This window comes from Luteibacter sp. 621, assembly GCF_050435445.1.
In the GTDB taxonomy this organism is placed as follows: Bacteria; Pseudomonadota; Gammaproteobacteria; order Xanthomonadales; family Rhodanobacteraceae; genus Luteibacter.
The window spans coordinates 115,344-172,293 of the sequence record NZ_JBNDKI010000009.1; the positions used below are offsets into that span (position 1 = coordinate 115,344).

Here is a 56,950-nt window from a genome sequence, read left to right on the forward strand (position 1 = left end):
GCCTCGGGCTTCCTCGCGGCCTTCGCCGCAGGCGTCGGATTGCGGCGCGTCGAGCTCCATGTGAGCCGATACACGCAGGAAGACGGGGAAAGGGACCCGGTTGACCAGGCTCCGGCGGAGACACGGGTCAATCCCAACGAGCGGGCGGGAGCGGCCATTGAGCACCCCGGCCAGACCGTGGGCTGGGTCGTCTCCGACGCACTGTCGTTCGGGGAGACTGTCGAGCGTCTCATTGCGGCAGCCCTGGTGCTTGCCGTCGGCGTGGCGGCAGTGCCGGCGCTCAGCTGGACAGGCGTCCTGGTGGCGATGGCACTGATGCTTGTCATCCGTCCGCTGGCGGTGTGGGTCGCCACGATCGGCAGCCCCGTCCCCTGGCAACGGCGGGTCCTCATTGGCTGGTTCGGCATTCGTGGGCTCGGCAGCCTCAATTACTTGGCCTTTGCCGTCGGCCACGGATTGACTGGTGACTTGCGCGCACCGCTGGAGGGCATCGTCATCACTGTGGTGACGCTCAGCATTCTGCTGCACGGAGGGAGCGTGACGCCACTGATGCGCTGGAGATCCCGGGCCCTTTCGGCGCAAGCGAAGGGACGCGTCAGCGAGCGTGGTTGACGACCCGGAACCAATGCTGCGAGGTCGCTACCCTCGTCCACCAGCTACTTGGGCAATGAGCGACGCCTGCAGCGCCGCCGTGAGCCCGGCATCGCCCGACAGCAGGTCCTTCCACGCCAGGTCTAGGCCCTTGCGCTTACCCTTCTCGACAAGCTTCAGCCCATCTGGGTCAATCGTAAGCGTGAAGCTCCTTTTGTCGACGATGAGTTCGCGCTTGATGGGTTTGTCGAGCGGGGTCATGGACGGCTCCAGGTGAGGGGACAGATTTGAACCTCGATGCTGTCGACCGTTGGACGGCAAGCTTCTCAGAGACCGATGGCAAGGACGAATGGATACGCGGAGTGGCGAGCTTTGTCTGATGGCCGGCGCCATCCTTGCCTATGCGTGGTGACGGTTCTTCAGTTCAGGCAGTACCGGCGGCAGATGGATGAGGACGCCCGGTGGATAACGCCGTCGTCCGGGCAAAGCGGCGCTTCGGGCTTCGCTAACGAGGTGTGTCGGCTGACGGCAGTGCCCGTATCGCTCCCCATCTGCTGATCATTGCAATTGCATATCTTGCCGCCCTAGGAAGTGATTACGGGTCAGTGGAGAGAAACGTACGGTCACTCACATGGTCCGCCAGCTACGAATGCTCAAGAAGACGCATAGCTGGAAGACGCAACGAATCACCTGTTTGCAAATATCCCATCGCGCTAAATGCCGCGTCATGCGTAGGACGATTAGGGATGGTTATCACGGGTTAGGAGAGGGAATGGTCACGCGCTGCAGACGGGGAGACCCCATTGCTGTCACGGGCGGACAGGGAAGGTGAGCCAACCCCTGGAGACCGCCATGCGCTTCATCGACTCCCGTCATACCTCGGGCACGCCTCCGACGCCCGACCCGACCGAACCGGGCAAGCCACCCTCACCGGAGGTCGACCCCGGCAAGTCGCCTCCGGAGAACCCGGACCGGGATCTCCCCGGAGCGCCGGGATTCCCGGCAGAAGATCCGGACAGGCACAGGCCGGTCGATGACCCGCCACCGGCCAATCCCGATGGCGTACCGCCACCTCCCGGCTTCCCGCCCGAAATCCGGGAGTGAGGAGCAAAGGAAGGCCGTTTCAGGATTTTGGACGGAGGGCAGAAAGTGGCCCGCGCCCCGGAAAAAAGAGCGCGAGCCGGCGTCCATCCATGGGCAGTAGGGGAGCCTCCTCAAGGGAGGCCGGTGCGATTCTCACGAATGGCCTTCCAAGGATAGCCATTAGCGCAACGTGTGCACGTGCATGACGTCACATCGCCGTTGGAACGGGGGCGCACCAGACCTCCCGGATGACTCCCGCTTGCGCATGCAAGGCCACAGACAAAGCTCGGCAAGCAGTGCGCTGTCATCACGAAACCATGACCGCCCTGACCCGAGCATGCGCACCGTGTCACGGCCTTCCACCCCCAGGCCGAGCCACCCGAGCCCCTGTCCTGCGCAGGGGCTTTTTATTGATGGCGGTGTCCGCAACAGGCTTTCGATTGGAGTCGTCCATGGCGCAGGTGCGCATCTACATCATGTACCCGCTCACAACACGCGGACCTGGCACGTGTCGGTCAATGGCAAGGATGGCGAGTCGTACACCGACGGGCTCGTTGCCCTGCATGCGGCATGCGACAGGGCGCGCGCCCTCGAGGAGATGGGGGACGATGTGACGGTCCTCCAAGAAGACGCTGGCGGGGCCTGGCACGTGGTGCGGGAATGACCAGGACGCCATTTTCCGACGGTCGTCACGGTTCCATGGATGCCTGTTGGCACCGCCGCCCCAGGCCTTGTTAGGCTTCTCGGTCGCCGTTCAGGATGCCCATGCCCTACAGCCGTCTTCCGCGCATCGTCGGTTTTGAGGTTCCACCCCTCAAGACCGTGGTGGACGTGGTCAGGGATGCCCCCATCGTCGCGCTCCTTGACGGTTCACCCTCCCGCGACTGGCTCGACGCTTTCATCGTTGAGGTTGCCTGCACCCGTGGGCCGCTGCGCTCTGCCCTCGTCACGGTCGAAGACGACAGGGTTTTCTTTTTTGCCTCCGCCGCTGAAGGACGGACCCGCTGCGATGCGGTGCGGGCCATGGTCGAGCGTGTCGGGTCGCGGCTCGTTGCAAACGGCCCTTCCGCGCAGGAGCGCAGCCCGATCGCGGACCTCGTGGGTGATTTCGGCGAGGCCCGGCGGGTGCTGGTCGTCGAGGACGATGAGGCGTTGCGGGAGATTGCTTGTGATGTGCTGGCCGGGGGCGGATGGGGGCCGCAGCCGGCAGCGTCCCTCCCCGAGGCCCTGGCTGCGCTGGATGGAACCTCCTTCCATGCGGTGCTGGCAGATATCGACCTCGATGAGCGGGAGCAAGGGCTCGAGCTTGCCAGGACCGTCCGCACACGCTGGCCAGACGGAGGGGTTGTTGCCGTTACAGGCCGCCACGCGGATGGCATGTTGGCTTTGCCGCAAGGGGTCGTGTTTCTGGGCAAGCCGTACCAGCGCCGCCAGCTCCTTGCAGTGCTCGACCTCGCTTGCCTGACATCCGGGCGCGACAGTTAGAGTCTGTCGTCGCGCGCGCCACGGTCGAGCCAGCCAACGGGCCTGTTCATGGCCCACTCGATTTCCCGAGCCATCGAGTCAGTGACGTCTGCACCTTTGCGGAGGGATGCAGAGGTGCCTGCTGGCAGCCCGAGGACCTGGTCGATGAGCAGGGCGGATTCAATGCCATCGCCTTCGAGTTCGTGCAAAATCAGGCGGAGGTTTGCGCGCCGGTTGAGCTGGAGGGTATCCGGTAGGTGTCCGCGAGCCGGGCGAAAACGCTTGCCCGCCATCAGAATGTCACCGCCAAAGCCTGTTCGATGGCCTCATCAAGCTCCGGCAGCGTAAATGGCTTGACGAGCCGGACCGCACCGGAAGGCGCTTCCCTAGCGTCTTCTTCAGGGTCCGAGAGCATGACCACAGTCTCAGGTTTGGGTTGAGGTCACGGGCTCGGGCAAGGTACGCGCCAGTTCGGTCTTCTCCGGGCGCGGGGACGGCCGCAATGAGAAAACCAACCACCGCATGGTCGAGTGCGGACTGCGCTCCACCGGCGTGGGTGGCGGCGACAAAAACGTCATAGCCCCGTCCGCGTAGTGCCTCGGCGATTGCATCCGCCAACACGGCGTGCGGCTCGATGACGATGGCGATGGCTAGTGCGATGGGGGGCAGTGTCGGGGCCGGCATGGGCGTTGTCCCGGGTGATGTAGAACAAGTCTGCCAAAAGAGCAGCGCCTCCTCCATTGGTTGACGTCATTGCAAAGGGTGGGAGGATGGGAAGCTCTCCACACTGGCCAGGCCGTTGTTTCGAACCCTCATCTGGAGCCGCCTGCAGGGCATCCTCGATTTCGTGTCTGGCTCCGCGATGGGCGGCCTTGTCCTCATGGGTGCCTCCGCCCTTGCCATCGGGGTGGCCAATTCGCCGTGGCGCGAAGGCTATGAGGCGTTTTTGCACACCGACCTTGGCCCCCTGAGCGTGCTCCACTGGGTCAACGACGGGTTGATGGCCGTTTTTTTTCCTGTTGGTGGGTCTCGAAATCAAGCGCGAGGTCATCGACGGGGAACTCGCTGACAACCGCCGCCGCATCCTCCCAGGCGTTGCAGCACTCGGCGGCATGGCGATTCCCGCGCTCATCTATGTGCTCGCCAATGGCATCTCAGGTGATGCGGCCGCGGGCTGGGCCATCCCTTCTGCCACCGACATCGCCTTCGCCCTTGGCGTGGCAAGTCTGCTTGGACGTCGCGTGCCGGGGGCACTCAAGGCGTTTCTCGCAGCGTTGGCCATCATTGACGACCTCGGCGCGGTCGTCGTCATTGCGGCCTTCTATACGCCACACCTCGACCTTCCGGCCCTGGGCGGGGCGCTCGTTACCATTGGCCTGATGGTGGCTCTCAACCGTCTCGGTGTCCGTCGGCTCTGGCCGTACCTCCTCCTTGGCCTGGTGCTCTGGGTGCTGGTCCATGCATCGGGCATCCACGCGACGCTCGCCGGGGTGGCGACCGCCCTATGCATCCCGCTCCGGGACGAACAGGGGCGGGCGCCTTCGGACGGTGACTGCACCCATTCGCCCCTTTTACGACTCGAACATGGCCTCCACCGGCTCGTTCCGGTCCTGGTCCTGCCCATCTTCGGCTTTGCCAATGCTGGCATTTCCCTCTCGGGCATTGGCGCTGAGCAATGGCTTGCACCCGTTACCCTCGGCGTCGGCCTCGGTCTTGCACTGGGCAAGGCCGCAGGCGTCTTTGCCGCAGCGATGCTTGTGATCCGCCTCGGATGGGCCGTGATTCCCCGGGGGGCAACTCGTCGCCAGTTGCTCGGCACGGCCATGCTCTGCGGCATCGGGTTTACGATGTCACTCTTCATCAGCATGCTTGCCTTTCCTGACCATCCAGAATTTCAGGACGAGGCCCGGCTCGGCATCCTTGCCGGCTCCATCCTCTCCGGGGTCGCCGGATGGGTCTGCCTGCGGTCCGGTGCACACCACTCGTCACCCGTCAGTGGGTCGGAGGCAGACGCTGCCGGCCGCCTGCACTGACCGTTCTCCAATGCTTGCGGCACTGACGGGTCTCGTTCCAGGCCCGCAGGTGGAACGCAGGGGTCAGGCGTCGAGCGGCTCCGGCACCGGTACGACGGCGGGGGCGATGACGCTGGGCTCCGGGGACTTGATGCGCAGCGCCTGCTCGATGAGCAGGTGGCTTGCGGCATCGGCGGCGTCGGGGTGGGGCTCGTCGAGCCAGTACATGGCCACGCCCATCATGTGTTCAATGGAGCGGGCGAGAAAGTCGGGGAGCGGGCCGTCTGCCAGCACGGCCGTGAGCCGTTCCGGTGTCATAGACGGGCCAAAGGCTGCCGAAAGGCGATGAGCACCGGTGAGGCCCCTGGATTCGAGGGCCCGACAGAGCGCTTTGATGTTTCCGGAGCGGATTCTCAGGCGGTCGGCTAGAGTCATGGGACGGGACGGTTGCGGTCCATTCAGAACACGATGTCTGTATCGGCACGGACCCGTCGACCTTGACGAAGCGGGCAGGATCCACGTGCCAATCTTACGCCAGCGGGTCAGAACCGCCCGGCGATGACTTCGACCTTGCCCGTGATGCGAAGTTTCCGGAGCCGGCCAACCTCGTCGTCGGTGAGGAGGCAGGTCGGATAGGCGATGCCAACCGACGGCTGCAGCCGCCGTTCCCCATCAATGGCAAGAGGGCGGGTAACTTCCTCGCCGAGGGTCTCTTTCCCCGGTACTGGAAAAAGACCTTGTCTGTCCGCCAGGACCGCGCGGTAATCGAGGGAAGGGCCGTCGTACGCGACAACGGATTCAAAGGGGTCTCGCCTGAGGGAACCTGCCGCCGCGCGTGGCGCATCATCGCGTCGACCCGCTGCTGCCATTTCAGCCGCGAGGTCGGACCGCATGCCTGATCAGGCAACCAGAAGAGTGGGACTTGAGGACACCACCGTGGGCAGCGTCGCGCAAACGCTGATTAGTTGGTGTTATCGGGGGTACGAGTGCGCTCCCTTCGCGAATGCGCTCCAACGACTGCGTACCCGTGTCAGGCCACCCGGTGCTCGCGTGCATTGAACGAGAGCTAACACGGGGTTTAGGGTGGAGCAGGGCAGGTCGATTCTATGCGCGCCTTTTCCAATGAGGATTGTGACCTCGCTGTTAAGCGGCTTCGATCGCTTCCGATAGGCGCAACAGAGCCAAGCCTATACCCAATCGTGCCACGCTCCCGGCTGGCCCAAGCAAGTACAGAACGCATCGAGCGGCGGCCCCAACGGTGGTCAATCCTGCTGTGGACGCATCACAAACGACCAAATGGGCCCGAAATCGGCCTTCGTCGAAATCGCGATCCAGCAGGGCTTGACTGACCGCCATGGCACCTTGAGCCAGACTGGCGCGGGCGAGTAGGGCGTCAAGGTCAAGGCTTCGCATGACTCTACCCTAGGCCTACCTCCGCGGCCGGCATATCTGCCATCCGCCCTAGGGGGGTATGCTCGAAGCGCGTTGTGCTCGAATTCGGCAGTGTCGCCTCCAAGCCTGCGCGGTTACAACCCCAGGGCCGGCGGCACGCGGCCCGATTTGTGTTCCTCGGAACGGTGCAGCAATGCCAAGGCGACTGGAATCTTGCATGCAGCCCATCGCACAAACGCTCCGCCCTCTAGGAGTCGTGACACGCGACAGCGCAGGACAAGAGCTTGCAGCAAAGTCGTGCCCTCGGTTGCTGGTGATGCACGACCTCGTTTTGGCCTACGGCGCAGAATGGGTCGGTTTTGTTGCCGAGCTTGAACGCAGACTGGCCGCAAAACCGCAGCCAGCGTCCAAGCTCACAATAAAGGCCCCGTGAGGTCGGTCAGTCGTCGTAGCCCTCGACTTCCCGAACCAGACAGATGACAGACCGCTGATCGCAAAAAGAAAAAGCAAACGGTTCGGACCCCTATTCGAACCAGCCGGCGCGCGTTCTTCACATTCCGGTGCACGGAGGGAGTCACGTGTGAAGGTTCTCATGGGCGTCTAACGAGGCGTGCCAATGGTGAAAGTGCCTCCGCGACGACCCGTTTGAGGGTAGTGTCCCCAATTCCTCGTACGGCCGAATGCCATGGTCCGCTCATCGTCCAAGGACCTTTGTGCGGCGCTTGTCGAATGCCCGTTAGGGCCTCACCGTGGCAAAGGGCACGGTGGCCCAAGATTGGATGGATCTTCTGCCGTTTCCCGCGTCCGGGACTGGTTCGGCAGCGGGGAACGGGCACAGTCTCAGCCCCTGAGCGCGAGCGCGGGCAGGATGGCCAGATGCAACCTACCGCGCCTACAATCCGACGCAAAGCCCCGACAGGGAACCAGACAGGGAGAGGCGGGATGGGCAACTTTGCAGGCACGACCCGGATTGGCGGCAAGGGCATCAAGAAGCATTTCAAACGCACCGAGCCCTGGCAGGCGGTGGTCGAACTGGTGTGGAACGGCTTTGATGCCAGGGCCCCCCGCGTTGCCGTCGAGCTTGCCCACAACGATCTTGACCAGCTCAGTGCGGTCATTGTCGCCGACGACGGTGACGGTATCGATTTTTTCCACGTCGACGACAATTTCGGGCGCTTCAACGAGTCAGGCAAGGTCGAAGACGTCACGCTCCATGGCCTCAACGGGCGGGGGCGCCTTGCCTTTCACCGGCTTGCCGATCGGGCGACCTGGTATACGAAATACGCGGGCCAGGAGGCGACCATCGAAGTCGCCGCCATACACTTGGAACAATACACGGGTGCCATCCTCGACCGAGGCGCTTCCCACGGGATGATCGCGGGCACATCCGGGACCAAGGTTCTGCTCGACCCCGTCAGCAACGCGTTGCCGGATACGCCGGATATGCTGGCGCTGCTGTCGACCGAGTTTGGCTGGTTCCTGTTGCTCAACCCGGAGCGGCGGCTTGTCTATGACGGTCACGCCGTCGTCGCCCCCGCCCATTCGCTCTTTGAGAGTCCGGTGTCGGTTGAAGGTCACGATTTCCGTGTCCGCATCATCCGCTGGCATGAGCGCCCCGCGTCAGAAAAATCGTATGTCTACCTGCAAAACACCAGCGGCAAGGTCGTGCATTTCGAGCTGAGCTCCCACAACAACAAGCCCGGCTTCTTTGCGAGTGTGTATATCGGGTCACGCTGGGCAGATGCCTTCGGTTCCGCACCGAACCTCTTCAATCCCGATGCCGCCACAATTGACTCGAAAGTCTGGAAGGCGGTCAGCCGGCTTGTCGTCGAGAAAGTCAGGGAAGTTTATGAGGACTTCCTGCGTGAGCATGTCGAGCGCGAAATCGACAGGTACGAGGCGGACGGCTCCTTTCCCGATCATTCCGCCCTGTCGCCGGCGGATGCCGCGTGGCGGGGAAAAAATGTCCGGCACATTGTACGGTCGGTGTACATGGCGGACCCGCGCCTGCTCGCTTCGCTCAAGAAAAAGCAGCGAACCCTCCTCATTCGGCTTCTCGACCGGTTGTCGGTGTCCAACGAGAACGACGCACTCTTCGACGTGCTCAACAGTGTGCTGAACCTCGATGGTCCGACGACGGCACGTCTCGCCGCGCAGCTCGAGCGCACCACGCTCGACGCCATTGTCGAGACGATAGGGACTTTGCAGCGGCGACAGACGACGATTGACCAGATTCGCGAGCTCATGCGCGTGCACTTCAAGGAAGTGCGTGAGACGCCGGATCTGCAGAAAATCATCGAACTCAACACGTGGTTGTTCGGGCCACAGTTTGAAACCCTGGGCGCGGAAGAGACTACGTTCACGAAAATTGCCCAAGAGCTCCGAAAGAGCGTCAAGGGCATCGACACTGTTGTCCAAAAAGACGTGGAAGACGGCGCAACGGTCAAGGTCTCCCAGCGTCAGCCCGACCTGTTCCTCGTGCGGCGTCGGGGCCATCACGATGCGTTTGGCCGCAGGTTGACGAAGTGGGTCATCATCGAAATCAAGCGACCGGGCGTTGCGCTCAACCACCGGCACCTCCAGCAGCTCGACGAGTACACCGCCATCATCGAAGGACACCCCGAATTTTCAGCCGCACAGACGCGGGTCGAACTGATTTTGGTCGGGCGCAAGATTTCGGCGACGGACACCCTTATCCGCTCACGCCTCGAGCAGGTCGCCGCGCAAGGTATCGATGGACTCATCCGCAAGGACAGCCGCTTTACGGTGTTTGTCATGAACTGGGAAACCATCCTGTCTCAGTTCGAGCTTAACAACGGCTATCTGCTCGAACACCTTGCGCTCAAGCGCGAGGAGCTCGAAGGGCAGGGTAAAGCCGAATTGCTCGCATCGCTGGCCAACCCTCCCGGGGAAGAGGCGGCGCCGCCTGTCCCTCCAGCGAAGCGTGGACGCAATGCCCGCAAGAGCGCTTCAACGCTGCATTAGAAGGTGGCTCCGTGTTTTGTCGCAGGCCCATGGCGCAAAACGGTATCGGAGTATGCAGGGGTGATGAACCTGGAAAACCAGATACGGGCGGAAGGAAGCGCGACGGTCGAGCGCATGTATGCGTTGATGCATCGCTCTCTTGAGCTCGAGTCCCACGTCATGTTGATGCTAAATCCGGACGAGGCGCCCCACAAGAAAATCGCCGAGGTGACCACAAAGGCGCGCATCGCGGTCTTCCGGGCGCAGGCAAACTTCGACCCCAAAAGTCTGGAACGATTTATGGGTGGACCTGCTTCAATCCATGCAGTCGGTGTTCGACATCAACCCGTTGGACCATCCGCCGGCCGCCCCTTGAGTACGCCGTCTGAGTGATGCCTGCACGCGAGCGCATCAATAGATTAAGGCCATTGGCGCGTAAATGTCGGGCAGGGTGACGTACATGGGAGTCCTTCGCGGGTCGGGTCTCCCCCAGATCCAACCTAGACTGCGGCCCTGTCAAGGGGGGCAAAAACCTGCCCCGATGCTCTCGGGTTGACGACTGCCGGCCCCTCGCTTCCAATGTCGACCTGTCAGCAATGTATTGAGGAAGACACATGAAGTTGCAAAGGTTGCACCTGTCGGGTTTCCAGTCCTTCGCGCCGGACGCATCCCCCATCGACTTTGAACCGATGAGCTTTCTGATTGGTCCGAACGGGGCGGGAAAGACGGCCGTGCTCACGGCTCTTGCGCGAATGTTTGGCACAGATCCGGCCATGCGGCAGATTGTCCGCTCGGACTTCCATGTCGGCGCCGACGAGGAGTGGGTCGACGGCACGCCAGCATCGCTCTGGCTGGAGGCTGATTTTGTGTTTCCGGAAGCCCGGGACGGCGATGACCCGGGCGTGACTGTGCCGGCGTTCTTCCTGCACATGCGGCTACAGGAAATTGACGGTGAGCCGCGCATGCGTGTCCGGCTGAGCGCCGACATCGATGCGATGGGCGAAGTCGACCAGCGGCTTGAGTACGTGCTGCTTGCCGACCACCAAGGCGTGCCGGTCCAGACACGCAGCATGTCGCGTGCCGAGCGCCAGGCCATCCAGGTTCATTACCTTCCGGCGCGCCGGGATCCTGGCACCCACATCTCTTATGCGGCCGGCTCGATCCTCGGGCGCATGTTGCGTTCTGCAGACTGGACGGCGCAGCGGGCGGCCGTGGCCGATCTCGGCGTCCAGGTCAGTGATGCGCTGGGCGAAAATGCCGGCGTCGGGGCAGTTGTCGACGCGCTGCAAGACAGCTGGAGCACCCTGCACAAGGGGCACTACTACAAAGCGCCGGCGCTGAGTTTTGCGCGGGGTGAACTTGAAGAGGTGCTGCGCCACGTCAAGATCACCTTCGGCCCCGGGCCGGGCGAGCCAGCAGTGGATTTTGCGCGTCTCAGTGACGGACAAAAGTCGCTCCTGTACCTCTCGCTGGTTCTTGCAGCCCATTCGGTGGGCAAGAGCGCTGCGGAGGGAGAGGAGACACCCTTCGACATCGATATTCTAAAACCGCCGGTCTTTACGCTCTTTGCGATGGAGGAGCCTGAAAACAGCCTCTCCCCACATTACCTCGGGCGTGTCGTTGATGCCCTGAAGACACTCGCTGCATCCACCGGTGGGCAGGCCGTGGTTGCCACGCATGCGCCCTCAATGCTCAAGCGCGTCGAGCCTGCGCTCATCCGGTACTTGCGCCTCAATGCCGAACGGGAGACCCAGGTCCGCGAAATCGTCATGCCGGATGACGATGACGTCGAGGCGGCAAAGTTTGTGCGCGAGGCCGTCATGGTATTTCCCGAACTTTACTTTTCCCGGCTCGTCATCCTTGGGGAAGGTGACAGCGAGGAAATCGTCCTTCCCAGACTGCTTGCCGCGCGCGGCATCAATGCCGACGGTGCCTCGGTCTGCATCGCACCCCTCGGCGGGCGGCACGTCCAGCACTTCTGGCGGCTGCTGTCTGTTCTCGAGATCCCATTCGTCACCTTGCTTGACCTAGACCTTGGCCGCTTTGGTGGTGGGTGGGGTCGCGTACGGGTGACGCATAAGCACCTGCGCACATTTCCGGCGGGACGTCCGACGAAACGAGCGGCCGTTACCAATAAATTTCCAAAATGGAACGACGCGGGGATGTCGCAGGCGCTCAGTGACGAGCTTGCTTTCCTCGAGACCGCAGATGTGTTCTTTTCGCGCGTCGTTGATCTAGACATGGCGATGATTCGCCAATTTCCTGGGGCCTACGGCATCGATGAGGAGGCTTTAAAGGAGCCGCATGCAGCCACTATTCGCGCCGTGCTCGGAAAGAATGGAAATATCGCACTTCTCAACAACAAGCAGACTGAACGCTTCTTCTACCCTTACCATCGTAGATTCAAGCTGTCGAGTAAGCCTGTGTCTCACATCAAGGCCCTTGCCAACCTGGACGATGCTGATCTGAGCGCAGATATGCCTCCGAGCTTGGGTCGAATGATCGATCGGGTTGAGGTGTTGCTCGACGAGAGCCCCGAATGATTGCGCCAGACGAGTGGACCGAAGCGGGCGGCCTGGTGCTCGAAGAGCCAGCCAGGGATGCCGTGAAGCTTGAGGTCGGCAGCGCGCTGATCACGGCGGGGCCGGGTGCCGGCAAGACGGAGCTTCTCGCCCAGCGGGCAGATTTCCTGCTGGCCACGGGGCTTTGTCCGTATCCCCGGCGGGTGCTGGCCATCTCCTTCAAGGTCGATGCCGCGCGTACCCTTGGCGATCGCGTGCGCCGTCGGTCGAGTGCAGACCGCGCGTCCCGGTTTGACAGCTTTACCTTTCACGCCTTTGCGCGCCGGATCATCGAAATTTTCCGGCCGCTCCTCAAGGGAAAATTTGCGCTCAATCCGGGGTTTCGTCTCGGCCTGAATCGGACCGGTCCCAATCAGGCGGCGTTTGACGATCTCGTTCCCTCGGTGCTCAAGCTCATCGAGGCCGATCCCATGGTCGTTCGGACGGTGCGCATGACGTATACGCACGTGTTCCTTGATGAGTTCCAGGATTGCACCGGTGATCAATATGAACTCGTGCGGGCATTGTTTGGCGGCACGGACATCGGCCTGACAGCAGTCGGGGACATGAAGCAGCGAATCATGGGATTTGCAAAGGCTTTGGCGGATGTCTTCACCCGGTTCGCTGCGGACTTCGACGCTGGTGACATCGAACTGTTCCACAACTACCGCTCCTTGCTGCGGCTTCGCCGCATCCAGAACGCCATGGTGGCGGACATGTCGCCGCGCTCCGTTTTGCCGGTGGCCAAGCTCGCCGGTCCCGGTGGCGAGGCGGACACATTTGAGCTCGCTGATTGCGGTGTTGAGGCGGGCACCATTGCTGACCGCATCGAACAATGGCTCGCCGAAGGCGTCCCCGGCCACGAGATTGCGGTTTTGTACCGTCGCCGCCCCGGCCAGCTGGGCCAGCCTGTCATGGCGGAGCTCGACAGGCGCGGCATTGCATGGCGCAACGAAAATGAGGCGGCGGACGTCGCTTCAGAACCGCTGTCCATGTTGCTTGTGCATTTTCTCCGGGTACTCGGCGACGCCCCGGCGCCCGAGTCATTCGCGGCGCTGATGGGGACGCTCTCAGGCTTTGACGAGGAGGGTAAAGAAGGCGCTTGGATGCGCTTTGTGGACGATTCGCGCGGGGTGGTTGCTGGTGCCGGCCCGAAAGCCCGGTCGAAGGCCGTCCGCCGGGTTGTCCGCGCGCTCGTTTCCCGATGCGGCCAGGCGAACATCGCGTCGCTGTCGGCGGACTACAGCGATCCTGGCTACGTCGGGGAGGTTCTCGACTCTGTCGTCGAGCCCATCATGGCCCTGGTCGATGAGACGGGGGACCTCTCGGTGAGTCTTGGGCGGTTTGCGTCCGAGGGCGCAGTACGGTTGATGACCTTGCACAAATGCAAAGGCATGGAATTCGAAGCGGTGGTGATGCCGGCCACCGAGAACGAGGAGTGGAGCTGGGGTGAGAGCTTTGAGGAGCGTCGGAGCCTGTTTTTCGTCGGTGTGTCGCGCGCGAAATCCCGGTTGCTTGTGACGGCGGCGCGACACCGCCAAAAGCCGGTGGGCGCCGCCAACAACTGGGACGTCGGGCGCACGCCGTACCCGTTGTTTCTCAATTACGTTCGTACCCCCTAAACGATGGAACGCGGTGTCGCTTGTGCATTCAACCTACCCTGGGGTGGACGTTTGTCGAGCGGCTGGCTGAGATGACTTTCGTGGCTTGACAGATATAACCGGAAAGCTAGGATCCCGGGACACGTTCCGGTACACACCGAAATGTGCCCAGGCGTTGGCGGAGGATCGGGGATCCAAATCCCACTCTCTCCGCCAGTTTCATCAAAAAAGCCCGCTAAATGCGGGCTTTTTTGTACCCGATCGCATTCCTACCCATGTTTCTACCCATGCTAGGAATTGGAACGATATGGGAGGAGTTGGAACGCCTACGGGCTGCCAAACGAGTGCGTGGCTGGTCCAGATATACCACGCCGCATCGCGGAAGCGCGCTGGGCGGAGGTCATCGCCTTCCACACGTTGTCGCGCTGGAAGGGCCTCATGGCGCGCAGGTCATCCCATCGCCGCTCCTTCCTCAGGTCCACCTTGAAGAACGACGGGTTGTACTCGATGCCCGCAGTATCGAGTCGCCAGAACACCACGTTGATCTGCTTCGGCGTGAGGGCCTTGCCATCGCGGTACGCGACTAGAGCCGACTGGAGGATTTCGTTTGGCTCGGCGGCGAGCACAGCCTCGAGGGCTCGGATGCACGCCGCTCGCTGCATGCGCTTCAGTGCATCGTTGATGGCAGTTTTCGCAGCAGCCTGGCTCAGGCGCTTGCCGTTGACCTGCACGCCCATCTGCCAGCGCAGAATGCACGTGGAGCCCACCCGTAGGGTTGCGAATGTGTGGTCGTTGTGGATCTCGAAGTGATACCGCAAGGACTCCTGTTCGCACAGCTCACAGGTCTCGCTGGCGCTTCCGTGGTCCTCGGTCCCACCGGTCCATGCCCATTCGGCGAAAGCCTCAGGTAGCGTTTGGGCGTTGGAGCGCGGAAGGATGTTTGCCCTGACCCGGGCCGGGTAGCTGTCGGTCATCGTGATGCCTGTCCTTGGAGGTTGTGGCGGAACGTAGGCCGATGATGCACCTGCCGAACCGCCATTACCTATTGTGGCGTTTCCGCCCTGCCCAGTCGCCGAGGGCACCCGTGCGGCGGTGGCTGGTCCATGAGCTTTCCACCCTTGGCTGCCTTGCGACCTTCAATGATGGCGCGCAACATCGGCGCTCAGAAGAGTGCTGGGAGCTCTCGCATGGACGATCCTAACTTCATCTACTTAGTCCCCAGGGTGGCATCTGTCGAGACCATCTTCGGTAAGGTCTTCTTCGCCGACCTAGTGGCGCTCGATGATGCCGTTGGCCCTTATGCTGCCCAGGCAGTTAAGCGCATCGGCCCGTTTTCTAATGCCGGTGACGCTCACGGTTCGGCAATGAGGATGTACTGGGCGCAGTTCGCGGAATGGTGATGGCTGGTGTAGCCGAAATGCGGCACCATCAGCGCACTGAAAAGGATGGGTAGTTCCCGCATGGATATAAGTCCGTTGTGTGAGGCGGTGAAACCGCTTGGACACTCGTGGCCGAGCCTTCACTGGTGGCTTAGCCTGACAGCTGCCGACCAAGGCGCATGGGCGTCTGGGATTGGAACGTTTGCTGCTGCCATCGTCGCTCTAGGCATAGCGCTTAGCGACGGTCGGAGGCGGCGAATCGAGGCAAAGTCGCGAGCTCGACTGTCCATGGCCAGCCTTTACTCTCCTGTTAGCGGCATATACACGCTGGTTCAGAGCATAGGAAATGATGCAGTAGTGGTGGCAGCTGCGCTTCCTGGCACAGAAGTAACGCAGGTCACGCCTACCATCGTGCAGATGAAGAGTTCCTGCGCCATCGTCAGAGAGCAGTTTCGCTACTTCTCACCTCAGGAAGCTACGTATCTTCCAAAGGACTTTGGTCCGGCTCTTGCGGCGGCCATTCGTGATGCAGAATTGCTTGAAAGCATGGTTAGTAGCGCCGTTGACAGGTATCTCCACGGACGTAAGCAAGCACACTTCATTGAGATGCACTCCGCCGCAAGCTCATTGGTGGGTTGCCCTGCATATGCGAAAAGCATTGTTGCGCGCCTTGAACCCTTTCTAGAAGAATGCCGAAATCGACTCGGAGAGATTGCTCGGGATACCTTTGAATCGATCGGATAACCGTGGTGTGAACGCCCGTACTAACTGGACCACGGCTGGATCAGGCATGGGGAGCCTGCGTTCGGGCACCTGGGAGTGGCGTGTCGAAGTGAAGTGCGTTCTTCGCCTCCTGCTTCGCGCGGATATTTGCCATCACCTCCGGCTGGTTAATCCGCGCGAGTTCGGCCTCGCCGGCGGCGTGCATGTCCAGCCGGGCGATCCAGCAAAACCCGGCCAAGGTGACCATGACGCCGCCTACCTCCTGCGCCGGCTCACCCACCGGACGCTTGAAGACGTAGTCGACGAGCGTGGGCACCCGGGCCTGGTCATACCCATGGGCCTGCAGCAGCTCAAGCACTTCCTCGAGAAGGCGATCGCCGCGCTCGGTCATGTCGCTGTAGAGCGACGGCAGGAAGCACTGGTCCATCCACCAGGAGACGCGCGCCTGGAAGCTTGGGATCCGGTGGCGCAGCATCGCCGCTGGCGCGAGTACGGCCCGCTCGACCGTATTGAACGGCGCCTCCTCGGCCTCGTGCTCACGCGACATATCGCCGTCGATCCAGTTGCCGATATACCGCGGGTGGGACTTCGACCGAGTGCGATGGGCCACCACCTCCGGATTCGGCCCGATTGCAGCCGGCGGCCGCGGCACAAGCGCAACCAGGTCGGCATAGGAGCCTTTCTTGTCGAATTCGCAGAACTCTGGAGGGGGCCAGCCCTCGTCGAGCATCCGCTCGGTAGGCGTCTCCGGCACTAGGTGCCAGCCCTCAGGGATGACCCATCCCTCGGGCAGGACCACTGCGTTACCGCTGCACCCTTCGCGGATGTCGAAGCCGATGCACTTGCGGATCGTGGGGTCGTCTTGGCTGGCCTTGCCAACGCAAGTACGATGATGGACCGGTGAGTTGCAGCTCTCAAGCCCGCGCACGAGGCGCTGGGAGCGCTCTTCACTGGAATCGCGAACGAGCACTATGCGATGAATTTTGCGATCCTTGCGCGACCTTTCAGTCAGGCTAGCTATCTGCTTGGGCAGAAAGTGAACCTGATCTATGGCTGCATCGTGATCGGATTTCTGGCGATCGCCGCGACAGGGTGGTGCGTGGCCCGCTGGCGTACGCGGCATGAGCGCGGCAAGCACGCCGCCCTTTACCGCGTGCGTACGCACGCGGCGCGCAAACCGTAGACGAACGTTCGCGAACTGCGGCACCTCATGCTGGCGAGCTTCGGCACGGGCGAACTGAAGTACGTCACGGGCAACGAGCCCCCCGTGAAGTATGTTGTTCGCTGGAAATTTCGTGGCTGGCGAAAGGACAATCTTGGTGAATATCCAGTCATCGAAGAAGGTCCGGGCGGTGGTAGCTTTTTTTGTGTTGTGATCGACTGGGCGCTTGACGGCGACCAGTTTTAAGGCGGGGTTCGATACAAACCGAAGTTACCTACAGAGCCTGGCCAAGCGCCCGGCTCTGTCGTTTCTGTGTTCGCAGGTGGACTGGCCACGGCAGCCTGCACCGGCCATCGGTTCCCTCAGGTGGCCCTTTGCCTCATCTGTAACACAGGTGTTACAGGCTTCCGGCCAGCGGGAATCGGGCATACAGTAGCGGTTCTGCGGGGTCGCACCCGGGTGCCGCCATGGTCAAGCGCACAGCCTCTGGCAGGGCTGAACCACTCGTCCGGGTGGCCGAGTACGTGCGCATGTCGACTGACCACCAGCGATACAGCACCGAAAACCAGTCCGATGCTATCCACGCCTACGCGGCGGCCCACGGCATGGACATCGTCCGGAGTTTCCGTGACGAGGGCAAGAGCGGTCTGGCTATAGAAGGGCGGGACGCACTTCAGGCATTGCTTGCCGACGTCGAAGCCAGGACCGCGCCCTATGAGGCGGTGCTCGTCTACGACGTTTCCCGCTGGGGGCGGTTCCAGAACGCCGACGAGGCTGCCCACTATGAGTACCGTTGCTTCCAGGCCGGCGTTCGCGTTCTCTATGTTGCAGAGCCCTTCGACAATGACGGCAGCCCGCTGGCGACGATCGTCAAGGGTGTCAAACGCTCAATGGCAGCCGAATACAGCCGCGAGCTCTCCTCCAAGGTGTTCGCCGGTCAATGCCGCCTGGCTGGCCTTGGGTTCCATCAGGCGGGACCGGCGGGCTTCGGTCTGCGGCGCGCGCTTGTCGACGCGGAGCGCCGGTGGAAGGCCATGCTGGCACCGGGTGAGCGGAAGAGTATCCAGACCGACCGCGTGGTCCTGGTCCCGGGGCCGGAGTCCGAGGTGCTCGTCGTCCGGGATATCTACCGTATGTTCGTCGAGGACGGGCTCCCCGAGGCAGCCATCGCCAAGCACCTCAACAGCCATGGCATTCATACGGACTTCGGGCGCCCCTGGACGCGCGGCACCGTCCACCAGGTCCTGACCAACGAAAAATACCTCGGCACCAATGTCTATGCCCGGCGTTCGGGCAAACTCCGTCAACCGTCGCGGCCGAATCCACCCGAGAAATGGGTTCGTTGCGATGGGGCGTTCGAGGGAATTGTCTCGAGGGACGTCTTCCTCGAGGTCCGCCGTCGGATTGCGCAGCGCTCCGAAAAGGTCTCCGACGCGCAGATGCTCGAGCTTCTCCGGAGACTCCTTGAGCGCGCCGGTGACCTCTCTGCCCTCATCATCGACGAGCAAGAGGAGATGCCCCCGAGCAGTGCCTACCGGCAACGCTTCGGAGGCCTCGTCCGCGCCTATCGCTTGGTGGGCTACGACCCAGGGCGCGATTACAGGTATCTCGACATCAACCGGCAGCTGCGCGCGGGTCGTCCTCAGGTCGTGGAAGCAGTGGTCTCCGCGCTGACGGGTGTCAACGGGAAAGTCGAGCGGGACGCACGCACGGACCTTCTGAGGGTCAATGGGGAGTGGACCCTGTCCGTGGTCCTCGCGCGCTGTGTGGAAAAGCCAGACGGCTCACTGCGCTGGCGGGTCCATTTTGATGCCGTGCTCAAGCCTGACTTGACGCTCGCGTGCCGCATGGCGCTTTCGCACGACGAAGTGCAGGACTACTACCTCATCCCACGTCTTGACCTTGGCATGTGGCCACGGCATTTGGGCTTTGGGAACTCACCGCTCATCGACGGTTACCGCCAGGATTCTCTCCATGCGCTGGGTCGCCTCGCTGCCCGCGCTCGCTACCCGGAGGCTGCATGAAAGCCCACCACCGGTCGGACGCCAACGTCCATGCCATTCCCATCGATTGCGTGCGCGTCGTCAATCCGCGAAACCGTGACCAGATGCAGCACCGCAACGTAACCGAGAGCATCCGCGCGACCGGGTTGCGTCGGCCCATTACAGTCACTCGGCACGAAGACCGGGACGGCAGCGAGCGTTTCGACCTTGTCTGTGGGCAGGGGAGGCTCGAGGCACTCCGCGCGCTGGGTCACCACGCGGTCCCTGCCGTCATCATCGACGCGACGGAAGAGGACTGTCTTGTCATGAGCCTCATTGAAAACATCGCGCGACGCACGCCGTCGGCAATTGAGGTGATGCGGGAAGTCGGGCATCTTCGCGAACGCGGGCGTACAGACGTCGAAATCGCTGAGCTCATCGGAACCAGCCCGTCCTGGGTCAGCATGGTGGGTGGCTTGCTCGACAAGGGAGAAGAGCGGTTACTCGCTGCGGTCCAGACCGGCGTAATGAGCCTCGCAATGGCGGCAGACATCGCCAAGGCAAGCACGGCGGAAATCCAGGGCATCCTCAATGATGCCTACGAGCAAGGCATTCGCGGAAAGAAGATGGCGCAGCTTCGCCGCTTGCTCGAAGCGCGCGCACAGCGCTCCCCGCAGCTCCGGAGCAGCTACAAGCCGGCCGCAAGGTCCCAGCGCAAACCCCCGTCGGCCGCCGAGGTTCGCCGGCTTCTCGAAAAAGAAGCGGAGCGGCAACGGTTCATCGCAAAGAATGCCGAGTTTGTCAGCCGACAACTTGCGTTTTGCACCGGCGCGCTCAAAGAGCTGCTGCACCTGCCCGAGTTCCGTACGTTGGTCAAAAGCGAGGGCATTGCCTCCATGCCACGGATGCTCGCCGAACGCATGAAGGCCCTGCCATGAACGCGCAGCCTAAGGAACGGGCGATACCCCTGAAGGTGGGCTTTGCCACGAAGACCCAGCGGGTGGAGCTCACCCGCATCCAGCCGCTCAAACTCCTGCCGAAGACCGTTAAGGCGACGTCCAAATGGCAGGAGATACTCGCCTCCATCAGCGAAGAGGGGCTGGTCGAACTCCCTGTGGTCACAAGGATGCCGGAAAAGCCCGGTTACTACCTCCTCGTTGACGGGCACGTACGAATCGAGGCGCTCCGCGAGCTTGGCATCAATGAGGTCGACTGTCTGGTGACCGGAAGCGACGACACCTACACGTACAACACGATGGTCAACCGCATCTCGGCCGTCCAGGACCACAAGATGATTCTGAAGGTTCTCGACTCCGGCGTGCCAGTTGAGCGCTTGGCCAGGGCATTGGGCCGTTCAACGGACACCATCCGCCGCCGTGCGCGCCTCATGGACGGGGTCTGCGAAGACGCAGTGCACCTTCTCTCCGATACACCGTGTTCGGGCTCGGCCATCGCTGTCCTGAAGCGAATGAAACCCCTCCGCCAGATTGAAGCCGTGGAACTGATGGTCGCGGGGCAAAACTTTAGTGTGCCGTTTGCCCAGGCGCTCCTGGCGGCCACACCGCCAGACATGCTGGTGACGGCGGGTGAAAAAGGCGCGCGCCGGAAGGAGACAGCAGCTGCGCTTGCACGTGTGGAGCGAGAGCTCACCAAGCTTCAGCTGAAGGCGAGCACCTTGTCCGACAGCTACGGTCGGGATGTCGTCGACTTGACATTGCTCAAGGCACACCTGACGCACCTTCTCGCCAACACGGCAGTGGTCAAGTGGCTGGCAAGAAACAGGCCCGAGTACCTGCGGGAGTTCCAGAAACTCACCGAGGTCGAGGACATCGGCAAGGCTTGAGGCGGGAAGAGCGGTCTTCGCGAGGGGGGCGCGTCGGCCGACCCTGGACGCCGATGTCAGACGAGGCTCTCGGCAGTCTGCCCCCGAGACGCCCGCACGCGTCGCGTCCCGTTTCCACTTGTCACCTATGCTGCCACGGAAAGAAGCGTTGGAGGAGGGAGCGGGCGGGTGCCGGGGTGGCGGCGTCGTTTGAACGCAACGCATGGCGGATGTGCACTTCCGTGCCGTGCCCTGGTTCGGTGTCGATATGGACGTGGGCCCCGATGTGGTCACCCCGTTCCCGGACGCCCTTCAACCCGAAATGGCCATCGACCATGGCGCGCTCGACATCGGCCTTTGAAAAGCCGGCGCCATCGTCGGCAACGACCAACCATAGGACGTGGTTGTCGACATTGATGGTGACCTCCACGCGTGACGCTTTCGCGTGATGGAACGCGTTTCTCAGAACCTCCGTTGCCATGTCACGCAACTCTTCGGCGTGGTCATCGGCGATGACCGCCTCGCCGCCGGCAAGCTTGACCGAAAAGCCGATATCCGTGCCTTCCTGCAAGGACCTTCCCTCACGGCTCAGCGCGTCATACAGGTCGAGGCGCTGGTCACCCCTTTGGCGAAGGGCGATGAGCTTGCGGCGTGCCTCGACGATGGCCTGCCTTGCCGTGTCGGTCATGCGTACGACGTCGTCATGCGCCCGGCGCGGTAACGCCCCGTCGCCAGCGAGCGACTGGAGTGATATCAGCAACCCGTGCAGCCGCTGGAGGAGGGTGTCGTGGATGTCACGGGCGACGGCCTCGCGCTCGGCAGAACGGATGCGGTGCTTTTCCTCCAAACGCCGTGTCCTCAAATGGAAGACGACCCAGATTACGAGCAGAACGGGAACAATGCCCAGCGCGCGGAACCACCAGGTCTCATGGACTGCAGGACGCCGCTCGATACTGATGGTAACCATCGGCGCATCGATGGCCCTTGGCGCATTTGCCCTGAGCTCGAACCGGTAAGACCCGGGCGGCACCTTGGTAAAGACCGCCTCCCGTCGTGTACCCGCATCCTGCCATTCGTCGTTGTAGCCGACGAGACGGTACGAAAACCGCACGGCATCAGGGGCGGTGAGGTACGGCGTGGTGTAGGTGACGCGAAACGTCTGTTCCCCAGGTTGCAGCTCGACGGCCTCGCGCGCTGAATGCTCGGCTGATTCTGAGGCGACGGACTCGACGACGAGGTGCAGCTGGGACGGCACGGTCAGCTGCGCGTCCGGTAAAATCCAGGCAAGGCCTGTTGTCGTCTGAGCCCAGATGCGCCCGTCCTCCGACAAGCGCAGCGTTGGCAGTGTGCGGTCGGGGTCGGGCGAGCCCGGAATGCCGTCTTCCGACGTATAAAGTTGGAAGGGTACGCGCGTCGAGTGGTCCGCGAGGAATCTCTGCACGTCGTCACGCTTCACGCGAACGACCCCCTGGAGCGTCTGCACCCACAGAGAGCCTTGCTTGTCGAGGACAACACCCGTCGAAGGCACAAAGACATCGGGGGCTGTGGCCTCCAGTGTGAAAAAGGTTTTGCCGTCGAAGTACTGAAGGCCTGCATCACCCCCAATCCACGCTTGCGCCCCGACCGGCAGGACCGCCTTGACCGTTCCTGCTGCCAGACCCTCGCGCTCGCCGTATTCGGTGTTGGAGCCGTCGCGTGCGACGAAGAGTTGGTTGCGGGATGTGGTCGGGGCCCATAAGGCGTTGTCCGGCCCGATGGCCACCGAGCGCACGCGCAGGGGGCCGTTGAAGAGATTCTCCCAAGTGTTGCCGTTCCACTGGGCAAGTCCATATGCGGGATGCGCAAGGCAAGCGATGATGCGGCCCTGCAGGTCCCTGGCAACGCAGTTGATGAACGCGCCGCCATCGTCGGAATGAGGTGCCACGAGGACGGCGTTTCCAGGCGTAATCTGCCAGATACCACGGGGCGTCGCTGCAAACGCGGTCTGGGAGACTGGGTCGAACGCCATGCCCAACGCTTCTTTGGGTACGTTGGTCTTTGTCATTGAACCATCGGGGTCGATGCGCAGCACGGGCATGGTCTCGCTGCCAACCCAGATGGTGCCGTTCCCCGATACCGCTGCCGATACCTCATGGATGCCCTCGGGAAGGCGGATGCTCGTGAAGGCAGCACGCCGGAACCTGTCGATGCCGGCGTCAGTCCCCACCCATGTCCCACCGTCCTCGTCAAACCAGATGGGCCAGGGATAGGTGCCGCTCAGACCGTCGGCCTTCGTGAAGGCCTCGACCGCTGGGGGGGTGTTGTCCCGCTCGGCCTTTGCCATGGCCTCCGCCGACGCATACAGCACACCGCGCGTTGGGCTAGTCAGCCAAAGCGCGCCAGACGGGGATTCGCGCGCTTCGTTGGCATAGCCTGAAACAGGCTGTGCCACTTCGTGCATCGAGCGGCCGTTGTCCCGGTAAATGGCAACATCCGTGGGACGCCTGAGATAAAGCCGGCCCGACGGACCAGCGCCGAGGCGTCGCACACCAGCCGGTGCACCTTTGGCTGGCACGAGCGGGCCCCGTGCCCCGCGTGCAACTTCGAGGACAGTGCCCCGGATGACCCAGAGATTGCCATGGCTGTCGAAGATGGCGTCGTGGAAAATCCCCTCCTTAGTCGCCTGGGCAAAGACCTGCCACTGTTGGCCGTCGTAGCGCATGACGGCATCGGTGTTTACAGCCCATTCCTTGCCATCAGGTCCAGCAAACATGCGCCCGCGCAGACCGACATAGCCTGCCACCACCCCCTTGTCGACGAGATGACCGTCCTTGAGCAGGGTCGGACCGTGAGTGTCGTTGATTAGCCATAACCCGCCGTCGCTCGCGGGATAGACACGGTTGAGCTGCGGTTGCGCGTAGTGCTCGCCGGGTGGAGGCGTGAACTCGTCAAACCGCATGCCATCGAAGCGGGTGGCGCCGCGCGTGCCGGCAAGCCACATGAAACCGTCGGCGGTCCGCTCCACGCTGGACACATCCCCAGGCGCACCATCCTTTCGCAAAAACGCTGTGTGATGGAAGCTGCCGAGGGACTCGGGACTTGCATGGGGAGCGTCGGCGGCCCGCGCAGGAAGCAGCCATACGCAGGCCAGGAGAGTGATAGCGAGGACGGGGAGGCGCTCCCGGAATTGCATTGTTGTTCCTTACGGGGTTTGGGCATCCGGACACAGGCAGAGTGTACTGGGGGAGGCAGCGAGACAAGGGCCGCATGCGGCTCGTTTCCAATCCGATCGACGGACGGGTTGGCACCATGGACGTATTTCACAGCTGGACCTTGGCATGTCACCCGATGCGCGAACAATTCCCACCATTTGTGATGATGACCTCGTCACCAGCCTGGGCGCCTTTGAAAACCTTTACATCGACGTTGAGGGCCTCGATGGTTCATTGCACATCGTGCGGGGCGGGGGCGGTCCACCGGTCTACCTCCTCCCCGGATGGCCGCTCAATTGGTGGGAATACCGCAAAGTGCTTCCGCTTCTGGCCTGCATGTTCACGGTTGTAGCCATCGACATCAGGGGCATGGGCGCATCAGCGAAGCCGCCTTCGGGGTACGACAAGCGCACGATGGCCCGCGACATCGTTGGGGTAATGAATGCGCTCGGGCATGCCGCTGTCCACCTCGTCGGCAGTGACATCGGTGCAATGGTCGCGTACTCGGCGGCCGCCAATCATCCCGACCGCGTTGCATCGCTGACCCTTGTCGATGCACCGCATCCGTTCGAGGACATGGAAAACCTGCCACTTTGGGATCCCGATGGTACGGACCTCCAGCCCTGGTGGTTTGCCCTGCAACGCGCGAACGGGATTTCCGAAATCCTTCTCGACCAGCGCTACGCCGCCTTGCAGGGTTGGCTGTTTTCCCGGCTCTCGCCCAAGGGAGCCATCACGCTCTTCGACTGCGAGGTGTTCGCCAACGCCTATGCGACACCGGCCGCAACGCATGCAGCCGCCGAATGGTTCAGGGCGTTCCCGACCGACATGGTGCACTTCGCAACCGATGGGCCGCTCCAATGTCCCGTGCTCGGCATGGGTGGCGCATGGCAAGGCCTGCTCGGCCGCTTCCTTGCACGCGCAGCACCAGGCCATATGAGCGTGGTTACACAAGCGGGCGGCCACTGGCTTGCGCTCGAAGACCCCGAGTTCTTTCTCGAAGCCTTACTCAGACGCATTCATGCCGCCTGAGTTGTTGCCCCGGCGCGTCCGGGGCAACAACGTTCATCAGTGCAGGGCGTGGTCGTCGACGGGCGTCAGGAGCGGCGCATCCTTGTTCTTGAGCATGAAGACAATGAACTTCGCCGGTTCGGTTTTGCTCGCGTTGCGTCCGACGGTATGGATGTCGTTCGGACCCTCGTAAAAGGTGTCGCCAGGTTTGAGTGTTTCCTCCGGCTGCCCCTTGACTCCCATGATGATGGACCCTTCCAGCACGTAGACGATGGCATGGGCATCGTGGCGGTGGACAGGATCGACCGCGCCGGGCTTGAACTCGACGGTAAAGGCCGTGATCGCCTTTCCCGGCTCATCACTGAGCACCTTGGTCATCAGGTCGGTCACCGTGGCATGGGGCAGCTCCATCTTGCCAGCAAGGGCCGGAAGCGGGGCGAGGATGAGAGCGAGGAGGAGCGTTTTGGCGTTGAGCATGGTCGTGTCTCCGGAGTCAGTCGAGGTTGGCCTTGTCGAGGCCCCATTCCTTGTCGTGGCTGCCCGGGGGCGCCAGCGCAGCGACGTTCGCGCGGTTCCATGCATTGATTATCATGATGGCGAACGTCAGGTCGGAGATGTCCTTCTCCGAGAATTGCTCGCGCACGTCGTCGTAGAGCGCGTCCGGCACACCGCCTTGGGGGATGGCGGTCAGCGCCTCCGTCCAAGCCAATGCCGCACGCTCTCTTGTGGAAAACAGCGTCGATTCACGCCAGATAGCCACATGGTGCATGCGCAGCGGCCGTTCGCCATGCAGGGTTGCCTGCTTGACGTGCATGTCGACGCAGAAGGCGCATCCGTTCATCTGCGAGGCGCGGATTTTGATTAGATCGTGGATTTCCTTCCCGACGGCGGATTTGTCGTCGAGGAAGCTCAGTTCCATGAGCTTCTTGGTCATCTCGGAGGAGAGCTTCATGAAGTCGAATCGTTCGGTCATTGCGGGTGTCCTGCAGTCAGGGTCAAAGACGCATGCCGCACATGGCGAGCATGATGAGGGTGGCCAGTAGTGCGCCAAAGGACGCCCCCGCCCACCAGGTTCGGTTGGCCGTTTCGGTCTTCGTTCCATGCGCAAGCATCACGCTGCGCAGTCCGGAGAAGAGATGGCCGATGATGAGAAACACACCAAGGGCGTAGTGCGGGATAAGCCGCGCGCTCCACGCGTCGTGGATGAGTCCGTTGGGCGCACCGGTTGCAAAGTCCCAGCCGGTGTCGATGCCAAAGAACGCCCTGGCGAGTACGAACACCGAGTTCATGTGGCCGAGGACGTAGATGGACAGATAAAAGCCCGAGGCGACCTGGAAGGTGCGGTAGACGTCGAGCTGTTGCGCGCTCCAGCGCCAGGCAAGGATGAGTCCTGTGGTGACCTGAAAGAGCATGGCGAGGACAAGGATCGGCTCACCGACAGGCGAGCGATAGACTTTCCGCCCGAGCGCCATGACTTGCGCGTGGGCCTCCTGACCAATCCAGGCGAAGAGGTGGTTGGTCAGATGGAACGTGACGTAGGAAACAAGGATGAGCGCCGACACTCCATGGGCCACACGCAGTTGCGCGAGTGGGCGGTACGTGGGTGGAGCATGCGTTTTCGGCATGCGCATCGCCCAGGCGAGGGTCACGAGCCACAACAGGACCCAGGCCACCTCGTCGGGTACCGGGCTGTGGAGGAGGATCTGCATCACACCCAACATGCAGTACATCGTCGGGGCGACGACAACGGCGTAACCAAGTCTCCGTGCCCGCAACCGAAGCAGGGGTGACGCCTCGGCGTCTTGAATTCCGCAGACGGCGCGCAGAAAGCCGTAAACGGGTACCGAAAACATCAGGACAAGCATGATGCAGGCAACAAGGGCCCCGCCGCTCTGAGTACGATGACCAGCGTCACCAACAGCGTTGTGGAAAACGTCCACCATGCCTGGATACAGCAGTGCGTACACGGCAGGTGCCGCTGCGAGCAGCGTCAGGCGAAGCCCGGGGCGCGCCGTCGGCGCCTGCAGGCGGGACTGGTGGGCATGATCCATTGGGTGGCTCTCCTGGCGAGCGTCGCTTGGTATCGCGCCCGGCACGGGTTGCCGTCGCGTCACGCAGACTGCGCCGATCACATCAGGGGGTATTGCACGAAAGGCGCAGATGCCGGAGGCGGCGTATGGCGGCTATCTCGCGAGCGCTGTTACTGCAACGACGCAACACTTTCGTGTCGTCACACTCCACACTAAAGTGTGCGTGTTTTGGCTAAGCGAGTGTCGCCGGCGCGGTAACCGTCAGTCGAGAAAACCACGCTGAACGGCAATCATCACTGCGTGTGTGCGGTCGAGTGCGCCGAGCTTGGACATGATGCTGCGCATGCGTGATTTGACGGTGTCTTCGGAGACGAAAAGTGCCTCGGCAATCGCCTTGTTGCTTTGCCCTGCACCGGCGAGGCGCAGCACTTTGAGTTCACGGACGGTCAGCGGCTCGGAACCCGCATGGCGGGCGATGTCATAGGCAATTTCCGGTGCGACGACATGGCGCCCCATCAGTGACGAGCGGATGGCCCGGATGATTTCGTCCAGCGGGGCAGTCTTGAGCAGGTACGATGTCGCCCCCATCGACAGCGCGCGCGTGACCCGCGCGTCGCCCGGATAGCTCGTGAGCACGATGAGATTTGCTTCCGGGAATTCCGACCGGATGGTTTCGATGGCTCCGATGCCATCGATGTTGGGCATCTGCAGGTCGAGGAGGGCGACGCGGGGGCGATGCAGGCAATACATGGCGATGGCTTCGGCACCATCGGCCGCCTCGGCGACGACCTTCATGTCGACCTCGCGTGCGATAGCCGAGGCGAGGCCTTGCCGCATGGCCGGATGGTCATCGGTGATGAGGACCGTGATTGTGGACGCTGTTGCATCGGGCTCGTTCACCTTGAACCTCCTGATTTCTGAGCCCGTAGGAAACCACGCGAGGACCGCCCGTCGTACTCCAATCGTCGGCATACGTCGCGCACTTGGCAATACCCATTCGGATGATTCGGCGGGTTATGGATACATTAGACACGAAAGTGTCGTGAATTTTTCCACTTTCGTGTCCATCTGACGCCCATCCGCAGGTTTTCGGCAAGCATCACGCACCCTAGCCTAATGGTGCCGGCTCCCATGCGCCGGCATTGTCGGGGAATGAGCCATGTCGTGTGTCTTTGCGCCGAGTCAAACGCCCGCTGGCGATCCCGTCGGCCGTCCGAGCCCGCGTACGAGGGGCGGGCTCAGCCCATGGCAGTTGCGCATAGCCCAGCATCACCTCTCCCGCGAGGTATCCATCCAAAGTGCTCTGTTGGCTGCCGTGTCCGAATGCGGCGTGTCACGGAGCCACTTCACGCGGGCATTCAAGGTCAGTACCGGCGTGACCCCGTCGCGCTGGCATCTTCAGGAGCGTATGCGGCGCGCACAGGACCTTCTCGAAGGCAATGAGCCCATCGTTGTGATAGCCGTGGCACTTGGCTTTTTCGACCAGGCCCACTTCACGAATGCGTTCACCAGGGTCTTCCGGATGTCACCAGGAATCTACCGAAAACGTCTCGAGAAATGACCCTTGCAAAGAGCGCAGTATTTGGCACCGTCGCGCGAGCCGGCGGCTTAGCGGCTTTCAATCACTGGCCCGGTTGTCCAGGCCTACCGAAGCATTTCAATCCAGAGGTGACACATGAACGCAAGACGAAAGGCAGTGGTACTCGGCGGTCACGGCATGACCGGCGTAAAGGTGGTGAGACTGCTTGAAAGCAGGGGATGGGATGTGTTCGCTGCATCGCGCCGCACGGGGGTCGACCTTCTCTCGGGCGAAGGAGTGGCGGATGCGATGAGGGGCGCCGAGGTTGTCGTTGATGCGACAAACGTGCCGGCCTATGATGAAGAAACGCTCAGGACCTTCTTTGCCAGAGCCGCTGCGAATATCATTCCAGCCGCGCGGCAGGCAGGGATTCGCCACCACGTGGTGCTCTCGATTGTGGGCATCGACACGTTACCGCACATTACCTATGCGCAAGGAAAGATAGCCCAGGAGCAAGCAGTAGTGGAGTCTGGTGTGCCATACACCATCGTACGCGCCACGCAGTTTTTCGAGTGGCTTGGGGTCATGGCTGACGACTTCACCAAGGCGGATGTGGCCGCTGTACCTGATGCCTATCTGCGCCCGGTTGCCATTGACGACGCCGTTGCGGCGCTGGTCGACGTGGCTTCCGCACCACCCATCAACGGCGTCGTGTCGGTGGCGGGTCCCGAGGAGAATACGTTCGAGACCTGGATTCAGCGTTACTTCGACCTGACCGGCGACAAGCGGACGTGCATAACCTCCAAGGAGGCCGCGTATGCTGGCGGGAAGCTCGAGCAGCGGTCCCTGGTGCCTGAACAGGCGACGATCACCGGCGCTCAGTCGTTCGAACACTGGGCGACGAGTGCGACCGGGAAGGCGGTCCTGGCGGGAATCAACGTCGCATGACTCGAGCCGGGCAGGGGTGCGTCGGGCGGTCGGGTAATCTGCTTGCCGCCCACGTGGTGGGCATCGCCGCCCGGCATCCGTCGGCTCGCGCGTCCATCGTCGAGTTCGATGCCGGCAATGCGCTTTCACGGACACCGCGTCGATGAGCGATGCTGCCCCGGCTCTCGAAACGATGTTGCGTCGGCACCGGGAGCTATTCGACGCCATTCCCTGCGCGGTGGCCGAGGTCGACTCGCGCTCGTTGTTCGAGACGGCACGAGCGCTCACGTCTTCCGGTGTCACCGACTACGAGGCGTATCTGACGGCCCATCCGGATATCAATAACAGGACACGCGATGGACTGCGGTTCATCACCGCGAACGCCGAGTTCCTGCGTATGGTCGGCGCTCGGCACGAGACGGACATCCTTGGACCCATCGCCCGCTTCCTTCCGCAGACGAGTCACTGCGCGAAGTTCATTGCCGCCTGTGCGGCGGGTGAGTCGCGCATTCAGGCGGACATGCCACTGGTCCGGTGTGATGGTACGGTCATGGCCTGCCACCTCGAGACGTCTCTCAAGCTAATCGACGGGCGTCCGCACACCAGCATCGTGACCCTATACGACCTGACCGAGCGGGTCACCGCCGAGGAGCGGCTTGCCGAGGCGCAGGCGGAGAGCATGCACGCAGCCCGCGTCACCATGCTCGGCGGCCTTAGTGTTTCCATCGCACACGAGATTGCCCAACCGCTAGCGGTAATCAATCTTGACGCGCTCGCCCTGAAAAACTGGGCGTCCCGTCCCGCGCCGGACATGGCCGAGATTGGGGAGTTGTCCACGCGTCTGCTCGCGCAGACCACCCGCGCCATTGAGCTCCTTGGCAATATCCGTGCGATGGCACGTCGTGCGCCGCCGGAACCTGCGGTGCTCGACCTCAATGGCGTCACCGAGGCCAGCGTCCGGTTGGTGTCACACGACCTTGGCCGGAACAAGGTCGCACTGGGGCAGGACCTGCATCCCGTCGCACTTTGGGTCAATGCAGACCGGGTCCAGGTCGGACAGGTGCTGGTCAATCTCTTGTCCAACGCGGTTCATGCGCTGACTTCCCAGCCCGCGCCAGGGCGCCGCATCCATGTCGCGACCAGGGCCGACGGCGCCGACGCGGTGCTCACCGTTGACGACAACGGCCCCGGCCTGGACGCGGCGATGGGCGAAAGAGTCTTCGAGCGGTTCTACACGACTCGGGCAGGGGGCCTCGGCATCGGCCTTTCGATGGCGCGCTCGATTGCCGTCACCCATGGGGGCACCCTTGCCCTCGGCGAGGCACCGGTGGGATGGCGGACCCGCTTCGTGCTTTGCCTTCCAAGGGTCGCTGCGGTGTGATGTCGTCGGATGCGCATACCCGGTTTGGCATGAGGGGAGTGGGGCGTTGACAGGGTATGCTGACCCGCTAGGATCGCGGGACACTTCCCGGTCCACCCGGAATGTGCCCGAGCCGTTGCGAGAGAGTGCGTTCCCCGTGTCCCACTCTCTCCGCCAAATCTCTATACATCCTCAAGAAGCCGTGCCGCGGGATTATCTGCGGCACTGCCTGCTTGGAAGTAGCCCATTACGCTCGACACCGAACGGTGCTCCGTCATCTGCATGATCGCCGGTAGCGACACGCCTTGCTTACTCGCTTCGGTCACAAACCCTGAGCGCAGGCTATGCCCGCCAAAGTCACCTTCCAGGCCGGCCAGCCGCGCCCGGCGCTGCACGATCTCGCCCACCGCGGCCGGAGACAGGGCAGGGCCGACGCGGTGTTTCCACAACCGCCGAAAAATCGCCCCCTCGACGATGCCGGCGGCGGCCAGCCACGCCTCCAATGCCTGCGCCGCCCGATCCAGCACAGGCTTGTCGGGAGTCGAGGTGGCGGTCACGCCGGCCTGCTGGGTCTTGCTGTGTTCCAGGCGATAGATAAAGCCCTGCGGCCCGATGCGGCGCAAGTCGCGCAGATCGGCGGCTGCCACCTCGCTGCGCCGACGGCCGCCACTGGCAAAACCAAAGCAGAGCAGGGCGCGGTCACGCATGCCTTCCAGGCTGTCGTCGCAGGTCGCCAGCATGGCCTCGAGTTCGGCCAAGGTGATGGCGGTCTTCTTGCGCGGCCGTTCGCCGCGCTTGACCGCGGCCCGGGCGGCGCGGCTGAGCACGGTGCGAATCGCCGGCTGCTCGCACGGGTTGGTCACATGCTTGAGCCGATGCGCCGTGGACAGGACGGCGACCCGATGGCGGACGGTTGCCAGCGTCCACGGACCGGGCTTGGCCTTGAGGCCGGATGCCACCAGGGCTTGGTCGACGGCTGGTGGCAATTCCCAGACCAGCTCGCCATCGGCCGTGCGCCGCACCACGTGATCAACCACGAACTGCAGCACGATGGCTTCGGGCACCGGTAGCGCTAACTCGACGCCGTAACGCGCCGCGTGCCAGCCGGCCCAATAGCGCAGGGCGCTGGCGTAGCTACGCGTGGTGTTCGCGGCCGCCGCCTCAGCGAGCAATTCGCGCACAGCGTCGGCTGCTTGCTGCGCCAACTGGATCGGCAATGCGAGGCTGGAGGCAGGCTGGGCCAGGGTCGGGATCGTGGAAATATCTTTCATACTATGTAATGTATACTACGGATGAAGGCATCTAGCCGCGATAATCATCACTTATCGTCAGTAGAGAATCAAAGGGTAGGGCGGCTGATCGAGGAGAGCCGAAATGGCACGTGGCATCACCGAGCAAGACGTCCATCAAGCTGCGTACGACTTGGTCATAGCCGGCGAACGACCGACGGTCGAACGGATTCGCGCGCACCTGGGCACCGGCTCGCCCAACACGGTGATCCGTCATCTGGACAGCTGGTGGCTTGCTCTGGCGACCCGCCTGGGAGAGGAGGGGGGCAAGGCACCCCTTCCGGATGCACCCGCGGCACTGGCTCGCCTCGCCGGTGAGTGGTGGGATGTGGCCATGCGAGAGGCGACTGATCACGCTGCCGCCAGACTGGCTGATGCCCACGCCGCCCTGGCAGCCGAGCGCACCGCTCTGGACGATCGCGAACGACTACGAGTGGATGAATTCGAGCGCATGGAGGCCGACATCGTCGCGGCACAGCCGGGCGCAAAACGTCGAGCACGTGCGTGCGGTGGAGAATCGCTCTCACGCGGAAGTGGACCGCGTGCGTCAGGAAATGCGCGCCCTGCAGAAAGAACTTGAGATGACCCGTCAGGCACACCAGAGCGCGTTGGTTGCGCAGCGTGATCGAGAAGCTGCGCTTCAGGAGCGAGTTACGGAGGCCGTCCGCGATGCAGCGGTCGCGCATGCCCAAGCTGCCTCCCTGACGCATCAAACGCCCGGGGCTGGCAAACAAATCAAGCCCGGTAAAAAGCGCAAGGCCTCAGCGCAAAGCAACGCAGCTTCCAAGAAAACCGTACCCCGGAGGCGCCGGGCTGATCGTCCAAAGGCATGATTCGGGGCATGACCGATCAAAAGACAGGGCGGCGTGCCCCGAAAAGCCAATGGTCCTACGGGTCCGGTCCCGCGAGCGCCGCGGCCCGGCGGAACACTTGCTCATCTCGCGGCAGCAAAGATCGGCGCCACTGGAGGGCGGAACGTTGGCTCCCATAACCGATTAGGGTGAGTTGCTAACTTCAATGCGCACTACAGCTATACCGGGCCGGAGTCACTGACTTGGTCAGCCCGGATTAGTCTTCGCGCATGACCTGGAACACATTCCCTTCGGGGTCGCGCCCGTCGTACATCTCGTAGGGAAAACCGTCGTAGCGCTTGGTCTTTCCTACTCGAACACCGCCAGCCTTGAGCTTTTCACGATGCGCCGCCAGGTCCGATGTGATCTTGAACACAATTTTCGTGGTCGGACCGGCCTTCTCATCAGCATCCTCGGCGGAAGGTTCGGCCGGCCTTTCGCGGTAGCGCTCACCCATAAGGTGAAGTGCCAGCTCAACCGCACCCGCGCCGAATACTACCCACTCGCCCTCGATCTCCTCTGTGACGGGAAGCTCGAAATGCTTCAGATAGAAAGACTTAGCCGCGGGGAAATTGCGTACATAGATGATAAGCCGCGCCAACGTGAGGGGCATGGTGGGTTCGTCCTGACTTGACAGATGAAATGCGAGAGGCCCATTCGCAACGACTTGCGAATGAGTTCAGCAGACGTGCGAGGGGATGGCCACTTGGTCAATAGCGGTTGCGTCATGCATCTTGCTTGGTCCCTGCGGGTGCGTTGGTCGCGCCTCGCTTCCCGGCGCACAAGTGCGACAAATCGAATGTACACAATGCGGGCCTGTTCGGCGACAGCAATACTCCTGCCGTCGCACCAATAATGTGTCTAGCCTGAGGGCGTCCCACCGGTTGTCGGCAGGGCAAATCGGCGGCGGCACGCTCTCAGACGCAGTTGGTGGGTCGCCGACAACAAGAAACGCTGGTCGCCGATGCTAGCCGTCGATGGATACCTCAGGTGCAGGCCGGTAGCAGTGTCGTTAGCCGTGCCGTCGCGACATCGTTAATGTCGGTGAAGGCCTAGCCAGAAACGGTGTCGTCGAAAAGTGTGCCCCGATCAATCCAGCCCTCGGAGCAAAATCAACCACCTTGCGCGGAGTCGACGCGCCTGGCGATAGAATTACTGACCGACGACGAGGTAAATGGCTAGGCGACACAGTTATTGGCCGACGACAAGGCTCAAGGCATTGCGAAGGCTCGTTTTCAGACGACGCTTCGTATTTGACATAATATACATTATGCGCATACATACGTACGCCTACGCGGGGCCTGGTCCACGCAGAAACTGGCTTCAGAAGGCTCTTCCCCATGGTTGTCGCTAGCTGACATGGTACCGGGCAACTGCGATTGGTCTTTAGGGTGTCTAGCGTCATCGCACCGACTTGACTTGAACAATCACACGGGTGGGTCCGTTCACCGTGTCGACCCACACGACTACCGTGGCGCGAGATCCGCCGATCGTGAGATTGAAGAATCGATCGGCGCCCGAATCCGTCAATGCCACGCAGCCACTGGGAAAGGAGATCTCACATACGGCGATCTGCACAAGATTGTCGAGCTCTGGCACATCCAGCCCCAGGAAAACCTCGGTCTCGCCGTCAACAGCAGCTTGAGTTGCAACACTTGCTCGCACGCTTATCGAGCGCCTCTCACAAGCAACCAGCGCCCAGCCAGACCAGCCCACAGCGGATACGTCGGACAACCGACCAGGGTGCCGATGGCAAGCAGGATGTGTATGACCTGGTTGGCCTTGTCGGTTCCCGGCGGTGCGTGACCGTTATCGGAAATAGGGCCGTGCAGGATGGCCGTGTCCACAAACGCCGCATACCCGATCGGGAAAATACCGATCAGGATGAGCCCTACCCCCGCCACGACACCCAGCCAACGGAGACCCGTCGGCAGCCCGGCGGCATTCCTTTGGCATACGACGATGAGCCATACGCCGAGCGCTCCTTGGGGAATCATGTAGAGCACATCAGCTACGACGCTGGCCGACCCCAGCACCATCAGCGCAACGACCAGGACGAGAAAGACAATGGCCGCAACCGCCCCGCCCCGTCCCGCACCGGGCGAGCGTTGGCGAGCGAGCGCCCCCAGTACGAGCACCAGGGGAATCAGGCAGAGAGACTGGACGATGACCCCGGCGTCATGGCTCCTGAGCAGGATGTGAGCGGTCTGCCGATCGGCGGGCCTCATCACGAGGAACACGATCAGGCATGCAAACGCCGCTAGGCCGATAGCGCCGCTGACGATCGCCAACCAGCCAGCACGGCGATTTCCCGGGCCGGGATCCTCGAAAACAGTCTGCGCGCTCATTCGAGTTCTCCATCGCAATGCTGCGAAAGCCGGTTCAAGCGTGCATTGACTACATCGGCGGCGCAAGCACCCCAGGCCCCCATTCCGCCGCCTTTCGGTGGCGCAGCTGCCTTTCGGTCAGCGTATGGACCTTGCCCATCGCATCGTGAACCCGCGTGGCGCAAGCCTTGGGCTCAGTCGCCGCGGCCCGGTCGTAATCGCGCAGCATGGCTTCGCGAATCTCATGCGGTGTCAGGGTTCCCCGGTCGCTGGGCGGAAGGCTGGCCATCACGCCTCCGTTCCTTGCGCCAGGTAGACACACAACACCTGATGTTCGTGAGCATCATCGGCCAGAGCGATGCTATCGCCATCGACCGAAGCACCATCCAGGGTTAATAAGGCCGTTTCACCCGACCCAGCCCGGCGCAACTCGATTACATAGGTGGCTGCGCCGTGCCGGTAGGTAACGGTGTAGCCCGCCCACCTTGCCGGCACGCAAGGTGCGATGCGCAAGCGCCCCTCGACGAGCGTTACACCCAGGAGCGACTCGAGCAGCAAGCGGTACATCCAGCCCGCTGAGCCCGTGTACCACGTCCAGCCGCCGCGGCCGACATGCGGAGAAACCGCGTACACGTCGGCGGCGAGCACATAGGGTTCGACCTTATAGGTGCTGACGGCGGCTGCATTCGCCGTGTGGCCGGAAGGAAGGATCATCCGGGCCAGGTCCCATGCCTGTTCGGTCTGGCCCAGGCGGGCGAAGGCCATGGTCGCCCATACCGCGGCATGCGTGTATTGCCCACCATTCTCGCGGACACCGGGCAAGTAACCCTTGATGTAGCCCGGGTCCATCGACGTGCGATCGAAGGGCGGATCCAGCAGCTGGATCAGGCGCGCTTTCGGGCGAACCAGGTGGGCATCGAGCGAACGCATCGCCTGGTGGGCGCGTTCGTCACCTGCCCCACCCGAAAGCACCGCCCAGCTTTGCGCCACCGCGTCGATGCGGCACTCGTCGTTGCTGGCGGACCCAAGCGGCGTGCCATCGTCAAACCACGCGCGCAGATACCACTCGCCATCCCAGGCATGCGCTTCGCTGTTCGCGGCAAGCCGGTTAGCCTCCTCGGTGCAGCGCGCGGCGAACGCCTCGTCACCATGTGCTGCTGCTACCGGGGCGAATTCCCGCAGCACATGGATGAGGAAGAACGCCAGCCAGACGCTTTCCCCCTTCCCGCCCTCGCCTACCCGGTTCATGCCATCGTTCCAGTCGCCACTGCCCATCAAGGGCAGCCCATGCGCCCCACGCGGCATCGAGTGCATTAAGGCCCTTACGCAATGCTCATAAAGCGTGCCCCGGGTACCGGAGAGGCGCGGCAGGTCGTAGAAGGACTCCTCGTCGGGCCTAAGGGCGCGCGCTTCGATGTACTCGACCGATTCGTCGAGCACCGCCGTGTCGCTGCTGGCCATGACGTACCGGCTCGTCGCCAGCGGCAACCACAGGAAATCATCCGAGCATGCGGTACGCACGCCCCTGCCGGATGGCGGGTGCCACCAATGCTGCACATCGCCCTCGATGAACTGGCGCGCGGCGCAAATCAGCAGCTGCGCCCTCGCGATCGCGGGCGCCGCATGCTGGGCCGCCATGGAATCCTGCAGCTGGTCGCGGAAGCCGATCGCACCGCCGGACTGGTAATACCCACTACGCGCCCATAACCGGCTCGCGATCGTCTGGTAGAGCAGCCAGCCGTTCGCGAAGATATCGACGGTAGGCTCCGGGCTTTGCACCTGTACCGCGCCGAGCAGGTTACGCCATTGCGCGCGCACCTCGACGAGCTCACGCGCCGCGGCGCCATCCTGGCGATACCGCTGCACCAGTTCACGGGCCTCGTCCTCGCTCGCGCCCATGCCCAGCCGGAATACCACATCACGCGACTCACCGGGCGCGAGGGGGATGCTCACGCGCAACGCGCCACACGGGTCCAGCCCTGCCCCCACCCGGTTGCTCCAGCCCTGCCGGCGCAGGGCCAGTGGCGACGATGCGCGGCCATTGCGCCCGAGAAAGTCGCCACGATCGCCGCCCATCTCCCGGTCAGCGTCGCCCACGTCGAAGAAGGCGATGCGGCCGGGGAAATCGCCGTTATACGCGTTGCGCGCGAACAAGGCGCCCGTCATTGCATCGATATCGGTCACCACGTGCATGGCGTTTTTTTCGCGAACGTCTCCCAGCACCCACTCCACGTACGCTGTCGCGGTAAGCAGAATGGCGTCGGTACCGTGATTGGTGATAGTCAGCACCTGAAACCGGACAGGTGCGTCGCGCGCAACAAACACTTCCAGCCGCGTGGCTACGTTGCGCTCCGTGTGTTCGAACACCGTGTAACCGAACCCATGGCGCGTGGTGTATGAACCCTCCCCGCGCATGGGCAGTGCCGAGGGCGACCAGGCGTGGCCCGTCGCTTCATCGCGCAGGTAGAGGGCCTCGCCGCAGGCATCCTCCACCGGATCGTTCTGCCACGGCGTGAGCCTGCAGCCATGGGCGTTGGCGGCCCAGGTATACGCGCTACCGCTCTCCGAGATGATGCTTCCGAAACCCGCGTTTGCCAGGACGTTGCACCAGGGTGCAGGCGTAGCGGCACCCTGCTCCAGCGTGATCACGTATTCCGTGCCGTCAGCGGAGAACGCGCCGCTGGCTTGCGTGGAGGTCATTACGGGCTCGGGCACACTGGGTGCCCAGCCCGCCGGAGCGGCGATAGCCGGCCGCGGCCCCATGCGATGGCGCTCCATCTGTTCCTGCAGCGAACCCAGCGTATCCACCACCACGATCCGCGCACTCGCCTCCATCACCAGCCTGTCTTCGTACGACAAGGGTTGCGCGGCGCGGATGTACACGCCCCCCGGTCGATCCAGGAGGCTGGCCTCGGCACCTGAGGCGAGCAACCCAATCAATGCATCGTGCAAGGCCTGGCGATAGCCGGTGCTGTCTTCGTTCCAGATCACCAGGTCCACGGCCAGCCCGCGGAGCCGCCAATACGCAGTCGCGCGGATAAGGTCACGCGCGATATCAAGGCGGGCGATGTCGCCGATGCGGAGCAGCACGATCGGCAGGTCACCTGAGACCGCCTGCCCCCAAAGTCCGGACTGCCCGCGCGTGTTCGCCGCGATCAGGGATGGTGCCGCGCGCATGGCCGCATTCGCGTAGATGATGGACGTGGCCATATGCTCGAACAGCTGCGCATCGGCGAGCGTAGCATTGGCCTGGCGCAACGTCACCTGGCTATGCGTCCACGCAAGGTCGAACACGCGATCGCAGAGATGCCGATCCCGGTACTTCTCGATGAGCCGCATGCAGTGGCTGCGCTCGTCGCCGATGCCCGTCACGAAATCGAGGGTAGCCGTCTGTTCGGGTTCGAGCGTGATGCGTACACGAATGGCCACTACCGGGTCCAGGACGGGGCCTGCGGTGCCGGACAACTGACGCATCCCTGCGGAAAGCGCGACCGGATCGGCCGTACTGCGGCCACGGCCGATGAACTGGGCCCGGTCGGTTTCATAGGATATTTCATCGATATCCGCATCGTGGACGGCGACCAGGTGGCACATCCAGGGCGGCTTCTCTGCTGAGGAACGGGCGCGGCGCGTGCATAGCAACGCCTGCACCGACGGCACGATCTCGGTGGTAACGAACAGCTTGCTGAAGGCGGGGTGTGCGGTGTCGCTGGCGGGATCGGCGAGCACCACCTCGGCGTAGCTGGTCAGCTCCACGGTGCGACGCGTCTTGTGGCGATTCGTGATGCGCGTACGCCGAAGCTCGATGTCGTCTTCAGGCGAGACAACAATCTCCGTGTGCGTTTCGAAGCCCCGTTGACGTACCCGGAATTCGGCCCGCGACTCGGCGAAGATTGCTTCGAAGCGCTCGGTCTCGCGCATCACGGGCTGGTAGGCCGTGCTCCAGACCTCGTCATTGGAAGGGTCGCGCAGGTAGCAGAACATGCCGTGATGATCGCGCGTGATGTCCTCACGCCAGCGTGTCACGGCCATGGTGTCACGCCGGCTATAGCCGCCACCTGCGCTGCTCACCATGACGTGGTAGCGACCATTGGAGAGCAATTGCACGGCGGGCCGCGGACGATTCGGGTCAGTAAACAGGCGTAACCGGGTCTCGGGGGCCACCGCCTGCTGCACGCTATCGCCGATGCCCGTGTGCTTGAGGTATTCGCTGGACGAGAAAGGCACCCGTTCCTGCAGCAAGAGGCTCGTGGCCGTCACGTTCGGATCCGATTCGAACCGGCGTCGCATCGGTTGATCGAGCAAGGCATGCCCGATCGCCAATAGCGACATCCCCTGATGGTGGGACATGTACGATTGCACGATGGCTGCGTCCTGGCCGGGCCGCAGGCGCGATGGCGTGTAATCTACCGCTTCGTACAGGCCGTACCGGCCCGCCATGCCCCCATCACTCAGGCGCCAGAGATTCGTGGTGGCCGCCGCGGGCGACACCATCAGTGCGAGCACGGTGGCGTACGGTGCGACGACCAGGTCATCGCCCAGGCCGCGCTTCAACCCCAGGCCGGGTACCCCGAAGGCGCGGTACTGGTAAGTCATGTTCGCATCGACGGCGTTGTACCCGGATTCCGAGACGCCCCATGGCACCCCGCGCTGCTTGCCGTACTCAATCTGTCGCGCAACAGCATTGCGCATGGTTTCGTCGAGCAGGCTCCCTTCGTAGGTCGGCATGACCAGCACGGGCATCAGGTACTCGAACATCGAGCCCGTCCACGAGAGCAGCACGGGCAAGCCCTCCGCCGTCGTCAGCAGGCGCCCGAGCGAGAACCAGCTGGCCTGAGGTACCTGCCCCTGCGCGATCGCCACGAAGGTGGTCAGGCGCGATTCGGAGGCAAGCAGGTCATAGAAGGACACATCGAGCGCATGCCGTTCGAGGTCGTAACCGATGGAGAACAGGCGTCGGTGCTCGTCGTACATGAACGCCTGGTCCATCACGGCGAAGTTCGCCGCGAGAGCCGCGGCGTCCTCCAGCTTGCGGATCTGTGAACGTGCCCGTTCGCCGCGCACGCTGCCTGTTTCCATGGCCAGTTGCGTGAGCGAAGGGATCGACACCGTTCCTTCGACATCGCCGTCCCACCAGGTGGCTTCAGCGACCAGATCGTCACACTGCCCGGTCAGTTGTTGCAGCCAGAAGGCAACGTCATCAGACGGCTCGCTCAAAAGCGAGCCAGGCAGCGCTTCGGCCCGGGCCTGCTGATCCAGCGCGAACTCCCGCACTTCGCCCATCGAGGCCGGCGGTGCATCCAGGGCCGTGGCCAACACCCTGGACCAGGCGCGGAGTTCAGGGGGGCTCGCGAACGACAGTGCCGCATCGAGAACAGCCAGCGTATCGCGCAGCCCGTCTATGGATTCGCGGCGAAACACGGGTTGCTCGGCCAGGCCTAATAGCCCGCGCTGCAGGGTGATGAGGTGGCCGGCAAGGTTGCCGCTATCGACGCTGGAGACATAGCGAGGGTGCAGTGGCTGGAGCGTCTCGGTGTCGTACCAGTTGAGGAAATGGCCACGGTACCGCTCAAGCAAACCCAGGGTCGCCAACGTGGCAGCCGTGCGCTCGAGGACACGGCCGGCGCCCAGGTAGCCGAAATCGTAGGCTGCTAGTCCCGCCAGTAAGCCCAGGCCGATATTGGTTGGCGATGTGCGCCGTGCCACGTGTGGCTGCGGCACCATCTGCAGGTTGTCTGGCGGCAGCCCGTGGTCGTCGGGGCCACCATGCACCTCGAAGAATGCCCAGGTGCGGCGCGCGAGCTGGCGCAGGAACGCAAGGTCGTACGCGGTGGGTACGTAGCGCCGGCTCGTGGGCGACCGGCTAACCCACCACGCGATCACGGGCGAAAGGGCCCACAGCAGCAACCAGGGTAGCGCCAAGGCCATGGCCGACGGCCGCAGCGCGATAAGCGCTGTCGCCACGACGAGGGCAGCCGCAGGGCCCGCCCACAGGGCCGCCCATGGCACACCCCGATGGTTACGCCCCAGCTTTGCCACGACGCTCGATGAGCGCCATTCAAGCAAGTGCCGGCGACTGATAACGACACGCCATACCGACCGAAGCATCGCGTCCAGCCCCGCGTGCGCATCGTGCGGCAGGGAGGCGATCGCCAGTGCAAGGCGCGCCGCATGGTTGCCTAGCGCAGTGACCGCGACGTGCGCCTGTTGTCGCCAGCCGATATCGCGTGGCTTGCGAACCGCATCGATGGCGGCCTGCAACAGGATGGGCAGCAACGCCATGGAAAGCACCGCCAGCGTCCAGGTCACGACCGGCGCGATCGCGAGCCAGCCCGCGATCAACAGGAACACGGTTGCTGCAGGAACGACACTGCGGCGCAGGTTATCGAAGATCTTCCATCGGGAAAGACCCCTCAGGTCATTGCGCCGCCAGCCCGCAGCGGCCGGTACCACGGGAAACAGCCAGGGCAGCAGTTGCCAGTCACCACGCATCCACCGGTGCCTGCGTTGGCTCTCATCGATATATCGATCAGGCATGGCTTCGAACACGAGCACATCACTGAGCAGTGCGGAGCGCGCGACGCAACCTTCGATCAGATCATGGCTCAGTACGCGCTCGGGCCTGAAGCGCCCGGCCATCGCGTGTTCGAAAGCGTCGATATCGTAAATGCCCTTGCCAATGAAGGACCCCTCATGAAAGAGATCCTGGTATACATCGGAGGTGGCTCGGGTGTACGGGTCCACACCCGCGTCGGCACCATAAAGGCGCGCATGAAGCGAGCGCGCCTGGGCTGGCAATGCGATGCCGACACGCGGCTGCATGATGCCGTATCCCGATGTGACGACGTGATCGGCGGCATCGAATACCGGCCTGTTCAAGGGATGATCCATCGCGCCGACCAGCAAATGCGCGGTATCGCGCGGCAGATGGGTATCGGTATCGAGCGTGATGACGTAACGGATGGGCGGCAGATCCTCGATGCGCCCCACGATGAGCTGGAAGCGTTCCCTGCCCTGCCCTCGCAGCAGGGCGTTCAATGCCGCCAGCTTGCCGCGCTTGCGATCGGCGCCGATCCAGCGCTGTTCGGTCTCGCTCCATTCGCGCGGCCTGTGAAGAAGAAAAAACCGGTCCGTTCCACCGCTCGCATATGTCGTGTTCAGGCCGTTCACGCGCTCCAGCGCGTGTTGGAGAATCGCCGCGTCACCCGGCAGCGTCGGCGACCCGGCGTCCGTGAAATCGGTGAGCAACGTGAAGCTCAGCGCGTCGTCACGGTTCGCCAGGAATCTGATCTCCAGCGCGTCTATCAACTCATCCACATCGCCGAACTCACCCAGCAACGTCGGAACGACCACCATGGATCGGGCTTCAGCGGGGATTCCCTCGCTGTAATCCATGCGCGGAAGGCGGTCGGGGCGGGTCAGGAGGGATGTCGCCAGGTTCAACAGCCCGAGCGCGAACTGGCTCGCCAGTATGGCGGCAGCCACCGCCAGTGCCACGAACAGACCTGTCCCGAGGTTCGCGAGCATGCCTGCGCCCATGAGGGCGACCGTGAGAGCGAACGTAACCGTGACCAGCACCGCCATCGAGAGGCGGAACGGCGGCGTGGGCGTCCGGGGAACGCGGCCCTTTGAGCGGGTGGCAGCCATGCCAAGCTGCTGTTTCATCGCCGGCAACCCGTCGCCCTGAAGGTGATAGCCAACGTGACGGGAAAGGCCCTCCGTCACCTGGCTTGCTTCGAGCACGGCGCGCGCGACATGCAGTTCGTCGAGCTTACCCTTCCGCGCGAGCCGCTCGATCCGGTGGCGGTAATCGTCGCGGCTGGCGAAATCCATCCGTGCGTAAACGGCGGCGGGATCAGCGCGCAAGGTGGCCTCAACCAGGCTTGTGCGCTCAACCAGGGTCTTCCAGTCGATCATGGCGAGCATGCGCAGGCTGCCGATGCTGTTACCTATCGACACCTGTTGCGCCGCTTGCTGCTGGGACTCGACCTGGACGAGATAGTCGATGCTCTGGCCGGATTCCGCGAGCCGCTGTTCCACCCAGCCCAACGGCATCGCAAGCGCCGGGCCCTGCCCTTGCAGGCGACGAACGAGCTCGGCAACGAACGGGGCGCTCATGACCGGCGACGAACGCGCCATATCTGCGACGACGAGTACGACATTCTTTGCGTCGTCCGCCGCCATCCGGGTCATGGCATTGGCCCAGCGCGTCGCCCTTCGGCGGCCCGCACGATCCAGGGTGACACGCACGGCAATGCGGCGCAGGTTCTCGATCAGGGCGATGCGCAGCATGATGGGCACAGCCCATAGCTCGCCGAGGTTCAGCGGCGCGACGGACTGATACGACGTGAGGAAACGGGTCAGGCCGGCCTCATCGATGCGGCCATCGCCGTGGGCGATGACCTCCAGTGCGATGTCATAGGCGCGCGGCAGGCCTTTCGATGCCCCGTCGTCGAGCTGCACCAGCTCGCGGCTGTAACCGTTCGGGAAATCCCGCTTTGCCGTCCGGATCTGCTCTTCGATGAGGTACAGGTTATCCAGCAGCCACTCGCCAGCAGGAGTCGTCGCCTCGCCGCGCTCGCTCGCCGCCATGAGGCCGCGACAGGCCTCCAGGATCGTCAGTTCGTTATCGGCAAGGCGTGGCAACAGCCACTCGGGTGCATGCACCCGCGCGATCCGGTGACGGCCAGCGAGTATAGGGCCATGCGCTTCCAGTTGATCCGCGTTGAACAGTTCCGCGCGTATCACGGGTTCACGCTCAATGCGCGCCGAGGTGCGCCGCCGGCGAGCGCCGAGCAGGATCAGGTCCCCGCCGAACGTGGTGCGAGGAGATCCATGGGTTTTGATCCTGCGAGGGGGGTGGCGAACGCCCGGAAACGGCAGTCTCCCCCTCGTTGCGTTACGGTAGCGCGAGGGTCACGTCGCGGCGGGTAGCCGATGCGTTCGAGTCGGCTCGGGTGTTACTAACCGCCCGGGAACACCAAACTACGATCATCGTCACGCCCATGCCGCCATCATCGCCGAAGGATCAACCGCGATCCGGCGCAAGGGGCCCATATGACTGTCATCCTGTTCGAACTGGCGCCGCAGGATCGGATGTGTATCAACGTCGAGCTACGCTCCGATGTCCAGTACTGGACCAGAAAGCTCGCCGTATCCGAGCTCAAGCTGCGCCGGGCCGTAGAGCATGTAGGTACTAACACCTACGATGTCATTGACGAACTACGACGCTGCCGGGTCCATTGACCTGCGAGGGGCGCTCTGAGCATGCCCAGCCTGGAAACAGCCCTGATGACCCACGCCGGCCTGGTGATGGATGCCTCCGCGCTGGATGCCGCCACGCTTAACGGTGATTTTGATGAAGCGCGCTTCCTGGCCATGACCGTTGCGGGCGCCGCAGGCGACGCCGGCTTTCCCGGCATTGCCCAAGCTGCCGCCCACCTGGCCGTAGCCTTGGGGCCGATGGGGCTTCCTCCTGGAATAACGTTTGGTCCGTACCTCGTGCTGCTAGCCGACGCCCTGGATGAGGCGGACCCTCGCCACGCTTGTCATGCACATGGGTCGTGACCGATAAGAGCGAAGCGTGGAAAGCCCTCAATCCTATCGTCCCGAGAAACCTTTCGATAGTGTGAGCGATGTTGTCGGCTCGAACGCGCCGCCACGCGGTAAGGGGGCGAATTGCACGGCACGCGATGCGTGGCCACGGCTCAATTCAATGGCGTCACTGACCAAGAAATCAGGATCGGAGTATGCCCCGGTCTAGGGATTAGTGAGAGTTCGACTCAGGTCCGTCGCTGTGCATATCATTGGGCCCTCTCGATGCGCCGCGGAGCAACGGATCAATGAACCCAGTCCTGGCCAGCGCCGTGTTCGCCGTCGCTGCGGTGCTACCCACGGGACATCCCGGACCTGGCCAACTGCCAAAGAAGCCCGTCGTTCTTCAGTTCGGACCCGGAATAAGTCACGTCAAGCTAGATGGTCAGCCTTATACGCTGGTGTCGGCATGGCGCGATAACGGGAACGCCCATGGTTACAACGTCGTGAACGTGTACGCGGATGGCCCGGTTAGCAACGGCGCAGCCACCCTCGCTGCGGTACCCGTTTTTATCCGTGATCCCACGAACCCCAAAAAGAAACTGCCCGAAGAGCTGGGCCTGACGACGTCAGGCGGTGCGGATTGCACGTTGCACACGTTCCGCATCTTCCATAGCAACGACGCCAAGGGCACCCAACTGGTTATCGCCGACCGTGACTTCGGTACATCGTTTGGTGATACGGAAAAGGTGCACTTCACGTTCTATCGGCTGGTCGACCACTCCGACGATGGTGCTGGTGATGCGCCGCATTCGTTCGACTTCGATCGTGTGGTCGACGCCGCGACGCGCTATTGCGACGTTGATGAGGCACTACAGAAGGAACTCGGCATGCCGACGGTCGTCGGCGCTAGCCTTCCCTGGGCCGGCGAGTGACGCCAACCGGATCTGCCTTGGCCGAAGGCGCCACGGCGAGGCCCCTACGTTCCTGCTCCTGGCCCTTAGGCGTAAGCGCCTCCATCGGTACCAAGAACGGCATAGACCGACCGATGGATCCCGCCACCATGCGAGCAGCCGTACGCTGCAGGCATGGACGTCATAGATGAAGAACGCCAACTTGCCCGCGCCCAAATGGCGATGGATGCCATGGCAATTGGTCATGCCCTCCTTGATAGCGATGTCGACGAGGCCCGATTCCGCACGCACTTGGTGCACGGGGTGGCGTCGCGCCACGGCTTCGTCCAGATAGCTGCCGCGGCCCATGGCGTTAGCAGATTGCTATCCCGGTCAGAAGTAACCGTCATACCGGGCATCGGGCGAGCCCTACTGGCATTACTCGGCGCCATCGACCGGGTTTGACATTCGCGAACGCCGTCCAGCTAACATCCAGCCAGCGACGCACTTCAGGGTGTCGATTTCCAGCCTGCTCATTCGACGCCTACATGTGGCGACCTCCGCCATCCAGGAGAACCCCGAATGAACATCCATTCCGCCCCGTTACGCCCCGGCATGGCCCGAATTGGCCAACTCGGCCGCGCCGCCGCCTGTTCCGCGTCGCTCCTTTTTGCCCTGGCCGGCGCGCCACTCCACGCCAAAGACAACCCCGGCATGGCCCCCGTCGACGCCTACCTGATGGACAAGGCGGCGGAAATCAGCCTGGCCAGGAGTGCCGCCCCCGAATCCATTTCAAAGGACGCCACGGTCCTGGTGCTAACCCGCAAGGGCTATGAAACGGCGGTGAAGGGAACCAACGGCTTCGTCTGCTACGTGGGCCGCGGCTTTGGCGGCGCCCCTGACTGGCCAGAACGCTGGGACCCGAAGATCCTGGCCGCCGCGTGCGACAACCCGCCCGCGGTACCCACCATGACGGCGCTGCTCAAGCTCCGCACTGCCCTTACCCTTGCCGGCAAGACCGATGCCGAAGTCATGGATCGCATCAAGGCGGCACTGCGCAGCAAGGAAATTCCCCCGCTCCAGGCCGGCGCCATGTGCTACATGATGTCGAAGAACGCGTATCTATCCGCGCAAGGCGACCACAACATGGCGCACGTGATGTTCTACGTGCCCGCCAAAGATGGAACGACATGGGGTGCGAACTTGCCAGGCTCACCCCTGATCGGCGGGAACTACTGGTACCTGCTTCCGGGGCATGAGGCCGATGCCGCCGCCCTTCCCCCTATCTCAGTGCTTCTGCTGGCAACAAGCACGTATTCGGACGGTACACCGGTAACGCCACACGCCATGTAGGAATCAAAGACGCATTGTCAAAGGAGGACAGTTACGCCGGACGTGGTCCGCGACTTGACGTCGTAGGTGCAACGAAACGTAAACGTTTGTGCCTGGCTACCCGCACCGGCGAAGCTTCCCTCACCCGCCACATCCACCCGGTTCTCACCGGACACGGAAGCACTGGTATGGGTCACCTTGACGCTACCGGCCGATGGCATGCGTGAGCGGACCTCCTGGTTTGCCGCATCACTGCAAGCGCCAACGGCAAAAGGATCGACGACCTGGTGATCACGGGCGTCGAACGATGACCATTGTGCCCACGCAGTCATGGGCACCGATAGCGCCGAAACCACCCATAACGCTCTCATGCCGGTCTCCCGTCAGCGTACGGACGGCTCCACGCTCGCCCACCCGACGTCATGAACAGCCGAACGTCCCGTGAAGACACCCATGCATGGTGTGATCACACGTACTCGTGGTAGCCGATGTATCCAACGACTAGAATCAGCGCCCCTGCAATGATTGCCCACGGTCCCGTCATGTTGGCACCCCCTCCTTAGAGCGGCGGAGACTACCAACCCTGGAAATGGAACGTCATGACCCAGATTCGCCCCGCCGCACCGGCTGACAGCGCCGCCCTGCTCGCCCTTTGGCTGCGCTCCGTCCGTGCCACACACACGTTCCTGAGCGAAGCCGATATCGAAGCACTCATCCCCGCCGTGCGCGATGGCGCCCTGGTGATGCTGGAGGTCTGGGTACTGGCCGATGAAAACGGCCAGCCACTGGGCTTCATGGGCCTGGACGACACAAAGCTCGAAGCCCTCTTCATCGACCCCGCCCATGCCGGCCACGGTGGCGGCAGCGCGTTGATCGCGCATGCCCTCACACTCAAGGGCCCCCTGAGCGTCGATGTGAACGAACAGAACCCGGACGCCCTTGGCTTCTATAGGGCGAAAGGTTTCGAGATCACCGGCCGCTCGGAAACGGACAGCGACGGCCGTCCGTTTCCGTTGATCCACCTGGCGATGTTGCCGACCACGGGCAACTGATCGGCCTCACCCCACGGGATCGAGCTGGGCATCGCCATCGGTGTTTGCATCCTCGATGCGCCCGAATTGCATGATCAGGAAACCGGTGGCGATCGAAGCCACGGCCGCACCGATCAGCGTCGTTGGCAAGCCCACGGTATCGACCGCACGGCCGCCCACGAACGCACCCATCGCGAAACCCATCTGCAGGATAGAGACAAACACCGCACTGGCGCTTTCCAGCTCCTTGGCCGCCGCACGGGCCATGAACCCCTGGGTGGCAATGGGCAGGGCGCCAAACGCGAAGCCCCAGGCCAGCACAGCGATCGACGCCACCATCTGCGACTGACCGCCCAGCGTCAGCAAAAGAATGGAAAGCCCCAGGGCCGCGGCGGCCCCTGCGTAGGTCACGCGCGGACCGCGATGCGACAACGCCCCGCCGACGAAGTTGCCGACGAAGCCTGCGACGCCGTAACCCAGCAACAACGAGGAAAGCCACGCCGGTTGCATCTTCGTGACGTGCTCGAGGAACGCGCCCATGTACGTGTAGGCAGCGAACTGGCCGGCGAAGGCGAGGAAGCAGGCAAGCAGGCCAAGCCGCGCGCTAGGAATGCGGAAGATGCTTGCCAGGTGCCTGACCGTGACGACTTCGGACGGGGGAAGCCGCGGCAGCAATACGAGCTGCGCCACGAGTACGACCGCGCCAAAGGCGGCAACACCTTCGAACGCGGCACGCCAACCGAAGGCACTTCCGATCAGGGCGCCGGCAGGTACGCCGACAACGGAGCCGAGCGAGATGCCGGCGAAGATGATCGCGCTGGCCCTCGCCACGGAAGCGGCCGGTACGATCTTGGCCGCGACAATGCTGCTGATCGCCCAGAACGCACCGACATCGATGCCAAGGAGCACGCGCCCGAACAAGGCGACACTCAGGCTGGGGGCTAGCGCGACCACCAGGTTCGACAGCATCAACAATGCACTGAGCAGGCAAAGGATGATGCGCCGGTCCATGCGCTTCGCACCGAGCATGACCGCCGGCGCGGCGATCGCGGCGGCAAACGCAGGCACGGTCATCATCAGGCCCGTGGCGCCCTCGGGCGCGCCGAAATCCGCTGACATGCGGGTAATCAAGCCCACGGGGATGAATTCGCTGGTCACCAGGGCAAACGTGCCAAGGGCGACGGCGCCCACAGCCAGCCACTCACGCAGGGCGGCCTGCGGCCCGATAACGGGCCGGTCAGAAAGAGAAGACATCGGATTTCCAGTAAAAAGCGCACCCGCGTAGCGGTGGCGTATAGTTATGTAGCGATGACTACACAAGGTAGGGGCGCCCGGCCCCGGCGTCAAGAAAAATCTGTATTATTTGCTACATAACCAGCGGAGATGAGAGATGGCGGGTGGCAGGCCGCGAGGCTTCGACATCACAACAGCACTGAACCAGGCGATCGATGTATTCATGGCAAAAGGCTACGACGGCGCGACGCTGTCGGACCTCACCGGTGCGATGGGTATCAATCCGCCGAGCTTCTATGCCGCGTTTGGCAGCAAGGAAGGCCTCTTCCGCCAAGCCATCACCTGCTACGAAGAGGAGCGCGGTGCCCTGCTGAAGGGCGCACTCCTTGCTCCCACCGCCGCCGAAACCGTCGAGCGCTTCCTGCGTGACAGCGTCGAGGACCAGATCCGCCCGGATCGCGTCCACGGGTGCCTGTTCATCCAGGGCGCGCTCGTCTGCGGAACGCAAGGCGAAGGTTTGCGCGAGCCGCTTGCCCAGGCGAGGCTCGCTGGCTATGAACCCCTCGCCGAGCGATTCAGGGCCGCACAGGGCACCGGGGAGATCGCAGCAAACATCGATCCCGATGCCCTGGCCCGTTACGTATGCGCCGTCGTCCATGGCCTTGCGGTGCAGGCGGCCAGCGGCGCGTCACGCGAACAGATGACCTGCGTGGTCAAGATGACGTTGCGGGCATGGGCCGCCATGACCAGCAACGTCACCGTTCCGTCGACTTAAGCGTTAGCCAGCCCCTTCCCTTCCGGCGCGCCGGCATCCACCCGCTCGGCCAGCAACGAACTCGCCAACTGGATGAGCGAACCCAGCCCATTCGCACCACCTTCGCCACCGCCCAGCGAAATCTTGGGAACGATCGCGATCTGCCCATCGCGGATGGCTTCGGCGAACTGTGCACCCAGCGTATTGATCAACTGCAGGCGTGCGCCCTCCCCGGTCAGCGCCTGTGACTTCGCCTGGATGGCTTCGGCCTCGGCCTTACCCACCGCGGCAATGGCGGAAGCGCGACCGTCACCTTCCGCCGTGAGGCGGCGGCGCTCGGCGTCGGCATCGATGCCGATCACGTTCGCGCGCTTGGTCGCCTCGACCACGTTGGCGTCACCCACGTTCTTCTTGATCTCGATATGGATCATGGAATTGGTCAGTTCGGCCTGGATATCGGTCTTGGCGCGAGCCTCACGCAGCGAGCGTTCCTTGGCCGCTGATTGTTCCTGCAGCTCGTACGTGGCCACCTGTTCGATCGCGACCTGGCGATCACGCAGCTGGTTCAGGATCGCATCGATGCGGGCACCCGAGGCATTCCCGGTACTGCCATGCGGCGTGCCGATCAGCACCTCCTGCAGTTCCAGGTTGTACGCCGCGAAGCGACCCATCATCTCCACGCCCGCCACCTGCTGGATCTCGGCGCGGTTCTGGATAAGCTCGATGAGGGTCTTGGTCTGGCCAATGTTCTTGAAGTAAGCACTGACCATCGGGTCGAGGGTCTGGTCGACCAGGCGCTTGATGTCACCGAAGCGCTGCACCACCAGCGGTGCCTTGCGGTAGTCGATATGCACGACCACCGAGAGCGGCAGCAGCGGTTCGAAGGCGTCCTTGGTGATCAGCGAGACCTCGGAAAGGTTCTCGTCGAACTTGTGCAGGTCGGTCACTTCCGGCGTCCACTTCAGGATGAAGTTGGTCGTCGGCACCAGCTGGATCTTGCCCGCGTACGTGTTGAAGGCGTACTTGCCGGGCAGCAGCGGCTCCTTCCATACACCGCGGCACGAGCTGTCCACGAGCTCGCCGTGGGAATAGCCTTCGCCGGAGCGATCCGTACCAATCGTACCGATATAGGAAACGACCACACCAACGAAGCCCACCGGCACCACGGTCTTGGCGATGTAATCCACCGTCGCGAACAGGCGATTGATGTAATACGTGCCCTCGACCAGCACCTGGTGCTGGCGGCCACGGTTACCGCCGGCGCGCAGGAACGCATCGATGTTCTGGAAATTGTTGTGGAAGGTCGGCTTGTCAGCCGCATCCTGGCCCACGCGCGGGGCGACGATTTCATCTGGCGGCAGCACCGGGCCATCGTGCACGGTCACCACGCCGAGCATGTCGTTGCTGGTGTCATCGGCCTGCGCGGAGGCGTTCTCGCGGCGTCCGCCGATGATGACGGGCTGGAAGCCACCGCGCTCCTGCAGCACGCTGCCCATGTGGTCGATGGTGCCGCGCTCATCCTCCGAGAGCAGCAAGCCATGCACGCGCGAAGCCGTGATGATCGCGAACTGCGCCACGTTGATGGCGTAGGTACCCTCGCGCAGCACGGTGCGCTGCGGGCCCTTCTGGCCACCATTGCGCAGGAACGCGTCGACATCCTCGATACCCGTCGGCACGGTACGGCCCAGCGCCTGGCCTTCTTCCAGGTCGTGGCCATCACGGGCGAACACATAGCCAATCTCGCCCTGGGGAATGGTGACCAGGTCGACCTTATGCACACGCCACTGGAACGGAAAGAAATAATGCAGGCCGCCGCGCAGGACGGTCGGCTGATAGCCCACTTCGCCATTCAACGCGATAAGCCCCCGGGTCACCGAAGGAGCACCCCATAGCCGCTCGACCACACCGACACGATCATTGGGGATATAGACAATCACATGGGAAACAACAACGAGCACGATCAGTACGACAACGGCAACTGCAAGCGCAATTAGCCAGGTCATGGCTGGATGTCCTTATGGAGTAAGTAAGCCCGGCACGATGCCGGGGAAGCACTGCGTACAAAAACTCAGGGCGCAAACGCCCATGCCGCGCCCTACAGGGCGGATAAGAATCAAGAGAGTCACGGTCAGACGTCCGGCGGCTTACGCTGCAGGGGAGTCGTTAGAAAGAATGGACGCGGGCTCTGTGCCAATCCGGTCGCCAAACGCCATGGGGCGTTGCGTTCCGGCACTGAATTACTTCGTGGGCGGCATGGCGGTGGGGTCTCAGGAAACGCGGTTGCGCGTAACGTGGTGCGCAACATACGCCGACGCCCGGTGATACACAATCACACCGGGCATCAGCGGTGCGCGACGACATTCCGCCTATCGGATTCTTAACGTCGCGCGGTGAACATCATCAGGGTGTCAGGCCTGCGGAAATGGCGTTTGCATAGCCTGCAGAGAGCGTCCCGCCGTTATAGGTCTTGCCGGCGACATCATCGTAAAGCCACAGGAACGCACCGGTAATACCGCACTGCCCTTCCCAACCGGCGATCTTGGTTTGCGTAGATGGCACCGAGAGGCCGCCGGATACGGTGGTATCGGCTACGCCCGGGTAAACCGGCACGCCACCGAAATTCCAGCCCGAGCACGGGTTGTTACCCGAGCCACCGGAATACGCCTGCAGGTGCACGCCATCGATAGTGCCGGCACGTTGTGCATTCACCTGTGAGACGACACCGGTCCAATATGACGCATTGGTGTAGGCATCCGGCATGACGTGGTAGCCGAGTTTGCCGAGCATGACCGAGAAGCTCACGGTGGATGCCGTGTCGTAGCTGTTCTCGTCATCCAGGTCGATCGCGTCAATCGACGGAATCGCCGCCTTTAGCGCCTGGAAATTGCGATAGAGAATGCCCGACGTGCCAACGCCACCGTTGGCGCCCGTATCGTTGACCAGCGACTTGATGTGCTGGAAATCGCCGATGTTAGACGAGCCGATGCTGAAGGTGATGCGCTTCACGCCAGCGGCTTTCAGGCTCGCCAGCGTATTGGGAAAGCCCGCGTGGGTCTGGTCGCCGATATAGCTTCCGTTCGATACGATCGGGAATTCGCCGTTGAGGTTCAGGTCGCCATTGGCTGCGACTTCAACACTCCACACGATCACCTCATCGAAGCCGGATTGGCTGAGTTCGGGCAGGCTTGCACTTTGGTTCTTGTAGATCGGGCCACCCGTGAAGATGCCCACGTAGCCGGTGGATGCAGCAAATGAGGGCTGGGCACCGAGCATGCCCGCCGCAGCAAGGGCCAGGGCGAGCACGGTCTTGCTACGGTTGAAGCGAATCGAACTCAGCATGTCGCAGGTCTCCGTTGGGGTCGTCAGAAACGCATGGGATGAGTTAACTCATCCATGCTGGCGAGCCCTGCCATGAAACGGTGTGACCTGTTCGGCAAAACGTGTTGCCGAATATCGCTACTTAGTCTGTGACACCCACGATGACAGAAGCGGCATCGAAGATCGCGAGTACCGCCATGCCTTCCACAAGCCCGAGGCTTTCTGCGCTGTCCTTGGTGATGATGGACGTGACCGTTCCGCCACCTTGGATATCCACGCTTACTTCGGTATTCACCGCGCCAGGATGAATGCGCGCAACGGTACCTGGCAGTTGATTGGATGCGGAGAGGCGCCCTTCCCCGGGAAGACCAAGGATGATCCAGCTCGCCTTGATCAGCGCGATCACGGGGCGGCCCGGGGCAAGCGCGAGGTTATCGGTACTTTCGCGCGTCACCGTGGCGACGAGCGTGGCACCGCCGGTGGTGCGAATGGTGATGCTGTCGTTCACCGCGCCCTGCTGGACACGATCGACGACGCCGGCAAGCTGGTTGCGCGCACTGGTTCGCATGGTGAGGTGCCTTAATAGGTGGATGTCGCTGGTGGCCTCGTCGCCGAGGGATGCCAGGTGCTCGACGAACTGGCGATGAGCCGATTCGATGCTGCGAAAGGAAACGATGAGCCGTTCGGCACGCGGGGTCAGCGTGGCACCGCCTCCGCCCTTGCCGCCCGTGGCACGCAGGACCAGGGGTTCGCCGGCCAGCTGGTTCATGGCCTCGACGGCATCCCAGGCGCCCTTGTAGCTCATGCCCACCGCCTTGGCGGCTGCCGTGATCGACCCGGTTCGGGCGATCTGGAACAGCAGCTCGACACGGTCGGGCCCACCCCAGCGGCGCGCGCCATCCGTGAGCCATAAGGAGCCTTCGTAATGCAGCATGCCGTCGCCATCCGGGAGGTTCCGGCGAGTCTAGCCTTGGCGCTGTAGGCCCGGCCAGACCGGCAGCAGGAATTTACATGCCTCGCCCCGCAAGTTCTTGTAGCCTCGGAATCGCTGTATAGGCCGCTTTATATCGCAGTCGGGCGCACCGGGGCTGCCGGGGATTGGGGAGACACCATGAAACGATTCGTCTTCGGCGCCTTGGCGCTGTTGTGTCCCGTGTTGGCGGTAACGGCCCAGGAGGTCACGGGCCCAGCGGCACCCGCCGAAGACAAGAAGGACGTCACGACGCTCGAAAGCGTCACCGTCTCCGCCCGCCAGCGCGATGAGAACCTGCAAAAGGTGCCCCTGGCGGTTTCGGTGGTGAGTGGCGAGTGGCTCGATCGCTCTTACACTGTGAATACCCAGCAGCTCAGCCAGTTGGTCCCGTCGCTATATTACAACTCGGCCAACCCCCGGAATACCGCGTATACGATCCGCGGCCTGGGCTCGAACACGCTTTCAGTCAGCGCCGCCAACGACGGCATTGAGCCGGGCGTCGGCTTCTATGTGGATGGGGTCTACCACGGTCGGCCTGCGACAGCCGCCTTCGACTTCACGGACATCGATCGCATCGAAGTGCTCCGCGGGCCGCAGGGTACGCTGTTCGGCAAGAACACCACCGCCGGCGCCATCAACATCACCAGCCGCCTGCCCACGTTCCAGCCCGAAGGTAGCGGCGAGATCTCGCTCGGCGAACAAGGCTTCGTACAGGCGAAGGGCACCGTCTCGGAGCCGCTCAGCCAAACTGTGGCCGGGCGCCTTTCGGTGCAGTACACCGAGCGCGACGGTACCTTGCATAACGTCAGGACCGGCAAGGACGAGAACGAATTGAACAATTACGCCGTGCGCGGCCAGTTGTTGTTCAAGCCGGATGACAGCCTGAATGTCCGGCTGATCGGCGATGTGTCCAACCTGGATTCCGATTGCTGCACGCAGAATTACCTGCGCGTGGGCAGTAGCCTGCGCAGTGCGGCGCGTCAGTTCGAAGGCCTGGCGGCGAATCTCCCGGCGCATGGCCTGCCCGCCTATTCGCCACCCAGCCGAAATATCTACGATCGCCTCACTGACATCGATGCGCCGCTGCATATCGATACACAGGACGGCGGCGTGTCGCTGAATGCGGATTGGAATGTCGGCCCTGTCATGCTGACCTCGATCTCCGCCTGGCGCTACTGGAAATGGGACGTCGCCAACGATCGCGATTACACCGGCATCCCCATCCAGCTGGTACAGCGCATTCCCTCGCGGCAGGATCAGTACAGTCAGGAATTCCGGGTGGCCTCCAATGGCGATGGCCCGCTTACCTATGTGGGCGGCCTGTACTTCTACACCCAGGAAATCAACGGCAAACCAATCAGCATTTACGGGCCGGCAGCCACGTACTGGCTCGTCAGTACCACGAGCTTTCCGCGCATGCCCGATTACCTGGCCGATGGGTATGGGCAATACGGCGACTCGCATTACCGGATGAAGAGCTACGCGGCATTTGGCGAGGTGAACTACCACTTCACCGATCGCCTGACCGGCACCGTGGGTGTGCGCTATACGTACGAAGATAAGAACGGCACGTATTCGACGACGGTATCAGGCGGCTTGCCCACCACACCTGGCACCATCCAGGACAACGCGAAGCTCTCGCTGTTCCGGCCACAGAGTTATCGCGCGTCAGATAACGGCGGTAACCCGTCCGGCCGCCTCAACCTGGCCTACCAGTTCACCGATGACCTGATGGGCTATGTGGGTTACGCCTACGGCTATAAATCCGGCGGCCTCAACATGTCCGGCCTGCCGCTCGATGCAGCGAATAACCCGGCCCTGGCCACGGCGGTGATCAAAGACGAAACGAACCGGACCTGGGAAGCGGGCCTGAAATCGGCCTGGTGGGATAACCGCGCCACGGCGAACCTGGCCGCCTATCGCACCGTGGTCCGCAACTACCAGGCCAATATCACCTCAAGCACCGAGACGGCCGCTATTCGTACCTATCCGGCGAACATTCCGGAGGTGAGGGTGCAAGGCGTCGAAGGTGACTTCGCCGCGTTGCTGTTCCGGGGCTTCACGTTACGGGCGTCGTTCGCCTACGCCGATGGCAAGTACACGGATTACCCCAAGGGCCCCTGCCCGCTCGAATGGCAGAATCCCAATGCCGCCGGTGGCTGCCAACCGCTGGTGGCGCCAGCGAGCCTGGCGATCAAGACCTCGAATCCGCGCGGCAATCCCGACGTGCCCGGCGCCTACGTGCTTACCGGCCTACCGCTGGCCGGGCTCTCGAAATGGGCCGGCTCGCTCGGCTTCGATTATGAACTGCCGATCGGTAGCGACGCCTTCCTCGTCCATGCCGACACGAGTGCGCGCAGCGATTACAACTCCGACACAGCCAATTCGATCTACACGCGAATTGCTGGCTATGCCGTGGTCAACGCGAGCGTCGGTTATCGGTTCAACGATAACTGGGAGGTGGACGTTTTCGCGCGCAACCTGTTCGACCGGAATTACGTCACGGCCCTCACCGTGCAGACCGGCAACTCCGGCCTGATCCTCGGCCAGCCCAGCGATCCGAGATTGGTGGGCGTGACGTTGCGCGCCCACTTCTAACGTTCGGCATGCCGCCGGGAGCTTTGCCGATCTACTTGGGCGT

At 62.9% G+C, this 56,950-nt stretch carries 51 protein-coding genes (2 of these 51 only partly in view); 28 read left to right on the forward strand and 23 right to left on the reverse strand.

The window, feature by feature from the left end:
- Window positions 1–612: the 3' portion of a cation:proton antiporter gene (locus ABIE56_RS11820; RefSeq protein WP_429244070.1), read on the forward strand. 126 nt of this gene lie to the left of the window's left edge; the window shows 612 of its 738 coding nt (coding positions 127–738); its start codon lies off the left edge, out of view; the stop codon is at window positions 610–612.
- Window positions 613–639: 27 nt separating this feature from the next.
- Here ABIE56_RS11820 and ABIE56_RS11825 read toward each other — a convergent pair whose 3' ends face one another.
- A complete protein-coding gene (locus tag ABIE56_RS11825; RefSeq protein ID WP_429244002.1) occupies window positions 640–852 on the reverse strand; it encodes a hypothetical protein in 213 nt (70 codons plus the stop codon).
- Window positions 853–1,443: 591 nt separating this feature from the next.
- Here ABIE56_RS11825 and ABIE56_RS11830 point away from each other — a divergent pair.
- Window positions 1,444–1,695, forward strand: a complete 252-nt coding sequence (locus tag ABIE56_RS11830; protein WP_429244003.1) for a hypothetical protein — start codon at window positions 1,444–1,446, stop codon at window positions 1,693–1,695.
- Window positions 1,696–2,439: 744 nt separating this feature from the next.
- Entirely contained in the window at window positions 2,440–3,159 is a 720-nt protein-coding gene (locus ABIE56_RS11835; RefSeq protein ID WP_429244004.1) for a response regulator, read from the forward strand.
- Here the strand turns inward: ABIE56_RS11835 and ABIE56_RS11840 are convergent.
- Window positions 3,156–3,431, reverse strand: coding sequence for a hypothetical protein (locus ABIE56_RS11840; RefSeq protein ID WP_429244005.1), 276 nt, complete (start codon window positions 3,429–3,431; stop codon window positions 3,156–3,158). The two genes, ABIE56_RS11835 and ABIE56_RS11840, sit on opposite strands and share 4 nt — an antisense overlap.
- 554 nt (window positions 3,432–3,985) lie before the next feature.
- Here ABIE56_RS11840 and ABIE56_RS11845 point away from each other — a divergent pair.
- Window positions 3,986–4,207: a Na+/H+ antiporter NhaA gene (locus tag ABIE56_RS11845; protein ID WP_429244071.1), complete on the forward strand. Its 222-nt coding sequence runs from the start codon at window positions 3,986–3,988 to the stop codon at window positions 4,205–4,207.
- On the forward strand, window positions 4,158–5,171 hold the full coding sequence (gene nhaA / locus ABIE56_RS11850) for a Na+/H+ antiporter NhaA (RefSeq protein ID WP_429244006.1): 1,014 nt from the start codon (window positions 4,158–4,160) through the stop codon (window positions 5,169–5,171). The genes ABIE56_RS11845 and nhaA overlap by 50 nt, the downstream gene beginning before the upstream one ends.
- 63 nt (window positions 5,172–5,234) lie before the next feature.
- On the opposite strand, the gene ABIE56_RS11855 is transcribed toward nhaA, so the two are convergent.
- A complete protein-coding gene (locus tag ABIE56_RS11855; RefSeq protein WP_429244007.1) occupies window positions 5,235–5,585 on the reverse strand; it encodes a hypothetical protein in 351 nt (116 codons plus the stop codon).
- Window positions 5,586–5,692: 107 nt separating this feature from the next.
- On the reverse strand, window positions 5,693–6,043 hold the full coding sequence (locus ABIE56_RS11860; protein ID WP_429244008.1) for a hypothetical protein: 351 nt from the start codon (window positions 6,041–6,043) through the stop codon (window positions 5,693–5,695).
- 1,441 nt (window positions 6,044–7,484) lie between these two features.
- Between ABIE56_RS11860 and ABIE56_RS11865 the strand changes: the two genes are divergently transcribed.
- From ABIE56_RS11865 to ABIE56_RS11880, 4 genes are all read left to right on the forward strand, one after another.
- Window positions 7,485–9,527: an ATP-binding protein gene (locus ABIE56_RS11865; RefSeq protein ID WP_429244009.1), complete on the forward strand. Its 2,043-nt coding sequence runs from the start codon at window positions 7,485–7,487 to the stop codon at window positions 9,525–9,527.
- 63 nt (window positions 9,528–9,590) lie between these two features.
- Entirely contained in the window at window positions 9,591–9,899 is a 309-nt protein-coding gene (locus ABIE56_RS11870; RefSeq protein WP_429244010.1) for a hypothetical protein, read from the forward strand.
- A 221-nt stretch (window positions 9,900–10,120) separates the two neighbouring features.
- Window positions 10,121–12,049 (forward strand): AAA family ATPase, encoded by a 1,929-nt coding sequence (locus ABIE56_RS11875; protein WP_429244011.1) that lies wholly within the window; start codon window positions 10,121–10,123, stop codon window positions 12,047–12,049.
- Complete coding sequence (locus tag ABIE56_RS11880) at window positions 12,046–13,689, forward strand: UvrD-helicase domain-containing protein (protein WP_429244012.1); 1,644 nt, start codon at window positions 12,046–12,048, stop codon at window positions 13,687–13,689. Before ABIE56_RS11875 ends, ABIE56_RS11880 begins: the two co-directional genes overlap by 4 nt.
- 305 nt (window positions 13,690–13,994) lie before the next feature.
- Here ABIE56_RS11880 and ABIE56_RS11885 read toward each other — a convergent pair whose 3' ends face one another.
- On the reverse strand, window positions 13,995–14,642 hold the full coding sequence (locus tag ABIE56_RS11885) for a hypothetical protein (RefSeq protein WP_429244013.1): 648 nt from the start codon (window positions 14,640–14,642) through the stop codon (window positions 13,995–13,997).
- A gap of 213 nt (window positions 14,643–14,855) precedes the next feature.
- Here ABIE56_RS11885 and ABIE56_RS11890 point away from each other — a divergent pair, with 213 nt between their 5' ends.
- On the forward strand, window positions 14,856–15,068 hold the full coding sequence (locus tag ABIE56_RS11890) for a hypothetical protein (protein ID WP_429244014.1): 213 nt from the start codon (window positions 14,856–14,858) through the stop codon (window positions 15,066–15,068).
- 267 nt (window positions 15,069–15,335) lie between these two features.
- The gene (locus tag ABIE56_RS11895) at window positions 15,336–15,791 is read left to right on the forward strand and encodes a hypothetical protein (RefSeq protein ID WP_429244015.1); all 456 of its coding nucleotides are present in this window, start codon (window positions 15,336–15,338) and stop codon (window positions 15,789–15,791) included.
- Window positions 15,792–15,831: 40 nt separating this feature from the next.
- Here ABIE56_RS11895 and ABIE56_RS11900 read toward each other — a convergent pair whose 3' ends face one another.
- The gene (locus tag ABIE56_RS11900; RefSeq protein ID WP_429244016.1) at window positions 15,832–16,908 is read right to left on the reverse strand and encodes a hypothetical protein; all 1,077 of its coding nucleotides are present in this window, start codon (window positions 16,906–16,908) and stop codon (window positions 15,832–15,834) included.
- A 72-nt stretch (window positions 16,909–16,980) separates the two neighbouring features.
- On the opposite strand from ABIE56_RS11900, the gene ABIE56_RS11905 reads away from it, so the two are divergent.
- The 4 genes from ABIE56_RS11905 (at window position 16,981) to ABIE56_RS11920 (ending at window position 20,757) form a co-directional block, all read left to right on the forward strand.
- The gene (locus tag ABIE56_RS11905; RefSeq protein ID WP_429244017.1) at window positions 16,981–17,178 is read left to right on the forward strand and encodes a hypothetical protein; all 198 of its coding nucleotides are present in this window, start codon (window positions 16,981–16,983) and stop codon (window positions 17,176–17,178) included.
- Window positions 17,179–17,399: 221 nt separating this feature from the next.
- A complete protein-coding gene (locus tag ABIE56_RS11910) occupies window positions 17,400–18,956 on the forward strand; it encodes a recombinase family protein (protein WP_429244018.1) in 1,557 nt (518 codons plus the stop codon).
- Window positions 18,953–19,852 carry a plasmid partitioning protein RepB C-terminal domain-containing protein gene (locus ABIE56_RS11915; RefSeq protein ID WP_429244019.1) on the forward strand — a complete coding sequence of 300 codons (900 nt, stop codon included), beginning with the start codon at window positions 18,953–18,955 and terminating at the stop codon, window positions 19,850–19,852. Before ABIE56_RS11910 ends, ABIE56_RS11915 begins: the two co-directional genes overlap by 4 nt.
- Entirely contained in the window at window positions 19,849–20,757 is a 909-nt protein-coding gene (locus ABIE56_RS11920; RefSeq protein WP_429244020.1) for a plasmid partitioning protein RepB C-terminal domain-containing protein, read from the forward strand. Before ABIE56_RS11915 ends, ABIE56_RS11920 begins: the two co-directional genes overlap by 4 nt.
- 121 nt (window positions 20,758–20,878) lie before the next feature.
- Here the strand turns inward: ABIE56_RS11920 and ABIE56_RS11925 are convergent, their stop codons facing one another.
- Window positions 20,879–23,740, reverse strand: a complete 2,862-nt coding sequence (locus ABIE56_RS11925; RefSeq protein ID WP_429244021.1) for an ATP-binding protein — start codon at window positions 23,738–23,740, stop codon at window positions 20,879–20,881.
- 313 nt (window positions 23,741–24,053) lie between these two features.
- On the opposite strand from ABIE56_RS11925, the gene ABIE56_RS11930 reads away from it, so the two are divergent.
- A complete protein-coding gene (locus ABIE56_RS11930; RefSeq protein WP_429244022.1) occupies window positions 24,054–24,959 on the forward strand; it encodes an alpha/beta fold hydrolase in 906 nt (301 codons plus the stop codon).
- A 36-nt stretch (window positions 24,960–24,995) separates the two neighbouring features.
- Here ABIE56_RS11930 and ABIE56_RS11935 read toward each other — a convergent pair whose 3' ends face one another.
- The 4 genes from ABIE56_RS11935 to ABIE56_RS11950 form a co-directional block, all read right to left on the reverse strand.
- A complete protein-coding gene (locus ABIE56_RS11935) occupies window positions 24,996–25,415 on the reverse strand; it encodes a cupin domain-containing protein (protein WP_429244023.1) in 420 nt (139 codons plus the stop codon).
- Between the two features lie 16 nt (window positions 25,416–25,431).
- Window positions 25,432–25,911 carry a carboxymuconolactone decarboxylase family protein gene (locus ABIE56_RS11940; protein WP_429244024.1) on the reverse strand — a complete coding sequence of 160 codons (480 nt, stop codon included), beginning with the start codon at window positions 25,909–25,911 and terminating at the stop codon, window positions 25,432–25,434.
- A gap of 22 nt (window positions 25,912–25,933) precedes the next feature.
- Complete coding sequence (locus ABIE56_RS11945; protein ID WP_429244025.1) at window positions 25,934–26,989, reverse strand: hypothetical protein; 1,056 nt, start codon at window positions 26,987–26,989, stop codon at window positions 25,934–25,936.
- Window positions 26,990–27,229: 240 nt separating this feature from the next.
- Window positions 27,230–27,868: a response regulator transcription factor gene (locus ABIE56_RS11950; RefSeq protein WP_429244026.1), complete on the reverse strand. Its 639-nt coding sequence runs from the start codon at window positions 27,866–27,868 to the stop codon at window positions 27,230–27,232.
- 259 nt (window positions 27,869–28,127) lie between these two features.
- Between ABIE56_RS11950 and ABIE56_RS11955 the strand changes: the two genes are divergently transcribed.
- From ABIE56_RS11955 to ABIE56_RS11965, 3 genes are all read left to right on the forward strand, one after another.
- Window positions 28,128–28,529: a helix-turn-helix transcriptional regulator gene (locus ABIE56_RS11955; protein WP_429244027.1), complete on the forward strand. Its 402-nt coding sequence runs from the start codon at window positions 28,128–28,130 to the stop codon at window positions 28,527–28,529.
- 114 nt (window positions 28,530–28,643) lie between these two features.
- Window positions 28,644–29,435, forward strand: coding sequence for an SDR family oxidoreductase (locus tag ABIE56_RS11960; RefSeq protein WP_429244028.1), 792 nt, complete (start codon window positions 28,644–28,646; stop codon window positions 29,433–29,435).
- Between the two features lie 142 nt (window positions 29,436–29,577).
- Window positions 29,578–30,795, forward strand: coding sequence for an ATP-binding protein (locus tag ABIE56_RS11965; protein ID WP_429244029.1), 1,218 nt, complete (start codon window positions 29,578–29,580; stop codon window positions 30,793–30,795).
- Between the two features lie 161 nt (window positions 30,796–30,956).
- Here ABIE56_RS11965 and ABIE56_RS11970 read toward each other — a convergent pair whose 3' ends face one another.
- Window positions 30,957–32,045: a site-specific integrase gene (locus ABIE56_RS11970; protein ID WP_429244030.1), complete on the reverse strand. Its 1,089-nt coding sequence runs from the start codon at window positions 32,043–32,045 to the stop codon at window positions 30,957–30,959.
- Window positions 32,046–32,148: 103 nt separating this feature from the next.
- Between ABIE56_RS11970 and ABIE56_RS11975 the strand changes: the two genes are divergently transcribed.
- On the forward strand, window positions 32,149–32,643 hold the full coding sequence (locus ABIE56_RS11975) for a DNA-binding protein (RefSeq protein WP_429244031.1): 495 nt from the start codon (window positions 32,149–32,151) through the stop codon (window positions 32,641–32,643).
- A 488-nt stretch (window positions 32,644–33,131) separates the two neighbouring features.
- Here the strand turns inward: ABIE56_RS11975 and ABIE56_RS11980 are convergent, their stop codons facing one another.
- The 5 genes from ABIE56_RS11980 to ABIE56_RS12000 all read right to left on the reverse strand — a co-directional run bounded on the left by ABIE56_RS11980 (window position 33,132) and on the right by ABIE56_RS12000 (window position 43,989).
- Window positions 33,132–33,527, reverse strand: a complete 396-nt coding sequence (locus ABIE56_RS11980) for a VOC family protein (RefSeq protein WP_429244032.1) — start codon at window positions 33,525–33,527, stop codon at window positions 33,132–33,134.
- A gap of 788 nt (window positions 33,528–34,315) precedes the next feature.
- The gene (locus ABIE56_RS11985) at window positions 34,316–34,579 is read right to left on the reverse strand and encodes a hypothetical protein (protein ID WP_429244033.1); all 264 of its coding nucleotides are present in this window, start codon (window positions 34,577–34,579) and stop codon (window positions 34,316–34,318) included.
- 2 nt (window positions 34,580–34,581) lie between these two features.
- Window positions 34,582–35,262 (reverse strand): hypothetical protein, encoded by a 681-nt coding sequence (locus tag ABIE56_RS11990; protein ID WP_429244034.1) that lies wholly within the window; start codon window positions 35,260–35,262, stop codon window positions 34,582–34,584.
- A gap of 49 nt (window positions 35,263–35,311) precedes the next feature.
- On the reverse strand, window positions 35,312–35,530 hold the full coding sequence (locus ABIE56_RS11995) for a hypothetical protein (RefSeq protein WP_429244035.1): 219 nt from the start codon (window positions 35,528–35,530) through the stop codon (window positions 35,312–35,314).
- Complete coding sequence (locus ABIE56_RS12000; protein WP_429244036.1) at window positions 35,530–43,989, reverse strand: GH36-type glycosyl hydrolase domain-containing protein; 8,460 nt, start codon at window positions 43,987–43,989, stop codon at window positions 35,530–35,532. The genes ABIE56_RS11995 and ABIE56_RS12000 overlap by 1 nt, the downstream gene beginning before the upstream one ends.
- Before the next feature lie 309 nt (window positions 43,990–44,298).
- Here ABIE56_RS12000 and ABIE56_RS12005 point away from each other — a divergent pair, with 309 nt between their 5' ends.
- The 5 genes from ABIE56_RS12005 to ABIE56_RS12025 all read left to right on the forward strand — a co-directional run bounded on the left by ABIE56_RS12005 (window position 44,299) and on the right by ABIE56_RS12025 (window position 47,021).
- Entirely contained in the window at window positions 44,299–44,487 is a 189-nt protein-coding gene (locus tag ABIE56_RS12005; protein WP_310046766.1) for a DUF3606 domain-containing protein, read from the forward strand.
- A gap of 21 nt (window positions 44,488–44,508) precedes the next feature.
- Entirely contained in the window at window positions 44,509–44,808 is a 300-nt protein-coding gene (locus ABIE56_RS12010) for a hypothetical protein (RefSeq protein ID WP_429244037.1), read from the forward strand.
- 275 nt (window positions 44,809–45,083) lie between these two features.
- Entirely contained in the window at window positions 45,084–45,710 is a 627-nt protein-coding gene (locus tag ABIE56_RS12015) for a hypothetical protein (RefSeq protein ID WP_429244038.1), read from the forward strand.
- Between the two features lie 153 nt (window positions 45,711–45,863).
- The gene (locus ABIE56_RS12020) at window positions 45,864–46,133 is read left to right on the forward strand and encodes a hypothetical protein (RefSeq protein WP_247436455.1); all 270 of its coding nucleotides are present in this window, start codon (window positions 45,864–45,866) and stop codon (window positions 46,131–46,133) included.
- Between the two features lie 117 nt (window positions 46,134–46,250).
- Window positions 46,251–47,021, forward strand: coding sequence for a hypothetical protein (locus tag ABIE56_RS12025; protein WP_429244039.1), 771 nt, complete (start codon window positions 46,251–46,253; stop codon window positions 47,019–47,021).
- Window positions 47,022–47,038: 17 nt separating this feature from the next.
- Here the strand turns inward: ABIE56_RS12025 and ABIE56_RS12030 are convergent, their stop codons facing one another.
- On the reverse strand, window positions 47,039–47,371 hold the full coding sequence (locus ABIE56_RS12030; protein ID WP_429244040.1) for a hypothetical protein: 333 nt from the start codon (window positions 47,369–47,371) through the stop codon (window positions 47,039–47,041).
- Window positions 47,372–47,599: 228 nt separating this feature from the next.
- On the opposite strand from ABIE56_RS12030, the gene ABIE56_RS12035 reads away from it, so the two are divergent.
- Window positions 47,600–48,052 (forward strand): acetyltransferase, encoded by a 453-nt coding sequence (locus tag ABIE56_RS12035; RefSeq protein WP_429244041.1) that lies wholly within the window; start codon window positions 47,600–47,602, stop codon window positions 48,050–48,052.
- Window positions 48,053–48,058: 6 nt separating this feature from the next.
- Here ABIE56_RS12035 and ABIE56_RS12040 read toward each other — a convergent pair whose 3' ends face one another.
- Window positions 48,059–49,285 (reverse strand): MFS transporter, encoded by a 1,227-nt coding sequence (locus ABIE56_RS12040; RefSeq protein ID WP_429244042.1) that lies wholly within the window; start codon window positions 49,283–49,285, stop codon window positions 48,059–48,061.
- 136 nt (window positions 49,286–49,421) lie between these two features.
- Here ABIE56_RS12040 and ABIE56_RS12045 point away from each other — a divergent pair, with 136 nt between their 5' ends.
- Entirely contained in the window at window positions 49,422–50,039 is a 618-nt protein-coding gene (locus ABIE56_RS12045) for a TetR/AcrR family transcriptional regulator (RefSeq protein WP_429244043.1), read from the forward strand.
- Here the strand turns inward: ABIE56_RS12045 and ABIE56_RS12050 are convergent.
- The 3 genes from ABIE56_RS12050 to ABIE56_RS12060 form a co-directional block, all read right to left on the reverse strand.
- The gene (locus ABIE56_RS12050) at window positions 50,036–52,021 is read right to left on the reverse strand and encodes an SPFH domain-containing protein (RefSeq protein ID WP_429244044.1); all 1,986 of its coding nucleotides are present in this window, start codon (window positions 52,019–52,021) and stop codon (window positions 50,036–50,038) included. The two genes, ABIE56_RS12045 and ABIE56_RS12050, sit on opposite strands and share 4 nt — an antisense overlap.
- Window positions 52,022–52,418: 397 nt before the next feature.
- Window positions 52,419–53,357: a hypothetical protein gene (locus ABIE56_RS12055; protein ID WP_429244045.1), complete on the reverse strand. Its 939-nt coding sequence runs from the start codon at window positions 53,355–53,357 to the stop codon at window positions 52,419–52,421.
- A gap of 121 nt (window positions 53,358–53,478) precedes the next feature.
- Complete coding sequence (locus ABIE56_RS12060) at window positions 53,479–54,270, reverse strand: TOBE domain-containing protein (protein ID WP_429244046.1); 792 nt, start codon at window positions 54,268–54,270, stop codon at window positions 53,479–53,481.
- 177 nt (window positions 54,271–54,447) lie between these two features.
- Between ABIE56_RS12060 and ABIE56_RS12065 the strand changes: the two genes are divergently transcribed.
- A complete protein-coding gene (locus ABIE56_RS12065) occupies window positions 54,448–56,907 on the forward strand; it encodes a TonB-dependent receptor (protein ID WP_429244047.1) in 2,460 nt (819 codons plus the stop codon).
- 31 nt (window positions 56,908–56,938) lie between these two features.
- Here ABIE56_RS12065 and ABIE56_RS12070 read toward each other — a convergent pair whose 3' ends face one another.
- Window positions 56,939–56,950: the 3' end of a hypothetical protein gene (locus ABIE56_RS12070; protein ID WP_429244048.1), read on the reverse strand. It continues 600 nt past the right edge of the window; only the last 12 of its 612 coding nucleotides appear in the window; its start codon lies off the right edge, out of view — the gene reads right to left on this strand; the stop codon is at window positions 56,939–56,941.

Excerpts from the sequence above, each read along its gene's own strand:
- ABIE56_RS11825 (WP_429244002.1), bottom strand. The coding sequence starts at position 852 with ATGACCCCGCTCGACAAACCCATCAAGCGCGAACTCATCGTCGACAAA.
- ABIE56_RS11830 (WP_429244003.1), top strand. The coding sequence starts at position 1,444 with ATGCGCTTCATCGACTCCCGTCATACCTCGGGCACGCCTCCGACGCCC.
- ABIE56_RS11835 (WP_429244004.1), top strand. The coding sequence starts at position 2,440 with ATGCCCTACAGCCGTCTTCCGCGCATCGTCGGTTTTGAGGTTCCACCC.
- ABIE56_RS11840 (WP_429244005.1), bottom strand. The coding sequence starts at position 3,431 with ATGGCGGGCAAGCGTTTTCGCCCGGCTCGCGGACACCTACCGGATACC.
- ABIE56_RS11855 (WP_429244007.1), bottom strand. The coding sequence starts at position 5,585 with ATGACTCTAGCCGACCGCCTGAGAATCCGCTCCGGAAACATCAAAGCG.
- ABIE56_RS11860 (WP_429244008.1), bottom strand. The coding sequence starts at position 6,043 with ATGCGGTCCGACCTCGCGGCTGAAATGGCAGCAGCGGGTCGACGCGAT.
- ABIE56_RS11865 (WP_429244009.1), top strand. The coding sequence starts at position 7,485 with ATGGGCAACTTTGCAGGCACGACCCGGATTGGCGGCAAGGGCATCAAG.
- ABIE56_RS11870 (WP_429244010.1), top strand. The coding sequence starts at position 9,591 with ATGAACCTGGAAAACCAGATACGGGCGGAAGGAAGCGCGACGGTCGAG.
- ABIE56_RS11875 (WP_429244011.1), top strand. The coding sequence starts at position 10,121 with ATGAAGTTGCAAAGGTTGCACCTGTCGGGTTTCCAGTCCTTCGCGCCG.
- ABIE56_RS11880 (WP_429244012.1), top strand. The coding sequence starts at position 12,046 with ATGATTGCGCCAGACGAGTGGACCGAAGCGGGCGGCCTGGTGCTCGAA.
- ABIE56_RS11885 (WP_429244013.1), bottom strand. The coding sequence starts at position 14,642 with ATGACCGACAGCTACCCGGCCCGGGTCAGGGCAAACATCCTTCCGCGC.
- ABIE56_RS11890 (WP_429244014.1), top strand. The coding sequence starts at position 14,856 with ATGGACGATCCTAACTTCATCTACTTAGTCCCCAGGGTGGCATCTGTC.
- ABIE56_RS11895 (WP_429244015.1), top strand. The coding sequence starts at position 15,336 with ATGGCCAGCCTTTACTCTCCTGTTAGCGGCATATACACGCTGGTTCAG.
- ABIE56_RS11905 (WP_429244017.1), top strand. The coding sequence starts at position 16,981 with ATGCTGGCGAGCTTCGGCACGGGCGAACTGAAGTACGTCACGGGCAAC.
- ABIE56_RS11910 (WP_429244018.1), top strand. The coding sequence starts at position 17,400 with ATGGTCAAGCGCACAGCCTCTGGCAGGGCTGAACCACTCGTCCGGGTG.
- ABIE56_RS11915 (WP_429244019.1), top strand. The coding sequence starts at position 18,953 with ATGAAAGCCCACCACCGGTCGGACGCCAACGTCCATGCCATTCCCATC.
- ABIE56_RS11920 (WP_429244020.1), top strand. The coding sequence starts at position 19,849 with ATGAACGCGCAGCCTAAGGAACGGGCGATACCCCTGAAGGTGGGCTTT.
- ABIE56_RS11930 (WP_429244022.1), top strand. The coding sequence starts at position 24,054 with ATGTCACCCGATGCGCGAACAATTCCCACCATTTGTGATGATGACCTC.
- ABIE56_RS11935 (WP_429244023.1), bottom strand. The coding sequence starts at position 25,415 with ATGCTCAACGCCAAAACGCTCCTCCTCGCTCTCATCCTCGCCCCGCTT.
- ABIE56_RS11940 (WP_429244024.1), bottom strand. The coding sequence starts at position 25,911 with ATGACCGAACGATTCGACTTCATGAAGCTCTCCTCCGAGATGACCAAG.
- ABIE56_RS11945 (WP_429244025.1), bottom strand. The coding sequence starts at position 26,989 with ATGGATCATGCCCACCAGTCCCGCCTGCAGGCGCCGACGGCGCGCCCC.
- ABIE56_RS11955 (WP_429244027.1), top strand. The coding sequence starts at position 28,128 with ATGTCGTGTGTCTTTGCGCCGAGTCAAACGCCCGCTGGCGATCCCGTC.
- ABIE56_RS11960 (WP_429244028.1), top strand. The coding sequence starts at position 28,644 with ATGAACGCAAGACGAAAGGCAGTGGTACTCGGCGGTCACGGCATGACC.
- ABIE56_RS11965 (WP_429244029.1), top strand. The coding sequence starts at position 29,578 with ATGAGCGATGCTGCCCCGGCTCTCGAAACGATGTTGCGTCGGCACCGG.
- ABIE56_RS11970 (WP_429244030.1), bottom strand. The coding sequence starts at position 32,045 with ATGAAAGATATTTCCACGATCCCGACCCTGGCCCAGCCTGCCTCCAGC.
- ABIE56_RS11975 (WP_429244031.1), top strand. The coding sequence starts at position 32,149 with ATGGCACGTGGCATCACCGAGCAAGACGTCCATCAAGCTGCGTACGAC.
- ABIE56_RS11980 (WP_429244032.1), bottom strand. The coding sequence starts at position 33,527 with ATGCCCCTCACGTTGGCGCGGCTTATCATCTATGTACGCAATTTCCCC.
- ABIE56_RS11990 (WP_429244034.1), bottom strand. The coding sequence starts at position 35,262 with ATGAGCGCGCAGACTGTTTTCGAGGATCCCGGCCCGGGAAATCGCCGT.
- ABIE56_RS11995 (WP_429244035.1), bottom strand. The coding sequence starts at position 35,530 with ATGGCCAGCCTTCCGCCCAGCGACCGGGGAACCCTGACACCGCATGAG.
- ABIE56_RS12005 (WP_310046766.1), top strand. The coding sequence starts at position 44,299 with ATGACTGTCATCCTGTTCGAACTGGCGCCGCAGGATCGGATGTGTATC.
- ABIE56_RS12010 (WP_429244037.1), top strand. The coding sequence starts at position 44,509 with ATGCCCAGCCTGGAAACAGCCCTGATGACCCACGCCGGCCTGGTGATG.
- ABIE56_RS12015 (WP_429244038.1), top strand. The coding sequence starts at position 45,084 with ATGAACCCAGTCCTGGCCAGCGCCGTGTTCGCCGTCGCTGCGGTGCTA.
- ABIE56_RS12020 (WP_247436455.1), top strand. The coding sequence starts at position 45,864 with ATGGACGTCATAGATGAAGAACGCCAACTTGCCCGCGCCCAAATGGCG.
- ABIE56_RS12025 (WP_429244039.1), top strand. The coding sequence starts at position 46,251 with ATGAACATCCATTCCGCCCCGTTACGCCCCGGCATGGCCCGAATTGGC.
- ABIE56_RS12030 (WP_429244040.1), bottom strand. The coding sequence starts at position 47,371 with ATGAGAGCGTTATGGGTGGTTTCGGCGCTATCGGTGCCCATGACTGCG.
- ABIE56_RS12035 (WP_429244041.1), top strand. The coding sequence starts at position 47,600 with ATGACCCAGATTCGCCCCGCCGCACCGGCTGACAGCGCCGCCCTGCTC.
- ABIE56_RS12040 (WP_429244042.1), bottom strand. The coding sequence starts at position 49,285 with ATGTCTTCTCTTTCTGACCGGCCCGTTATCGGGCCGCAGGCCGCCCTG.
- ABIE56_RS12045 (WP_429244043.1), top strand. The coding sequence starts at position 49,422 with ATGGCGGGTGGCAGGCCGCGAGGCTTCGACATCACAACAGCACTGAAC.
- ABIE56_RS12050 (WP_429244044.1), bottom strand. The coding sequence starts at position 52,021 with ATGACCTGGCTAATTGCGCTTGCAGTTGCCGTTGTCGTACTGATCGTG.
- ABIE56_RS12055 (WP_429244045.1), bottom strand. The coding sequence starts at position 53,357 with ATGCTGAGTTCGATTCGCTTCAACCGTAGCAAGACCGTGCTCGCCCTG.
- ABIE56_RS12060 (WP_429244046.1), bottom strand. The coding sequence starts at position 54,270 with ATGCTGCATTACGAAGGCTCCTTATGGCTCACGGATGGCGCGCGCCGC.
- ABIE56_RS12065 (WP_429244047.1), top strand. The coding sequence starts at position 54,448 with ATGAAACGATTCGTCTTCGGCGCCTTGGCGCTGTTGTGTCCCGTGTTG.